Origin of the sequence: Nonomuraea solani, assembly GCF_900108335.1 — a bacterium.
GTDB lineage: Bacteria > Actinomycetota > Actinomycetes > Streptosporangiales > Streptosporangiaceae > Nonomuraea > Nonomuraea solani.
Window position 1 is genome coordinate 166047 of record NZ_FNVT01000004.1, and the last position, 55427, is coordinate 221473.

Sequence of the window (55427 nt, forward strand, 5' to 3'; positions counted from 1 at the left end):
TCGGCGCCACCATCTGCGACCCGGCCTCGGCCTGGGCCACCGCGATGGAGGCGTACCGCTCCAGCGTGGCGTCGTTGTCCACGTCGCCGGACGGGGTCAGGATGCCGCAGTGCCCGTGGTCGGTGAACTCGTCGAGGCAGGTGTCGGCCATCACCACGATGGAGTCGCCGGCCTCGGCGTTCACGTCGCGCAGGGCCTGCTGCAGGATGCCTTCCGGGTCGTCGGCGGCCGAGCCGCGGGCGTCCTTCAGTGCCGGGATGCCGAACAGGATCAGCCCGCCCACCCCGGCCTCCGCCGCCTCGTGGGCGGCCTTGCGCAGCGAGTCGCGGGTGTGCTGGAAGACGCCGGGCATCGAGGCCACGGGCTGCGGCTCGGCGATGCCTTCCTTGACGAACAGGGGCAGGATCAGGTCGGCCGGGTGCAGCCGGGTGCCCGACACCATCCGCCGCAGGGCGGGGCTGCGGCGCAGCCGCCTGGGACGGGCGACGGGGTATTGTGCGCTCATTTGACTCTTCTCCTGGCGCCACGGCGGTTCTGGGAGGGCCTGCGCGGGGTGTCTCCCGCGGCCACGGCCGCCTGGCGCTGCTTGGCTCCGAACTCGGCCACCGCGGCGGCCAGGGCGGAAGCTGACGGCTTGTCGGCCATGACGTCGACCCGGAGCCCGAACTCCTCGGCCGTCTTGGCCGTCTGCGGCCCGATGACCGCGATCACGGTGACGTTGTGCGGCTTGCCGGCGATGCCGACGAGGTTGCGCACGGTGGAGGAGGACGTGAAGAGCACGGCGTCGAAGCCGCCGCCCTTGATGGCCTCACGGATGGGAGCGGGCGGCGGGGCGGCCCGCACGGTGCGGTACGCGGTGACGTCGTCGCACTCCCAGCCCAGCTCGGTGAGCCCGGCGACGAGCGTGTCGGTGGAGATGTCGGCCCTGGGCAACAGCACCCGGTTGATCGGGTCGAGCATCGAGTCGTAGGGCGGCCACTCGGCCACCAGCCCCTCGGACGACTGCTCCCCAGAGGGCAGCAGGTCCGGCTTGACCCCGAACTCGACGAGGGCCCGCGCGGTCGCGTCGCCCACGGCGGCCACCTTCAGCCCGGCGAAGGCACGGGCATCGAGGCCGTATTCCTCGAACTTCTCGCGTACGGCCTTGACCGCGTTGGAGCTGGTGAAGGCCACCCACTCGTAGCGGCCCGTGACCAGGCCCTTGATCGCGCGGTCCATCTGCTGCGGCGTGCGGGGCGGCTCGACCGAGATGGTCGGCACCTCCTCCGGCACCGCGCCGTAGGCGACGAGCTGGTCGGACAGGCTGCGCGACTGCTCCTTGGTGCGCGGCACCAGCACCCGCCAGCCGAACAGCGGCTTGGTCTCGAACCACGACAGCTTGTCGCGCATCCCGACGGCCTCGCCGACCACGATCAGGGCCGGCTCGGTGAACCCGGCGTGCTTGAGGTCGGCCTGGAGCCGGCCGAGCGAGGACACCACGGTGTACTGCTCGGTGGTGGTGCCGCCGCTGCTGACCGCGACGGGCGTGCTGTCGGGCTTGCCACCGGCGATGAGCGCCTTGCCGATGGCCACGGCGTCGCCGATGCCGTTGTAGATGACCAGCGTGCCGCGGCAGGCCGCGTGGACGGCCCAGTCTTGCTCCTGGGAGGCGTCGACGACGCGGAACTCGGGCACGGCGGTCGCCGCCGGGATGCCCGCGTACGTCAGCACCGCGGTCGCGGGCGGCACGCCGGGCACGATCTCGAAGTCCACCTCCGCCGCGGCGCAGGCCGCGACCTCCTCGGTGATCGAGGAGAACAGCATGGGATCGCCTTCGCACAGGCGGACCACGAGCTGCCCCCTGGCGGCGCGCTTGACGAAGTCGTCTTCGGCGACCTCGACGCCTTCACGGCAGTGGCGCAGCAGCGGGGTCTGCGTTTCGGCGTCGAGCACCACCGCGTCGGCCTTGGCGAGCAGCTCGGCGGCGCGGAGCGTGAGCAGGTTGGGATCGCCGGGACCCGCGCCCACGAACGCGACGAAACCGGAGGTCGGACTATCGGAGCTCAATGGGATTGCTCCCCCATCAATCTGTCGGCCCCTTCGGCGATCATCTCGGCCGCGAGGAGGCGGCCCAGGTTTACAGCCTCCGAAGGAGAGCCGGCGGCGGACTTGCGGACCGCTTCGCGGCCGTCGATGGAGACGACCACAGCGGTCAGGTTCAGAGTTTGCCCGTCATCGACCGCGAAAGCACCCACCGGAGCCGAGCAGCCGGCCTCCAGGGCGTTCAGGACGGCACGCTCGGCGAGCACCGCGGAGCGTGTGGACGGGTCGTCGAGCACGCTCAGGAACTCGATCAGATCGGTGCGCTCGGTGAGGCACTCGACGGCGAGGGCGCCCTGGCCGGGGGCGGGCAGCAGCTCCTCGACCTCGAAGATCTGGGAGATCTCGGCGCTGCGGCCGATCCTGGTCAGACCGGCCGCGGCCAGCACGACCGCGTCGAGCTCGCCGGAAGTGACCTTGCCGATGCGCGTGTCGGCGTTGCCGCGGATCGGCACGTATTCCAGGTCGGGACGGAGCGCGCTCAGCATGGCGACCCGGCGCGGCGAGCCGGTGCCGACCCTGGCGCCGGGCGCGAGGTCGGCGAACTTGTGCAGGCCGACCAGCGCGTCGCGGTGGTCGTGGCGGGCGGGGATGGCCGCCAGCGTGAAGCGCGGGTCCTGCGTCGTCGGCAGGTCCTTCAGCGAGTGGACGGCGAAGTCGACCGCGTCCTCGACCAGCTTGTCGCGCAGCGCGCTGACGAACACGCCGGTGCCGCCGAGCTGTGCCAGGTGCGCCTTGGTCACGTCGCCGAACGTGGTGATGCCGACCAGCTCCACCGCGCGCCCGGTGCGCTTGGTGTAGGCGTCGGCCACCATCCCCGACTGCGTGGTCGCCATGAGGCTGCGGCGGGTGCCCAGTCGCAGGGTCCCTGACTTCACAGCTCGACCTCCCTCACGGCCTGGGGCATCTTCGGATCCAGATTGAACAACTCACGCAGGGCTTCCGCATAATGATCGCCTCCTGGGCAGGTGGCGAGCTGCTTGACACGCACAGTCGGCTCGTGCAGCAGTTTGTCGACCACCCGCTGGACGGTCATCGCGACCTCGTCCCTGGCCCGTTCGTCGAGGTCGGGCATTCGCATGAGGAGCCGCCCGAGCTCCGACTCGACCACGCTCGCCGCCTTGCTGCGCAGCGCGACCACGGTCGGGGTGACCTTGGCCGCCCGTTCGGCGTCGAGGTAGGCCCGCAACTCCTCGGAGACGAGAGCGCGTACGGACGGGACGGCGTCGCCTTCACGCGAGCCGATGCCGGACTCCTGGATCGTCTCCAGGTCCACCAGCGTGACGCCGGGCACCGCGCGCACGGCCGGGTCGATGTCGTGCGGCAGCGCCAGGTCCAGCAGGAACGCCGGTCCGCTCAGCAGGTCAGGGGTGACGATGGGGCGGCCCGCGCCGGTGCAGGTGATGACGATGTCGGCGGCGGCCAGTTCGGCGGCCACGGCGGTGAACTCGACCGCCCGCCCGCCGACGGACTCGGCCAGCCGGGCGCCGCGCTCGAACGTACGGTTGGCCACGACGATGTCGGTGACCCCCGCGCGCGCCAGCGTGACGGCGGCCAGCGAGCTCATGGAGCCCGCGCCGATGACCAGGGCCCGCCGCCCGGCCAGGTCGCCCGCCAGGGCCAGGCCCGCGGAGACGAGGGAGGCGCCGGCCTGGTCGATGCCGGTGTCGTGGTGGGCCCGCTTGCCGACCCGCAGCGCCTGCTGGACCAGCTCGTTGAGGGTGGCGCCGACGGTGCCCTGGCGCTGGGCCAGCTTGAGCGCCTGGCGGACCTGGCCGAGGATCTGGCCCTCGCCGACGACCATGGAGTCGAGGCCGCACACCATGGAGAACAGGTGCTCGACCGCCCGCTCCTCGTAGTGCACGTAGAAGTGCGGCGCCAGCTCCTCGACCGGGATGCCCGAATGCCGCCCGAGCAGGCCGCTGATCGCGGTGACGGCGGCGTGGAAGCGGTCGACCGTGACGTAGACCTCGACCCGGTTGCAGGTCGAGACCACCATGGCCTCCGCGACGCAGGGATCGTCCTGCACCTCGTGCAGGAGCTTGACGAGCGCGTCACCCGTCATCGAGACGCGCTCGAGCAGAGCCACCGGTGCGGTCCGGTGGCTGAGTCCGATAGCCAGAACACTCATTGACTGTCCACTGCCATGAGTGGCCCCCCAGCCTTGCGTTGCTCGTGGAACGCCAGAATCTGCAGTTCGATGGATAGGTCGACCTTACGGACATCGACAGTGTCCGGAACGGTGAGCACGACGGGGGCGAAGTTCAGGATGCTGGTGACGCCCACGGCGACCACACGATCGCACAAATCCTGCGCCGCTGCCGCCGGTGTCGCCAGAACCACGATCGAGACTCCACGCCGCGTGATCACGGCTTCCAGTTCGTCGATGTGCTCCACATTCAATCCCGCGATGGTGTCGCCCACGACTTCGGGGTCGGCGTCCACGAGCGCCGCGACCCGGAAGCCTCGGGAGACGAAACCGCCGTAGTTGGCCAGGGCGCGGCCGAGGTTGCCGACTCCGACGATCGCGACCGCCCAGTCCTGGGTCAGTCCGAGTTCGCGGGAGATCTGGTAGACGAGGTATTCAACGTCATAGCCTACGCCGCGGGTGCCATATGAGCCGAGATGCGATAGATCCTTGCGCAATTTGGCCGAGTTCACCCCGGCGGCCACGGCGAGATCCTCCGAGCTCACGGTCGCGATGCCCCGCTCCGCCATCCCGTTCAGCGCCCTGAGGTACAACGGAAGCCTGGCGACCGTCGCCTCGGGTATACCGCGGTCACGGGGCTGGGACGGGCTCTTCACGTGCCGGTGCTCCAGGGGACGGGCGGCTTGGGGACCGCGTGGACGGAATCGAACCGTCTTTCAGGTTAATCCCTTTGTGAACCGATGCACAAAGTCGGCGGGGTACGGTTGCCGTATGCATCGCATCACGTTGCTCGGCAAACCCGGCTGTCACTTGTGTGACGACGCCCGCGAGGTCGTCGCGAGGGTCGCGGGCGAGTTGGGCGTGCCGTGGGAGGAGGTCAGCATCGACTCCTCCGAGGAGCTCAGGGAGAAATACTGGGAGATGATCCCGGTCACGCTGATCGACGGGGTGCAGCACGACTTCTGGCGGGTGGACGAGGCCCGGCTGCGGAGCGCCCTCAGTACATAGCCGTGGGCAGGGGCACCACCTTCGCCGCGTTGACGCTGAGCTCGATGACGTTGGTGGCCAGCACCATCGACTGCCGCTCGTTGACGAACCGCTCCACGTGCGGCTGGCGCTGGTGGTCGCGGTAGGCCACCTCGTCGCGGTAGAGCTCGTAGACGATGCGCTGCAGAGGCGCCGACTTCACCGCGTGGCAGGCGTACACGAGGGTGTCGGGCTCGCCGCGGCGGACGGCCTCGACGGTCGCCTCGGCCAGCCGGTCGAACGCGTCGCCGGCGCCGTCCATGATCGTGAAGACCGTCAGCAGGCCGAAGATGGTCGGTGAGGGCTTGCTGGAGCCGGGCTGCTGCTGCGCGGGCGAGAACAGCTCGGCGCCCGGGAAGACGGCCCCCGTGCCGGGCGCGGCGAAGTCGGGCCGCTGCGGCGGGGCGCCGTTCATGATGTAGCCGGTCGAGGGCCCCGCGTCGGGCGGCGGCGCCATGCGCGCGGCGTAGTCGATCTCCTGGTCGCCCGCGCGATATTCGGCCACCAGGTCGCCCAGCCCCGGCGAACGGCGCGGCGGCGCGGGCGGCAGGTCGGCGGGCGGCGGCTGCTGCAGGGGCTGGGGCTGGGGCGGCTGCTCGGGCATGCCCCTGCGGCCCGGCCCCGGCACCTCGTCGCGGAACATCGGGCGCTCCCCCGGCGGCATCTGACGGTCGCCCACCGGCATCTGGCGCTCGTCGAGCGCCATGGGACGCTCCTCGCGGTGCTGGGCACGCTCGTCGCGGCGCTGAGAGCGCTCGTCACGGCGCGGGGCGCGGTCGTCGCGGTCAGGCTCGAAATCGTCCTCATCGTCGTCCTCGTACGGCGCCAGCGGCCGCAGCACGGTGTACCAGACCGCCGCCCCTGCCACCGCCAGCAGCGCCGTGGTGAACAACGGCGGCACCGCGAACCTCAGCGCGCCCACGAGCGCGATCCCCGACGGCACGATGACCGCGGTCGCGTGCAGGTTGTCGGTGTCGTATTCGTCGCCGTTGCGCCACTTGAGCCCGGCCACCACCAGCATCGCCAGCATGACCAGCAGGGCGACGGCGTGCACCCCGATCAGCAACATGTCGGGGAAGAGGTTCCAGTGGTTGGCGGCGGGGGGCAGCGTCGTGCCCATGTCGTTGGTCTTGAGCGGATCCCAGACCAGGATCACGACGCCGACGACGGTCAGCGCGATGCCCATCAGCCACGCCAGGAACCTGGGCGGCGCCTTCTCCGACAGCAACTGCACCAGCCCGACGGCCAGCCAGAGCGGCGCCAGCAACGATCCCGTCACCTGATAGATCCGGAACGTGACGGTGCCGAACCCCATGAGGCAGCCGATGCCGATCACACCGAGTGAGATGCACAACGCCGCCACTGCAACGGTCCAGGCGACCAACCACCCCTCGGGATCGTCGCGCAGTCGTTGAATCAGGGCACCGGCCGCGACGGCGGCCAGGAGCGCACCGGCAAACGCTAGGACAGCAACGAGGATCTCCATGGTGACTCCAATGCTGCCGGACTATGCCTCCAAGCCGGTAGCCGATGAGGGAACGGGTCGGTCCAAACCGTATCTTCCGATTACGCCTAGTCATGCCAGCAAGCTGTGGATTGTGGAATTTCCGGTTGATTTCTAGAGTGTTCGAGCACGCCGCACCCCTTACCCCTAGGGATACCGGATGCCTGACTCGTCACCGTTCGCCGGGCTGCTTGCTCCAGCGGTCGCTGGACCTGCCCGGACGGGCGAGCTCGCCGTGCGCGAAGAAGTGCCGGACGACGTCCGTACGCTGGTGCTGCATGCCAAGAACGGGTGCACGGAGTCCTTTGGCACGCTCTATGACCGCTACGTGGACCTCGTCTACCGCTACATCTATTTCCGCGTCGGCTCACACCCGCTCGCCGAGGACCTCACGAGCGAGACCTTCCTGCGCGCGCTGCGCAGGATCTCCGACTTCACCTGGCAGGGCCGCGATTTCGGGGCCTGGCTCGTGACCATCGCGAGAAACCTGGTGACCGACCACTTCAAATCCGGTCGTTACCGGCTGGAGATCCCGACGGGCGAGGTGATCGACGTACCGCTCGACGGCTCTCACATACCCGAGAACGCCGTGGTCACGGCCATCATCAACGACCGGGTGCTGCGTGCCGTCCGAGATCTCAATCCCGAACAGCAGGAGTGCGTGGTGCTGCGCTTCCTGCACGGTCTCTCTCTCGCGGAAACCGCGCTGATCATGGGGAAGAAGAGTGGAGCGATCAAAGCGCTGCAGTTCCGTGCCATCAGGGCGCTGGCCAGGGCTCTCAAGCACGATCTGGCGTAACCTCCACCATCCGCCCCTCGTTAGGCAGGTGTCACGACCGACACGGTCAGGGAGCTCTCATGAGTAGTGCGCGCAGGCGGCGGGACCGCGTGCTCGTGCATCTCACGGAGCTGCACGAGCTGCCCCTGGGCGGCGGCCCCGAGGCGGCCTTCAAGGAGCGCCTGCGCGCCGAGCTGCTCTCGGGACGTCTCACCCTGGAGCCCGAGGCGCCCGAGGTGCCTGAGGCGCCCGCCAAGGGCCGCCGCAGGGCGCGGCGCAGGCCGCTGCTGTCCCAGCTCGCCGCGATGGGTCTGGCGGCCGCCATGACGGTCTCGTCCTTCGCCACCTACCAGGCGATGCCCGGCGACTCGCTCTACCCGCTCAAGCGCGCCGCCGAGAGCACTCTGGTACGCCTCAGCACGGACGACGCGGAGCGCGGCAGGCGTGAGCTCGACTCGGCCAAGACGCGCGCCGAGGAGGTCGCCAGCCTGCTCGGCTCGTCCGTCGAGGGCCCGCTGCTCGACAAGACGCTGAAGGACATGGAGGAGTCCACCCGGGCCGGCATCAGCCGGCTCGAAAGGACCGAGCCGCGCTCACCGAAGATCAAGAATTTCGCCCGGGACCAGAAGGAGGCCGTCAAGCCGATGCTCACGCAGCTCGGCGAGGCTCAGCTCGCCCAGGCGGAGGGCTATCTCGACTACATCGAAGGTCTGGCCGAGCCTGAGTAGGTAAGTAAGCTGAAGCGCATGTGGCGGCTTATGCGACGACGACAGGAAGTGCAGCCCCGGGTCGCGGGCGAGGCCGCGGCGCGGGCGGCGGTCACCGTCGCGCCTGCCCTGCCGGTCGAACCCGACCTGGGGGCCGCGGCCTTCTTCGACGTGGACAACACGATGATGCGCGGCGCCTCGATCTACCACTTCGCCCGTGGGCTGGCCACGCGGGGACTGTTCACGACCTCCGACCTGTTCAAGTTCGCCGTCGGGCAGGCGGTGTTCCGGCTGCGCGGCAACGAGAACCCCGAGCACATCGCGGTGGCCAGGGAGACGGCGCTGGCGTTCGTGGCCGGGGCCAAGGTCGACGACGTCGTACGCCTCGGCGAGGAGATCTACGACGAGGTCATGGCCGACCGCATCTGGGGCGGCACCAGGGCGCTCGCCCAGAGCCACCTGGACGCCGGCCAGCGGGTCTGGCTGATCACCGCCACGCCGGTCGAGCTGGCCCGGGTCATCGCCCAGCGGCTCGGCCTGACCGGCGCGCTCGGCACGGTCGCCGAGACCAGCAACGGCGTCTACACCGGCCGGCTGGTCGGCGACCTGCTGCACGGCCCGGCCAAGGCCGAGGCCGTGCGCGCGCTGGCGCGCAGGGAGGGCCTCGACCTGAGCCGGTGCACCGCCTACAGCGACTCGGCCAACGACCTGCCGATGTTGTCGCTGGTCGGGCAGGCCGTGGCCATCAACCCGGACAGCGAGTTGCGCGAGCACGCCAAGAAGAACGAGTGGCCGATCAAGGACTTCCGCACGGGGCGCAAGGCCACGATGACGGCCCTGCCGATCGCGGCCGGCGTGGGCGCGGTGGCCGGCGGGGTGGCCGCGGGCATCGCCCTGCGCCGCCTCTACCGCGACCGGTCGTGACTACTTCAGTTTCTTGAAGAGCTGGTCCGTCTCCGGTTGCTTCCACTCCAGCCGGTTCCTGTCCGCCGGATGGCGCCGCGTGGGCACCGACACGGTGGTCACCTTGGTGCTCATGAGCTGCGTGCCCAGCTCGTACATCGCCTCCAGGCTGAGGTCCGTCCTCACCGACTCGTGCACCTCGCCGAGGAAGCCCTTGAGCTTGCCGGGGTCGGCGACGAGCTGCTGGCGCGCCTTCTTCAGCATCGCCGTCACGAGCGTCTGCTGTCGCTTGATCCGTGAGACGTCGGAGCCGTCGCCGACGTAACGCAGCCGTGCGTACCCCAGCGCCTTCTCCCCGTCGAGCGTGACCGTGCCCGCGGGCAGCGTCAGCTTCGACGCCCGGTCGTCGATCGGCTGCGGCACCTTGATCTGCACGCCCCCGAGCGCGTCCACCATGTCCTTGAAGCCCGCGAAGTCCACCTCGACCGTGTGCTGCAGGCTCAGCCCCGTCAGCCGCTCCAGCGTCGTCCTGAGGCACGCGGCGCCACCTGAGTTGTACGCCGAGTTGATCATGTCGACCCGGCTGGGATCGGGCCCGCAGGCCGCGATCCGCACCATCGAGTCGCGCGGGACGCTGACCGCGGTGGCCCTGCTCCTGTCGGCCGGCACGTGGACGATCATGATGGTGTCGGACCGCTGGCCCATGTGCTGCCTGGCCGACTGCGGGCCGTATTTCGCGTTGCCCTCGCCCGCGCGGCTGTCCGAGCCGATCACCAGCACGTTCCGTGTGCCGCTCATGTCCACCGTCTCCGCCCCCGCGGTCGGTGTGGAGTCACGTCCGGCGACGAGCACCGCGGGCACCGCGACGACGGTGGCCGTGGCGGCGGCCACGAGCCCGGCCGTCCACCAGGCCGGCCATCTGCGCCGCAGGCGGTCGCGCAGGAAACGGTCCCGCTGGCGGACCAGCGTGGAAGGCGGTTGGTGCTCCAGATCCCCTCCGAGGTCCCGGAGCAGCTTCAGGTCGTCCATCGTCACTCCTCCTCCATGGGGTTGCTGTCGCCGAGCGCGGCGCGTACCTTCCGCCTGCCCCTGTTGAGGCGGGAGCGTACGGTTCCGATCGGGATGCCGAGCGCTCGCGCGACCTCCTCGTACGAGAGATCGCCCCAGGCGATCAGCAGCAGCACGTCACGATCCTTGGCGGGCAGCGCGGCCAGGGCGCCGGCCAGGTCAGCGCGGGCGGCCTGGGCGGTCACCCCGGCGGCCACCCGGTCGGCGGGCGACTCCACGTCGGAGTCCACAGGGGCGCGCAGGAGGGCCCGGTAGCGGGCGGCCTCCCTGCGGTGGTGCCGGGAGATGAGCTTGGTGAGAATGCCGAAGAGCCACGGCCTGGCGTCCGGGTAAGCCAGGTCGTAGCTCTTCCTGCGGGAGAAGGCGACCAGGAACGTCTCACCGACGAGGTCCTCGGCGGGCTCGGGGCCAAGGCGTTTGGAGACGTACCTGTAGAGCATGGCGGAGTAGCGGTCGAAGAGCTCGGCGAACGCCTCTGGTTCCGTCCATGAGGCGTTCACCAACTCCGCGTCCACACCCCTGGTGGCGGGTTGGGTGATCATCTCCGCCCTTCGTCTGGGGGATCGGTCACCGATGTCTTGCCACAACCCGCCTATCGAGTTCAGATCTCCTTGAGCTGACCCCCGTCGACCACGTATTCGGCGCCCGTCGTGCTGCCCGAACGCGGCGAGGCGAGCAGGACGATCGCGTCAGCGACCTCCTGTGGGTGCACCAGGCGCCCGGTGGCGAGCTTCATCATCGTAGGGGCGACCTCGGTGATCACACTGTCCCTGTCCGATCCCACCAGGCTCCCGAAGACCTCGGCGGCACCGCCCGGCTTGGTCCACCAGTCCGTGAGCGTCGCGCCGGGCGAGACCGTGTTGACCCTGATGCCCTGGGGCGCGTACTCCTCCGACAGCGACTTGCCGGCGGCGAGCAGGGCCATCTTGGCGGCGCCGTAGTCCACGTTGATGGGGCCCGGCTGCTTGGCCATGGTCGAGGAGACGTTCACGATCGCGCCGCCGCCCCGCTCCAGCATGAGGGGAATGGCCGCGCGGATCATGCGCACGGGCGAGAACAGGTTGAACTCGAACATCGCGGCCCAGTCCGCGTCGTCGGGCGTCAGGAACCCGGCCCGCGGCAGCACCACGCCGGGCGGCGGGCCGCCGGCGTTGTTGACCAGGATGTCCACCCCGCCGAACTCCTCGACGGCCCGCTCCACGATCCGCTCGGGGGCCTGCGGGTCCATCAGGTCGGCGGAGACGTGGACGACCTTGTCGGGCAGCTCGTCCGTACGGGTCCGCGAGACCGCCACGACGTGGGCGCCCTCCTCGGCCAGGGTGCGGGCGACGGCCAGGCCGATGCCCTTGGAGGCGCCGGTGACGATGGCCACACGACCGGAAAGCTGCAGATCCATGGGTTTCCCTTCGGTGTTCGGCGAATTCGCCCAGAGAACACCGCAGGGGTTCGGGAGGTTGCACCCCTTTGCTAGAAGAACGGCGGGAAGGCGTGCCCCCGCCGCAGCCGCAGCTCGTTGAGGAGCTGCTGGATGACCTCGCGCACGTGGTCGGTGAGGTTGAAGACCAGCATGGGATCGTCGGCCGCCGACGGCTCGAACTCGTCGGTGCGGATCGGCTCGCCGAACTCGATCATCCACTTCGACGGCAGCGGCACCAGCCCGAGCGGCCCGAGCAGCGGGAAGAGCGGCGTGATCGGCAGGTAGGGCAGGCCCAGCAGCCTGGCCAGGGACTTCAGGTCGCCGATCTTCGGATAGATCTCCTCGGCCCCGACGATCGCGGTGGGCACGATGGGCACCCCGGCGCGGATGGCCGAGGCCACGAAGCCGCCGCGGCCGAAGCGCTGCAGCTTGTAGCGCTCGGAGAACGGTTTGCCGACGCCCTTGAAGCCCTCGGGGAACACGCCCACCAGCTCGCCCTTGCGCAGCAGCCGGTCGGCGTCCTCGCGGCAGGCCAGCGTGTGGCCGGTCTTGCGGGACAGGTGGCTGAGCAGCGGAAGCTGGTAGACCAGGTCGGCGCCGAGCAGCCGCAGCGGCCTGCCGACCTCGTCGTGCATCGCCACCTGCAGCATCAGCGCGTCCATCGGCAGCGTGCCGGAGTGGTTGGCGACGATCAGCGCGCCGCTGTCGTCGGGCACGTTCTTGAGCTCGGCCGTCTCCACCCGGAACCAGTGGTTGTAGAGCGGCCTGATGAGCTCCAGCACGACCTTGTCGGTCAGCTCGGCGTCGTAGCCGAACTCGTCGACCTCGTAGTCGCCCGTGATGCGCCGGCGCAGGAAGGCCAGCAGTCTGGCGAGGGAATCGGGCTCTTCGAGCTCCTCGAACGACGGCGCCGCGCTGATCGGGATGATCTCGGCGTCGTCGTCTTCGCGGGGAACGCTCACGTGCGTATACCTCCGACCGGCCGCAGGCCACGGGAGCGCAGGAAGTCGTCGAAGGCCGCCCCGGTGGTGAACTTGGGCTTCCAGCCCAGCACGGCCTCCAGCCTGGAGGTGTCGACCGCGCGTCCATGGCTCATGAGCCGTAGCTGCTCAGGGGAGTATTCGACCAGCCCGACGCGGCGCACGGCGTTGCCGAGCACCTTGAAGGCGGGCGAGAGCAATGGCAGCGACGGCCGCCCCGCCCTTCTCGCACACTGCGACAGCAGCAGCACGCCAGCCCCGGCCACGTTGAACGTGCCGGGGTGATCTTCGGTCGCCATCCGGCGCAACACCTCGACCGCGTCGTCCTCATGGACGAACTGCAGCCGCGGGTCGAAGCCGAGCACGCTCGGCAGCACCGGCTGGGTGAAGTAACGAGTCAGCGGCGAGTCGACGCCGGGACCCATGAAGTTGGCGAAGCGCAGCAGCGACACCGTCACGTCGGGACGGCGCCGCGCGAAACCCCGCACGTAGCCCTCGACCTCGGCCGCGTCTTTGGCGTAGCCGTGGCTGGGGCCGTCGTGCGGCTCCAGGTCTTCGGTGAAGACCGCGGGATCTCGTGGCGACGAGCCGTAGACGGCAGTGGTGGAGCGCACCACCACGCGCCGCACGGTCGCCGACCGCTGGCAGGCGCCGAGCAGCTGCATGGTGCCGATGACATTGTGCTCTTTCATGGCCGCCCTGCCACCGCTCCGCGAGGGAGCGCTGACGAGGCTCATGTGCACAACGGTGTCGATGTCCGCGGCCGCGATCACCTGGGCGATGTCGGGGCTGCGCAGATCCACCCGGACGAACTCCGTCCGGCCGAGCGAGACGCCGCCATCTCGCGTGAGCGAGGGGGGCGGCACGGTGTCCACTCCAATGACACGGCTGATGTCCGGGTCTGTCGCCAGAACGCTCGCCACCCGGGCGCCTATGTGGCGCGAGACCCCGGTGACGAGCACGGTGTGGGTCATCAGCGCCTCGCAGCTGCGTCGGTTATTTCTTGTTACGCCGCTGGATGCGCGTCTTCTTGAGCAGCTTGCGGTGCTTCTTCTTAGCCATCCGCTTGCGGCGCTTCTTGATCACAGAGCCCACGGGACCCCCAGGTACTGATAGCAAGTTTGAACCGGAGTGCGAGCGCACACCGGCTCACAGACTACCGGCGATCGGCGGTAGATCGCCCCTCGGGGGGTGAGAGCCCGGTCACCTGCGGCGACCGGGCTTCTCCCGCGACAGCACTCACGACACGATCGCGCGTGCCGCTACATCAACCTGCCTCGATGTAGGCCTCCCGAAGATAATCGTGTACCGCCTGCTCAGGCACCCTGAACGAGCGGCCGACTCGAATGGCCGGCAACTCGCCAGAGTGGACGAGCCGGTAAACGGTCATCTTGGACACCCTCATGACCGTCGCGACTTCAGCCACGGTCAGGAACTTCACCTCGCTGAGAGGTCTTTCGCCTGCACCCATCGGACGCCTCTTCCGCACGTGTTTCCGGGTTATCCCCACTGGTGCCATTGCTCACGCACGTGTACTGCCGTCAGCGTAAGTCGGGACTCCGAGAGCGCAAACCCCCTATTTTCTCAGCTCTCAGAGCGGCCTGTCAGCCGAACCAGCGAAATCCCTGGCCAGCCGCAGGACCGAGCACCTCACCTGGACGTTGGAACTGTCCAAGTTGCCACACATAAGAGTCTCTGGAGCCCAGTCAAATGTTGGCAAAGGGACAGCGAGCCGCTTGGAATGCAGGCGCGAAAAGACGGTATGGGGATGACCGAATTGAACTCAAAGGGCTCGTGAGACTTCTGTGACCAGTCTCTCCGTCAACGGAGTGTAATAGCGTGGTAGCACATTGTCATCCAACGGCACCACCACCTCAATTTTTCCTTCCGCCTCACCGAGGAAGAGCCCGGGGTCGTTGCAGTCGGCGAACGCCACCGTCGGCGCACCCGCCTCACCCGCCGCGCCCGCCCAGCCGTGGTCGGCGATCACGAGGTCGGGCAGATCGCCGTCGAGCTCGTGCAACATGTGCCGCATCGGGGCCGAGTCGTGGGTGTGCACGAAGCCGCCGCGGTCGTCGAGCATCGCGATGTCCTGCAGGTAGCGGATCCGCCTCGGCCGGCCGAACCCGGAGCCCGCGTACGTCCAGCCCTCGCCGGGCGTCAGCAGCCGGGCGCCGCGCTCGACGCAGAGGGCGGCCAGCGGCAGGTGGACGGCCAGCAGGCCGGTGGGGTGGCCGGTGGCGAACAGGATGCGCGGGCTCGGCCGCGACAGCACGGCGGCGATGCGCTCGGCCATGGCGTCGAGCGCGTCGATCGTCAGGTCGGGGTCGATGGTGTCCTGGCCCCAGCGGTGGCCGGGGTCCGCGACCACGCCGGCGGACTTGGCCATCAGCGCCAGGATGTCGCGGTAGGACCACGGCTGCTCGAACGTCAGGCCCAGCGCGTAGTAGCCGTCGCCGTTGGCCAGGGAGCTGAAGTGGTCGAGGTTGTTCTCGCGGGGGGTCGCGACATCGCCGGCGATGCGAGTGTGGACAAGGTGCTCACGGAGTTCGTCGCGGCTCAGCACAGCTTCTTTCCTTGATTAGGGCATCGGATCGAGGCCGTGCAGGGGGAACACCGCGTGCCGGGTCGCCATGACCGCACGGTCAATGGGGTCCGCTGGGTCATAACCACCGGACAAGTCACGAAATTCCGGATTACGGCCGTCTGTCATGGTCAGGGGCGCCACCTCGCCCGTACGGTCCCTGACGAACCGCCGCCAGCCCTCGCTCGTCGGCGTGGCGGGGTCGATCGGATGCCCGGCCAGCTCGGCGATCAGGTGCGTCCACGCCCGCGGCACGACCTGGACCAGCTCGTAGCCGCCCCCGCCGGTCGCGATCCACCGGCCGCCGGCCGTCTCGTGGGCCAGGCGGTGCAGGGCGGCGTAGGCGGCCCGCTGGCCGTCGACGCTGAGCATCAGGTTGGCGAGGGGATCGAGCGCGTGGCTGTCGCAGCCGTGCTGGGTGACCAGGATCTCCGGCTCGAACTCGCGCAGCAGCGGCGGCACGACCGCGTGGAAGGCCCGCAGCCAGCCGGCGTCGCCGCAGCCGGCCGGGAGCGCGACGTTGACGGCGGTGCCGTCGGCGCCGGTCTCCTCGGGGAAGCCCGTGCCGGGGAACAGCGTGCGCGGGCTCTCGTGCAGGCTGATCGTCAGGACCCTGGGGTCCTCGTAGAAGGCCGCCTGCACGCCGTCGCCGTGGTGGACGTCCACGTCCACGTAAGCGACGCGGCTCGCGCCCTGCTCCAGCAACCAGGCGATGGCCAGCGCCGGATCGTTGTAGACGCAGAACCCGCTGGCCGTGGCGCGCATGGCGTGGTGCAGCCCGCCGGCGACGTTGACCGCGTGCTCGGCCGAGCCCTCCCAGACCGCGCGGGCGGCGGCCAGCGAGGCGCCCGCGATCAGCGCCGAGGCCTCGTGCACACCGGCGAAGGCGGGGTTGTCGGCCGTGCCGAGCCCGCAGCCGAGATCGGGCCGCCCGGAGGCGGACACCCGCTTGACGGCCTCGATGTAGCCGCGCTCGTGGACCAGGGCCAGCTCGTCGTCGGTCGCGGGGGCGCAGCCGGCCATCTCGACCTTGTCGAGGACGCCGAGCTCGCGGGCGAGCGCCATCGTGAGCTCCACGCGCACGGGCGCGAGTGGATGGCTCGGGCCGAAGTTGTAGGAGGTGAGAGCGTCGTCCCAGATCACCCGTGCCGACCGGCTCATGCCAACCCCTCCACGCGCTCCCTCGCCTTGCGCCGACGTTACCGCAGCGCAGACACCTCGTTGTAGCCCGGGTTCAAGCACCGGAAACCTACCAGCAACATCGATATTTCGTGCTTTAGGGTTTTAGCGTGCGCCCGGGGCGAGCCTTTCTCAAGATCGCGCGATTTTTCAGGCGTCCCAAGGTCTTCGACCGGACGCTGCTGATCGTGCTCGCCCTGCCCTTGGCCCTCCTCCTGACCGTCGCGCGCATCACCGACCAGACGTCCGTCGTCCCCGCCGCCGTGCACTACCTGGTGGGCATCGTTCTCCTGGTCAAGCGGCGTGACCGGCCGATCCTCACGCTCGCGATGATGGCCGTGGCGGACATCGCGGGACTGTCCGTGGGCGCCGTACAGTCCCTCAACCTGCCCACCGTCATCGCCTTCTACGGCCTGGGCCGCTTCACCTCCGGCCGGACGACCGCGATCGCCGCGGCGGTCGCCTACGCCGCGTACGCGACGACGATGCAGCTGACCCTGGCCGGGGGCGTCGGCTGGCTGACGGCGCTGTTCGCCCTCGGCGTCCCGCTGGGCACGGGCCAGCTCGTCCGGCTCAGGAGCGAGCTCAGCGAGCGGCAGCGGCGCGACGCCGCCGACGCGGCGGTCCGCGCCGAGCGGCGGCGCATCGCGAGGGAGCTGCACGACGTGGTGGCGCACCACATCACCGTCATCAACGCCCTGGTCGGCGGCGCGCGGGCGACGCTCGCGCCGGGGCAGGACGTCACGCGGGACGCCCTGGAGAGCGCCGAGCAGACCGCCAGGCAGGCGATGGCGGAGATGCGCGGGCTGCTCGACGTGCTCAGGGCCGACGGCAACGAGGGGCCGGACGCCGCGACCGGCGTCGGGGCGGAGCGGCTACCCTCGCTGATCAAGGAGGCCAGGTCCGCCGGCCTGCCCGCCAGCCTGACGGTGACGGGAGAGCCCGTGGAGCTGCCCACCGCCGTGGACCACGCCGTCTACCGCATCGTGCAGGAGGCGCTGACCAACACGCGCAAGCACGCGGTCAGCGCCAAGGCCACGGTCCTGCTGGCCTACGGGCCGGCGGCCGTGGAGGTCGAGGTCGTCGACAACGGCCTGACGAAGCAGGAGGGGACCCCGGGGTTCGGGCTCGGCGGCATGGCCGAGCGGGTGGCGCTGTGCGGCGGCCAGTTGTCCACCGGTCCACGCCCAGAAGGAGGCTTTCGCGTGCACGCCCGCATCCCCCTGGAGAAGGCATGATCGAGATTCTCCTCGTCGACGACCACAAGCTGGTCCGCATGGGGTTCAAGCTGATGCTCGACGCGCAGCCCGACATGCGGGTGGTCGGCGAGGCCGAGGACGGCGAGCAGGCGGTGGACATGAGCGTCCTGCTGCGCCCGGACGTGGTGCTGATGGACCTGCACTTGCCGGGCCTGGACGGCGTGCGCGCGACCGAGCGGATCACCGCGGACCTGCCCGAGGTGCGGGTGCTCGCGCTGAGCACGTTCGATCTGGACGAGAACGTGGTCGCGGCGCTGCGGGCGGGCGCGGTCGGGTTCCTGCCGAAGGACGTCTCCCCCGAGGAGCTGATCGAGGGCGTCCGTGTGGTGCACCGCGGCGAGTCGGCCGTCGCGCCGCGCCTGCTGACCCGCCTCATCGGTACGTTCGTCCGCGCCGGGACGGAGGGGCCGCGCCCACGGCCGGTGCCCGAGCTGGCCGGGCTCACCGACCGCGAACGGGAGATCCTCGTCCTGATCGCCCGCGGCAGGTCCAACACGGAGATCGCCGCCGACCTGGCCGTCTCCCCCTCCACTGTCAAGAACCATGTGACGAACCTGTTCGCCAAGATCGGCGCGAGAGACCGGGCGCAGGCCGTGATCGTCGCCTACGAGGCGGCGCTGATCCACCCTGGAGAGTAGGACCAGGCTCCTATACCGGCCCGCCGGAAACGGTTCCCGAGCAGGAAGAAACCGGCCGCCCGCGACGGCACGCTGGGATCATGACCGCGATCCGAGCCACGAACCTGAGCAAGCGCTACGGCGGCACGACCGCCGTGGCGGACCTGTCGTTCGACGTCGAGCCCGGTCAGGTGACCGGGTTCCTGGGCCCCAACGGTGCCGGTAAGTCGACCACCATGCGCATGATCCTCGGGCTCGACCGTCCGTCGGGCGGCTCGGTGCTCGTGGACGGCCGGCCGTACGAGGAGCTGCGGCATCCACTGCGCAAGGTGGGCGCGCTGCTGGACGCCAAGGCCGTGCACGGCGGGCGCAACGCCCGCAACCACCTGCTGGCCATCGCGCAGAGCAACGGCATCCCCGGCTCCCGCGTCGGCGAGGTGCTGGAGCTCGTGGGCCTGCGGGAGGTGGCGAAGCGGCGGGTCGGCGGGTTCTCGCTGGGCATGTCGCAGCGGCTGGGCATCGCCGCGGCGCTGCTCGGCGACCCGGAGATCCTGCTGTTCGACGAGCCGGTCAACGGGCTCGACCCCGACGGCATCCTGTGGATCCGCACGTTCATGCGCAAGCTGGCGGCGGAAGGGCGCACCGTCTTCGTCTCCAGCCATCTCATGAGCGAGATGGCGCAGACCGCCGACCACCTGATCGTGATCGGTAAGGGGCGGCTCATCGCGGACACGAGCGTTCAGGAGTTCATCGGGCGCAGCTCTCAGGGGTACGTACGCGTCCGCTCCCCGCGCCTGGCCGAGGTCGCCGACCTGGTCAAGGTGGGCGACCTGCACACCGACCACCTGCGGGTGACCGCCATGAACACGCTCGAAATCGGCACGCTGACCGCGCGGGCCGGGATTCCGCTGGAGGAGCTGACGTTCGTGCGGCCCTCGCTCGAAGCGGCGTACATGGAGCTCACCAAGGACAGCCTGGAGTTCACCTCATGATCGACATTTTCCGGTCCGAATGGACCAAACTGCGCTCGGTCCGCTCGACGGTCTGGACGCTCGGCGCCACCGCGCTGCTCATGATCGGCATCGCCGCGCTCCTCAGCGCCTCGGCCGCGGGCTCGACGGACCAGGCCATGTCCACCGAACAGGTGGTCATGCTGAGCCTGATGGGCGTCAAGTTCGCGTCGTTGTCCATGGCCACGCTGGGCGTGCTGGTGATCTCCAGCGAATACCGCACGGGCGGCATCCGCACGTCGCTGATGGCCGTACCGAAGCGGATCAGCCTGCTGACCGGCAAGATCGTCGTGTTCACGGCGGTGTCCCTGGTCGTCGCCGCGGTCGCGGCGGCGGCCTCGATCGCGACCGGCCTGTTGATCACGCAGCCGCCGTCGGCCGAGTGGGCCGGGATCGCGCAGGCGGTGCTCGGGGCCACGCTCTACCTGAGCGTCTGCGGGCTGTTCGGGCTGGGGCTGGGCACGCTGATCCGGCACACGCCCGGCGCGATCGTCACCGCCATCGCGCTGATGCTGGTGCTGCCCTCGCTCGCGACCATGCTGCCGGGGCAGTGGGGCAAGACCGTCCAGGACTACTTCACCACCAACGCCGGGGAGCAGATCGTGCTCTTCAAGGACGGCAGCTCGCTGGGACCGTGGGCCGGGCTGGGCGTCTACGTCGCCTGGGTGGCCGTCGCCATGCTGGCGGGCGCGGTGCTGCTGAAGCGCCGCGACGCCTGATCACGCGAGCGGGAGCGGGGGACGGGGTGCGGCGCAGGAAGTGAGGCGCGGGGGCGCTCACTCGGCGCGGAGGGCGATGACGGGGTCCAGCCGGCCCGCCCTCCGCGCCGGCGCCACGCCGAAGAACACCCCGACCGCCGCTGACACCCCGAAGGCCAGCGCGATCGACCACCAGGTGATCGTCGCGGGCACCTCGGTGAGCGCCTCGATGGTCAGCGCGCCGCCCACCCCGAGCAGGATCCCGATGAGCCCGCCGATCGTGGTCAGCAGCACCGCCTCGATGAGGAACTGCGCCAGGATGTCGCGCTGCCTGGCCCCTAGCGCCTTGCGCAGCCCGATCTCGCGGGTCCGCTCGCGCACGCTGACCAGCATGATGTTCGACACGCCCACGCCGCCGACCAGCAGCGAGATGCCGGCGATGGCCGCCAGCACGCCGGTCAGCACGCCCAGCACGCTGCCGATCGTGCCGAGCAGCGCGGTCTGCGTGACCGCCGAGAACTGCTCGCCGGGATACCTGTCGCGCAGCGCCGCCGTCACCTTGTCCGACAGCGGATCGATCTCGTCGGGCCCAGACGCTCCGACCGCGAGCCCGTTGATCCGCTCGATCCCGAGCAGCCGCTGTGCCGTCGTCACCGGGATGTGGATGTCCTGGTCGCGCGTGAGCCCGAACGTCTGCCCCACCGTCGTGTACACCCCCACCACCCGGAACCGCGCCCCCGACACCGTGACCTGCCGTCCGATCGGGTCCAGGTCGCCGAACAGCCGGTCGGCCACCTCGGAGCCCAGCACGGCCACCCTGCGCCGGGTGTCCACGTCGGTCTCGCTCAGCGGGCGTCCCTTGGCGATGGGCCGATCGAAGATGTTGACCAGGTTCTGGTCGGTGCCGATCACGGTGACGAACGCCTCGGTTCTGCCGACGCGTACGGTCTCACCCGACTGCAGCGACACCGTCACCTTCGACGGGTCGCCCACCACGCGCCGTACGTAGGCCACGTCGGCCAGGCCGAGCTTGCTCTGGGTGGGGGCCGCGCCCAGGCTGAGGCGGCCGGGCACGACGAGGATGATGTTCGTGCCGAGGCCGGAGATCTGCTTCTCGATCTCGTCCTTCGCGCCCGTGCCGATCGCCACCAGGACGACCACGGCCAGCACGCCGATGATGACGCCGAGCATGGTCAGCACGCTGCGCAGCCGGTTGACCCGCAGCGCCTCCAGCGCCATGACCAGCGCCTCGCCGCCCTTCATGACAGGTCCCGCTCGATCAGCCCGTCACGTACGTGGATCTGCCGGCGCGCGTGGGCGGCGATCTCCGTCTCGTGCGTGACGAGCACCACGGCCACGCCCTGGTCGCCGTTGAGCCGGTCGAGGATGGCCATGACCTCGGCGCCGTTGCTGGTGTCGAGGTTGCCGGTGGGCTCGTCGGCCAGCAGCACCTTGGGCTCGCCGACCAGCGCCCTGGCGATGGCCACGCGCTGCTGCTCGCCGCCGGACATCTGCGAGGGCCGGTGCTCCATACGGTGCCCGAGCCCCACCGACTCCAGCGCCGCCCGCGCCCTGTCGCGCCGCTCTGACCGGCCGAGCCCCCGGTAGACCAGCGGCAGCGCCACGTTGTCCAGCGCCGTGGTCCTGGCCAGCAGGTGGAAGGACTGGAAGACGAAGCCGATCGTCTTGTTCCGCAGCTCGGCCAGTTCGGCGTCGGAGAGCCGGGAGATGTCCACCCCGCCCACCTTCAGCACGCCGGCGGTCGGGCGGTCGAGGCAGCCGAGCAGATGCATGAGCGTGGACTTGCCGGATCCTGACGGGCCCACGATGGCGGCGAACTCGCCCTGGTCGATCCGGATCGACACGCCGCGCAGCGCCTCCACGGCCACGCCGTCGAGCTGGTAGCGGCGGGTGAGGTCCACCGCTTCTATCGCGGGGGTCATGGGAAGCGCTGCCCCTCCCGTACGGAGTCCGCGCCCTTCACCACGATCCGGTCGCCCACGGACAGCCCGCTCACCACCTCGACCACCGCGTCGCCCTGGGCTCCGAGCTTGACCACGCGCCGCTCGGCGACGCCGTTCCTGATCGCCCAGACCACGCTCTCGCGCCCGCTGGAGACGATGGCGGAGGCGGGCGCGGCGACGGCCGACGGAGATTCGCGCACGGTCAGCCTCGTCACGGCGCTCATTCCCGGCTTGGGGGTGGGCGCCTTGGAGCCGTCGTCGAAGGCCCCGGGGCCGAGCGTGAGCCGTACGGGGTAGCTGACGCCGCCCGTCGTGCCCTCCATGGGGGTGACGCCGATGCCGGTGACCGCGGCCGTGTACGTGGCGCCGGGGACCGCGTCCAGCTCGACGGCGGCCTTGTCACCCTTCTCCACCAGCAGCACGTCCGTTTCGTCCACGTCGGCGTCGAGGGTGAGCCTGGAGACGTCGGTGACGGTGACGATCGAGTCGCCCGCCGACACGGGCACGCCGGTGGCCACGGGAGAGCCCGACGATGATCCGCCCGAGGGCAGCGACGGAAGTTGCGCCCCACCGCCGGGCAACTGGCTGAGCAGGCTTTCGACGCCGCTCGGCCCGCCGCCGCCGGACGCGCGGCCCAGGGTGACGACGCCGGCGAACGGCGCCTTGATCGTGAGCGACTTCACCGTGCTCCGCGCGGCCTTGACCGCCGCCTTGGCCTGCGACGTCGAGACGGCCCGCAGCGAGGCCATGGAGCTGGACAGGCCGCTGGTGACGCCGGACAGGATGCCGCTGATGGAGCGGTTGAGCTGGGCGGTGATCGAGGCCAGGGCCCTGGACTGCGCCCTGTGCTGGGCCTGGGCCAGGTCGATGGCGCTGAGGAGCTGCTTGCGGGCCTGGCGGTCGCCGACCTTGCGGGCCTCTCTGCGGGCCTTGGCGAAGTGGGTGGCGACCTTGCGGTCGAACGCGCCGGTGTCGAACGACGGGAGGCGCACGGCGGGGCCGAACGACGCGGCCGGGCTGGCCATCTTCGACGCCTGGCGGGCCTGGCGGAGCTGGTCCTCGGCCTGGGGTGAGCGGATCTTGGCGAGGATCTCGCCCTTGCGCACGGCGTCGCCCTCTCGGATGTACAGCTTGGCGATCGTGCCCTGGGCGGGAGAGCGCAGTGTCGCGGAGGCGCGCGCGCCGATCGTGGCGGGGGCCTCGACGACCTCGGTGACCGGTGCGCGGCGGACGTCGGCGAGTTGGACGGCCGCCGGTTCGCCGGACGTGCAGCCGGTCAGTGCTAACAGGACGAGCAGCGGGGCGACCCCGCGACGGACCGTCACCCGACCCATCGTAGGAGCACGCCTGCCCGCCCCTCCAAGCGACCACTCGGCAGGTGCGGTGTCAGCCTGAGGCGAGCTGGCGCCCCCGGTCGCGGGCGGCCTCGATGGCGGCCAGGAAGGCGGCGCGGACGCTGTGCCGCTCCAGCTCGGCGATCGCCGCGATCGTCGTGCCCCCGGGCGAGGTGACGGCCTCCCGCAGGATCACCGGGTGCTCACCGGAGTCGCGCAGCATCACGGCGGCCCCCACGATCGACTGGGTGACCATGTCGAGCGCCGCCGCCCGCGGCATGCCGAGCAGGATGCCCGCGTCGACCATGGCCTCGACCAGGTAGAAGAAGTAGGCGGGACCACTGCCGGACAGCGCGGTGGCGGCGTCCTGCTGCGACTCGGGGATGCGCAGCACCTTGCCGACCGGCTTGAGCAGACCCTCGGTGAGCTTGAGGTGCTCCTCGCCCGCGTGCGCCCCCGCCGAGATCACGCTCATCGCCTCGTCGAACCTGATCGGCGTGTTGGACATGACCCTGACCACGGGCACCTCGACGCCCAGCCGCTGCTCCACGAACGCGGTCGTGATGCCGGCCGCGGCGCTGATCACGAGGCGGTCGGCGGGCACGTAGGGGGCGATCTCAGTCAGCAGCGTCGCCATGTCCTGCGGCTTGACGGCCAGGATCAGCGTGTCGGCCGCCTTGGCCGCCTCGGAGTTGGAGACGGTGCGCACGCCGTAGCTCTCGCGCAGCGCCTGCGCGCGTTCGGGCCTGCGGGTGGTCGCCATGATGTCGCCCGGCTTGAACCCGGCGCGCAGCAGCCCGGACAGCAGGGCCTCGCCCATCTTGCCCGTGCCCAAAATCGCGATCATTTCGGCCCCTCGAGGAATAGACGCTGGTCTGAGAGCCTATCGGCTAGCGGCGCGAGGCCAGCGAGCGCAGGAAGAAGGCCAGGTTCCTGGGGCGTTCTGCCAGGCGGCGCATGAGGTAGGCGTACCAGTCGGAGCCGTAGGGGACGTAGACGCGCATGCGGGCGCCGAGACCGGCCAGGCGGGCCTGTTCCTCGGGGCGCACGCCGTACAGCATCTGGTATTCGAAGCCGGTCAGGTCGCGGCCGTCGAGGACGGCCAGCGTGGAGGCGATCCGTACGAGCCTGGGGTCGTGCGTGGCGACCATGGGGTAGCCGGTGCCGGCCATCAGGACCTTCAGGCACCGTACGAAGGCGCGGTCGATGTCGGCGGTCCTGGTGTAGGCCCCGGGCGCCGTGTAGGCCCCCTTGCACAGGCGCACCCGCGCCCCGACGAGCTTCTCGCAGCGGTCCAGCGAGTCCGGCAGGTACGCCTGCACCACCACCCCCACCTCGGGATGCTCCCTGCGCAGCGCGGCGTGCACGGCGTGCAGCCCGGGGATCGTGTCGTGTTCCTCGGCGTCGAGCGTCACCGTGACGCCCTTGCGCTCGGCGGCGGCGCAGATCGCGGCGGCGTGGTCGAGCGCGAGCCCCCGCGAGAGCCGCAGCCCGAGCGCGGTGAGCTTGATCGACACGTCGGCCCCGGCGGGCAGCAGGCGGAGCAGCGCCAGGTGGTCGCCGACGGCGGCCTCGGCCTGCGCCTGGTCGGTGACCTCCTCGCCGAGATGGTCGACGGTGACGAGCAGGCCCTTGCGGGTGAGGTCGCCGACCACGGCGCCGATGTCGCCGGCGACATAGCGGCCGACCACGTCGGAGGTCAGCGGCGAGGTGGTGACGAGCCGCTCGGCGCGTCGGCTCTTGGAAAGGGCGAGCATGGCCTGACGGAGCACGTGCTCCACACTAAAGACTGAACCGCCGGGCCGCGTGATCCGTCGTAGGGATATGCGGACAATGACAGCGACTCTTCTGGCCGGATGTCTGGTGCTCGCCACGGGATGCGGCGCGGCCCAGCCCGCCGGCAGTGCGGCCCCCTCGACCCCCGAGAAGCCACCGGTCGTGTCGAACCCGGTCACCACCACCCCCACGAAGGGCCCCGAGCCGGTCAAGCCGACGCGCAACGCGATCAACGTCCACAAGATCCAATGGACCAAGGCGAAGCCCGTCTCGAAGGGCAGGAAGATCCAGCTCACCTGGTGGTCCGGCGTCGCGCCCTGCACGGTGCTCAGCCGGGTCAAGGTGACGGAGACCGGGAAGAAGGTCACGATCACCCTGTACGAGGGCACCGCGCCCAAGGCCAAGAACATGTCGTGCATCATGATCGCGGTGGAGAAGACCACCACGGTCAAGCTCAAGAAGGCCCTCGGCAAGCGGAAGGTCGTCGACGGCGCCAAAAAGTGACCTGTCCAACAGCGGACACCCCTGGTGACAACTGATCGATTTGTTGCGATACATCGTTCAGGCACCGAAGGCGCGGGGGCGCCGATGACGAACTTGGGGGGTCCCGTGAAACGGCTTGGCCGCACGTTGCTCCTCCCGTGAGCTGAAGCCATCTCCCACGCGGACCCCCGGCACGCGCCCACCGTCTCGGGGGTCCGCCCTTGTGCTACCGCTCCTTCACGCAGCCGCGCGGGTTCTCGGGCCGAGCGTCGGTCCAGCCGCCCGTGAAGACGCCGTAGACCATGACGCTGCCCTCGGGCAGCCCGGGCCGCGCCTCGTCCGTGGAGGTGACCGTGGCCAGGGTCATGCCGGTGCGTGGGTCGAGGAGATGACGGCTCTGGATGGACACCAGCTCGCCCGAGTACCGGGTTCTCTCCTTCCTGTCGACCACGCGCACCGACAGGCCCGGCCGGCCCGTCGGGTCCTTGACGGTGCCGTAGGTCTTCGTGCCGGGCAGGGAGGCCAGCAGCCGCAGGGTGGCGGCCCGCTGGCCGGGGCGGAGCGGCAGGTCCAGGAGCGCGGCCGTGGCGGATGCCACGTACGTCTCGACGGGCTGCATCAGGCCCCGCTGCTCCAGGACCCGGTGGTGGGCGCGCAGGGCCTTCTCCAGGGCCGCCGGTTCGGCGGGCAGCTCGGCCAGTTCGTCCAGGGACAGGCCGTTCAGGGGCGAGCCGGGCAGCTTGTCGTTTGGATCGGCGTTCCACCCGTAGGTGCAGTCCTGCTTCTTCTCACTGTTGACGGGCAGCGGCGCGCACTGCTCGGATTTGGCACCGCTCGGACAATCGGGCTTGACCCGCGCCGGTGAACCGGCGGCCCGCCAGGCCCGCTCGTCCGCCGGCGCGGCGGGCTGTGCGACGGAGACATGCCGGGTCCACATCGCTGGGTCCGTGGCGTCGCGCGGGTGCCAGTAGCTGCTATTCGACGTCACCAGGAGCGTGTAGGAGCCCGCGGGCATGCGGTGCCCGATGACCGTGCTCCGCCGCCAGTACGCGCCACTGAGCTCCGGCAGCCGCTCCACCCGATCGGCCAGGTCGAGCAGCGCCTGGTTCGGGGCGGTCGCCGGCCGGGCGACCGGGGCCGGTGTGAGATTCGACACCAGGGCGAACACGACCCCCACGACCACCGCCGTGGCCGGGGCCGCCGCCCACAGCGCCCACGGGTGCCCGGCCCGCCGGCGCGGCCCGGCGGCCACGCGAGCGCGGGCCCTGGCGACGACCTCGGGCGACGGCGGGGCCGCGTCCGGCAGGGCACGAGCGAGCAGGTCCAGCTCATCCATCGTCAGTCCTCCTGCAACGGGTTGACATCGCCCAGCGCCTTACGAAGCTGCTTACGCGCCCGGTTCAGCCGGGAGGCGACGGTTCCGAACGGGATCTCCAGGGCGGCGGCCACCTCGGCGTGGCTCAGCCCGCCCAGCGCGATGAGCAGCACCACGTCGCGGTCACGCTGCTTCAGCGCGGCCAGCGCCCCCGCGAGCGGGCCGGTGAAGCGCGCCGCGGCCACCCGGTCGAGGACCTCGTCCTCGTGGCTCACGCGGTCGCGCTCGGCGGAGCGGCCGATGGCCTTCCACCGCCTGATCTCGGTACGGCGATACCGCGCCACCAGGTTCGTCGCGATCCCGTAGAGCCACGGCCGCACCGCCCCCATCGAGGCGTCGTAGCCCCCGCCGAGCGCGATCACGAAGACCTCGGCCGCCAGATCGTCGGCGACGTCCTCGGACAGCCGCCTGGCGATGTAGCGATGGATCTCGGCGAAGTGCGCGTCGAAGAGATCGGGCGGAACCTGTAAGCGTTCGACCCCGTTGCGCATGTTGTGCACCATCACGACCGTTCTTGCCCGAACGCGGGGAATGGTTTCACGCTCACGAGGGTTGAGTCGGGTAGGCTCAAGTCGTTTGACAAAGACGACACGCATCCATAGGTTGAGTCCAATCGACTCAACTTTGACTACAAGGACGTACTCATGGCACGTGCGGTAGGTATCGACCTTGGGACGACCAACTCCGTCGTCTCGATCCTCGAGGGCGGTGAGCCCACCGTCATCGCCAACGCGCAGGGCTCGCGGACCACGCCGTCCGTGGTCGCCTTCGCGAAGAACGGCGAGGTTCTGGTCGGCGAGGTGGCCAAGCGACAGGCCGTCACCAACGTGGACCGGACGATCCGCTCCGTGAAGCGGGAGATGGGCACCAACTGGTCCCAGGAGATCGACGGCAAGAAGTTCTCGCCCCAGCAGATCAGCGCCTTCGTGCTGCAGAAGCTGAAGCAGGACGCCGAGGCCTACCTGGGCGAGAAGATCACCGACGCCGTGGTCACGGTTCCGGCCTACTTCAACGACGCCCAGCGCCAGGCCACCAAGGAGGCCGGCACGGTGGCGGGCCTCAACGTGCTCCGCATCATCAACGAGCCGACCGCCGCCGCCCTCGCCTACGGGCTCGACAAGGAGGAAGACCAGACGATCCTGGTCTTCGACCTCGGTGGCGGCACCTTCGACGTGTCGCTGCTCGACGTCGGCCAGGAGGACGGTCACGGCTTCGTCGAGGTCAAGGCCACCTCGGGTGACAACCACCTCGGCGGCGACGACTGGGACCAGCGCGTCGTCGACGAGCTCGTCAAGCGCTTCCAGAACGCGCACGGCGTCGACCTGGCCAAGGACAAGATGGCGCTCCAGCGTCTGCGCGAGGCGGCCGAGAAGGCCAAGATCGAGCTGTCCAGCCAGTCCGAGACCAACATCAACCTGCCCTACATCACGGCCTCCTCCGAGGGCCCGCTGCACCTGGACGAGAAGCTCACGCGCTCCGAGTTCCAGCGGCTGACGGCCGACCTGCTCGAGCGGACCAAGGGCCCGTTCCACCAGGTCATCAAGGACGCCGGCATCAAGGTCGCGGACATCGCCCACGTGGTGCTCGTCGGCGGCTCGACCCGCATGCCCGCCGTCTCCGAGCTCGTCAAGGAGCTGACCGGCGGCAAGGAGCCCAACAAGGGCGTCAACCCGGACGAGGTCGTCGCCATCGGCGCCGCCCTGCAGGCCGGTGTGCTCAAGGGTGAGGTCAAGGACGTCCTGCTGCTCGACGTGACCCCGCTGTCGCTGGGCATCGAGACCAAGGGCGGCATCTTCACCAAGATCATCGAGCGCAACACGACGATCCCGACCAAGCGCTCCGAGGTCTTCACCACGGCCGAGGACAACCAGCCGTCGGTGCAGATCCAGGTCTACCAGGGCGAGCGCGAGATCGCCTCGTACAACAAGAAGCTGGCCACCTTCGAGCTGACCGGCATCGCGCCGGCGCCGCGCGGCATCCCGCAGATCGAGGTCACCTTCGACATCGACGCCAACGGCATCGTCAACGTCTCCGCCAAGGACCTGGGCACAGGTAAGGAGCAGACGATGACGATCACCGGCGGCTCCGCGCTGGCGAAGGACGACATCGAGCGCATGATGCGCGAGGCGGAGTCGTACGCCGAGGAGGACAAGAAGCGCCGCGAGGAGGCCGAGGTCCGCAACAACGCGGACGGTCTGGCCTACCAGACGGAGAAGTTCCTCCGCGAAAACGACGACAAGGTCCCCGGCGACATCAAGACCGAGGTCAACGAGGCCCTGGCCGAGCTGAAGAAGGCTCTGGAGGGCACCGACACCGACGTCATCCGCACCTCGGCGGAGAAGCTCGCCACCACGAGCCAGAAGATGGGCTCGGCGATCTACGCCCAGAACCAGGGGCAGCAGGGCGGCGAGGGCGCCCCGCAGGACGCGACCACCGACGAGGACGGCCAGAAGGCCGACGACGACGTGGTCGAGGCCGAGATCGTCGACGATGACCAGCCGAAGAAGGACAAGTGATGCCGCCGCGTGAAAACGGGCACGACGAGCCGGTGATCCGCGACAACCGCAAGATAGACCCGGAGACGGGTCAGGTCAGGGAGACGGCGACCGTGCCACAGGAGGTCCCGGGCGACGTGCTTGAGCCGCAGGACGGCGAGCTGGCGGCCCAGCTCGCCGAGCGAACCGCTGACCTGCAGCGCGTCCAGGCGGAATACGCCAACTACCGCCGGCGGGTCGAGCGCGACCGCATCGCGGTGCGCGAGCAGGCCGCCGCCGGGGTGCTGGCGGAGCTCCTGCCCGTGCTCGACGACATCGGCAGAGCTCGCGACCACGGCGAGCTCACCGGCGGCTTCGCGAAGGTGGCGGAGTCGCTGGAGTCGGTGCTCACCAAGCTCGGTCTCAGCTCGTTCGGCCAGAAGGGCGACCCGTTCGACCCGATGGTCCACGAGGCCCTGATTCACAGCTATTCGCCGGACGTCACCGAGCCAACGGCGATCGAGGTGTTGCAGCCTGGATATCGGATGGGTGACAGGGTGCTGCGCCCGGCGCGGGTGGCCGTCGCCGAGCCGGAGGACGCTCCTGCCGCGTCCAATGACGACGAAAACTGATCACAAGGACGAGGGGCCGTAGATGAGCACCAAGGACTACCTGGAAAAGGACTACTACGCCGTCCTTGGTGTGCCCAAGACCGCCACCGCCGAAGAGATCAAGAAGGCCTATCGGAAGCTGGCCAGGCAATACCACCCCGACACCAACCAGGGTGACACGGCCAAGGAGACCAAGTTCAAGGAGATCTCCGAGGCCAACGACATCCTGTCGGACAGCAAGCGCCGCAAGGAATATGACGACGCGCGCACGCTGTTCGGGTCCGGGGTGGGGGGCCAGCGGCCCGGTGGTGGCGGTTTCCCGTTCGACTTCGGCGACCTGTTCGGCGGCACCGGCCAGCAGAGCGGCCAGAGCGGGGGTGCGGGCGAGCGGCTCGGCGACCTGTTCGGCGGGCTGTTCAACCGTGGCGGTGGTGGCGGCGGCACCCGCACCACCAGTGCGACGCGGCCGCGGCGGGGCCAGGACGTCGAGTCCGAGGTCACGCTGACGTTCACCGAAGCGGTCGAGGGCACCACCGTCTCGCTCAGGCTGACCAGCTCGGCCGCCTGTGCCGCGTGCACGGGCACCGGGGCCAAGGCGGGCACGACCCCCAGGGTCTGTCCCACCTGCGAGGGCACCGGGGCGGCCAGCCGCAACCTGGGCAACTTCGCCTTCTCCGAGCCCTGCCGCGACTGCAAGGGCCGGGGTCTGATCGTGGACGATCCCTGCCCCGTGTGCGAGGGCAGTGGCCGGGCCAAGAGCACGCGCACCATCCAGGCGCGCATTCCCGCGGGGGTGGCCGATGGCCAGCGGGTCAAGCTCAAAGGCAAGGGCGCGCCGGGCGAGAACGGCGGCCCGGCCGGCGATCTCTACATCCAGACCAACGTCAAGCAGCACGCCGTGTTCGGCAGGATGGGTGACAACCTGACGATCACCGTGCCGGTGACGTTCACGGAGGCCGCTCTGGGGGCCGAGATCAAGGTGCCGATCCTCAAGGGCATGCCGGTCACGCTGCGCATTCCCGCGGGCACGCCCAACGGGCGCACCTTCCGGGTGCGCGGCAGGGGCGTCACCCGCAAAGACGGCACCAAGGGCGACCTGCTCGCCAGCGTCGAGGTGACCGTGCCGAAGACGCTCGACGACAAGTCGCGCGAGCTTCTCAACGAGTTCAACACCGCGACCGCGGGTGAGGACCCGCGCGCTGAGCTCATTCAGCGAGCCAGAAGCGAGTAAGCCGATGGACGCCAATTATTTCGACCTGTCAGACGACACCCCTGTCTATGTGATTTCGGTGGCCGCGCAGCTTTCCGGGCTCCACCCGCAGACGCTGCGCCAGTACGACCGGCTCGGGCTGGTCAGTCCTGGCCGCACCGCGGGGCGCGGCCGCCTCTACTCCACGAGAGACATCATCCAGCTCCGCGAGGTGCAGCGGCTCTCCCAGGAAGAGGGCATAAACCTCGCGGGGATCAAGCGGATTCTCGAGCTCGAGAACGAAGCTCTGCGGTTGCGTGAGGAAGTGCACCGTCTGCGCGCCGAGATGCGGATGGTCAGAGCGCTCATCCGCTACGAGCTGCCACCGGGGGCCTAAGGGGACATGGACTACAAGCTCACCCAGAAGAGTCAGGAAGCGCTCTCGGGGGCCATGCGGCGTGCCGCCGCGGAAGGCAACCCGGAGATCTCCCCGGCTCACCTGCTGACCACGCTGCTCTCCCAGACGGGCGGCACCGCCGTGCCGCTGCTCGAAGCCGTCGGCGCCGACTGGCGCACGGTGCGGGCGCGGGTGGAGGAGCAGCTCGCCGCGCTGCCGAAGGCGCAGGGCTCGACGGTGGGGGCGCCGTCGAGTTCGCGCCAGTTGCTGACGGTGCTCAACACCGCCGCCCAGCACGCCAACCGCCTGGAAGACCTCTACGTCTCGACCGAGCACCTGCTGGTCGGCCTGGCCGCCGACGGCGGGCAGGCGGCCGAGCTGCTCAAGTCGCAGGGGGCGACGCCGCAGGCGCTGCTCGACGCGTTCGAGAAAGTACGCGGCAACGCCCGCGTCACCAGCGAGACCCCCGAGGACACCTACCAGGCGCTGGAGAAATACGGCGTCGACCTGACCGAGAGCGCCCGTAACGGCAAGCTCGACCCGGTCATCGGCCGTGACTCCGAGATCCGCCGCGTGGTCCAGGTCCTCAGCCGCCGCACCAAGAACAACCCGGTGCTCATCGGCGAGCCGGGCGTCGGCAAGACCGCGGTCGTCGAGGGCCTGGCCCAGCGCATCGTGGCCGGCGACGTGCCGGAGTCGCTGCGCAACAAGCGGCTGATCTCGCTCGACCTGGGCTCGATGGTGGCCGGCGCGAAATACCGCGGCGAGTTCGAGGAGCGGCTCAAGGCCGTGCTCTCCGAGATCAAGGAGAGCGACGGGCAGATCGTGACGTTCATCGACGAGCTGCACACGGTCGTCGGCGCGGGCGCCGCGGAGGGCGCCATGGACGCGGGCAACATGCTCAAACCCATGCTGGCCCGCGGCGAGCTGCGCATGATCGGCGCGACCACGCTCGACGAATACCGCGAGCGCATCGAGAAGGACCCGGCGCTCGAACGGCGCTTCCAGCAGGTCTACGTGGGTGAGCCCACGGTCGAGGACACGATCGCGATCCTGCGCGGGCTCAAGGGCCGCTACGAGGGCCACCACCAGGTGCAGATCGCCGACAGCGCGCTGGTGGCCGCCGCCGCCCTGTCCGACCGCTACATCACCAACCGCTTCCTCCCCGACAAGGCCATCGACCTGGTCGACGAGGCCGCCTCGCGGCTGCGCATGGAGATCGACTCCCGCCCTGTGGAGATCGACCAGCTCCAGCGCAACGTCGACCGGATGAAGATGGAGGAGCTGGCCCTGTCGAAGGAGACCGACGAGGCCTCCGTCCAGCGGCTCGACCGGCTGCGCCAGGAGCTGGCCGACCGCCAGGAGGAGCTCAACGCCCTCGTCGGCCGCTGGGAGCAGGAGAAGGCCGGGCTCAACAAGGTCGGCGAGCTGAAGAAGCAGCTCGACGAGGCGCGCGGCGCCGCCGAGCGGGCCCAGCGCGACGGCGACTTCGAGGCCGCGTCCCGGCTGATGTACGCCGAGGTGCCCCGGCTGGAGCAGGCCCTCAAGGCCGCCTCCGACGCCGCGCCACCGGACAACGCCATGGTCAAGGAGGAGGTCGGCCCCGACGACATCGCCGAGGTGATCTCGTCCTGGACCGGCATCCCGGCCGGGCGGCTGCTGGAGGCCGAGACGGCCAAGCTGCTGCGGATGGAGGAGGAGCTGGGCCGGCGTCTCATCGGGCAACAGCAGGCCGTACAGGCCGTTTCCGACGCCGTACGCCGCAGCCGCGCGGGCATCGCCGACCCCGACAGGCCGACGGGCTCGTTCCTGTTCCTCGGGCCGACGGGTGTGGGCAAGACCGAGCTGGCCAAGGCGCTCGCGGACTTCCTGTTCGACGACGAGCGGGCGATGACCCGCATCGACATGAGCGAATACTCCGAGAAGCACAGCGTGGCCAGGCTCGTCGGCGCGCCTCCGGGCTATGTCGGCTACGAGGAGGGCGGCCAGCTCACCGAGGCCGTCAGGCGGCGCCCGTACACCGTGGTGCTGCTCGACGAGGTGGAGAAGGCCCATCCCGAGGTGTTCGACATCCTGCTGCAGGTGCTCGACGACGGGCGGCTGACCGACGGCCAGGGCCGCACGGTCGACTTCCGCAACACGATCCTCATCCTGACCTCCAACATCGGCTCGCAGTTCCTCGTCGATCCCCAGCTGGAGAACGGCGCCAAGCGCGAGGCCGTCATGGGGGCGGTGCGGAGCTCGTTCAAGCCCGAGTTCCTCAACCGGCTCGACGACGTGATCCTCTTCGACGCGCTCGGCACCGAGGAGCTGGCGCAGATCGTCGACCTGCAGGTCGAGCGCCTGGCCCAGCGCCTGGCCGACCGCAGGCTGACGCTGGAGGTCACGCCGGCGGCCCGCGAGTGGCTGGCGATGACGGGCTACGACCCGATGTACGGCGCCCGCCCGCTCCGCCGCCTGGTCCAGTCCGCCATCGGCGACAAGCTGGCCAAGGCCGTGCTGTCGGGCGAGATCGTCGACGGCGACAAGGTGCTGGTCGAGCTCGGCGACGACGAGCTGCTCATCCAGCGCGGCTGAAAAAGCGCGCCAGGAGCCCGGGGACCCAGGAGGTCTCCGGGCTCCGGCGTGTCATGCCCGGGTCATCGGGCCCGCCGCTTGGTAAGGTTCGGCCCACTCTTCGGACAAGCCGCATTCCCCCGCGCGAGAGCTTGACTACGTTCAGCGTTCGTCAGATCACCGAAACTGATCAGGGGGACGTGCGATGTCATTCCAGAAGATCCAGAGCATCATTGCGGTGGCCACTCTGACCGCGGGCGTTTCCTGGCTGGCCACGGGCCTTGCCGCGGCGAAGACCTGCCCCAACACGGAGCCGGCCCTGCTCTCACCCACTTCGATCGCCGCGTACTGCGACGAGCACGCCAACCTTCGCGTGAACGACGGCGGCCCGGGCAGCAGCCGGATGGTCACCTCACAGAGCAGCAAACTGGCCATGGCGGCCGGCGACATGGCCAGGCAGCTCGGGCTGACCGGCCTGGCCACCGGGAAGTCGGCTCTGGGCGTGGCGGACCTCGGCGGGATGGCGGCGACCTGGGGCATGCCCTCGCTGGCCTCGGCGTCGCCCTCGCTGTTCCCCATGGTGCCGGGACCGATCGGCATGAAGGACCTGTCGACCATGGCGGGCATGCCCGCGCTGCCGGCGCTGCCCGAGCTGCCCGACACGCCGCTCACGGCGAAGCTGCCGGCCGAGATGACGCTCGGCCAGGCCCCCTACCACAACCGCATCGCGGGCTCCGGCATCCAGTCGCCGATGGACGTCGAGCGCCCGGTGCGGGAGGTCAGTGAGGACGTCGTGAGCGTGCTGCTGCCGAAGGTGGCCGAGAGCATCGAGGGCAGCTCGATGCTGCCGGGCGGCGAGGTCATCTCCGGCTTCGGCGGCCTCGTCACCAACCTGGGCCTGAACTGACCCATGGTTGGAGCGGGCCCCGCCGGATGATGGCCGGGCCCGCCGGGGTGAGGCGGCCTCAGGAGACGAGTTCGTCCAGCTCGTCTTCGGGAAGCCCGAGATCGACTCTGATCCGATAGCGGGTGCGCAGCAGCGCCACCTGCTCGGGGTCGTTCTCGTCACACTTCAGTGCGGCCTGGGTGGCCCATTCGAGCCCCCCTTGGAGGTCGCCATAGGCGACCAGCGTCTCGGCGATCGTGTGCGCGGTCGCCGTGGAGACGTCTCCTTCCGCGCGTATGGTCTCGATGACCTCCCTAGCCTCATCAGGCCGGTCGAGCTCGAAGAAGGTGTCGGCGATGCCGGCACGCGGATCGAAGCCCGCCTCGCCGCCATCCTCGACCGCGCGCTGGAAACACTCCATCGCGCGCGCCGGTTGCCCCGCCGCCCGCCACTCCTCAGCGGCGAGAACCAGGATGGACGCCCTGGAGACGTCGCCCGACGAATAGTCGAGAGCGACGTCGTAAAGCCGACTGGCCAAGGAACTGTGGTCGTCGGCCAGCAGGGCCTGCTCAAGCAGACGATCAAGGTGCTCACGGGTCACATGCGCCACACCGCGAGACTACCGAGACGCCCGGCCCTTTGCCCGGTCAATCCGCATCGCCGGTCCGGCACAAATTCGGTAACGACTCGCCCAATCCTAGGCCCGGCAAGCGTGTTCGCGCAGGTCACAGGGCATATACGAGTCGCTTTGCCGCCACGCGAGCGAAGGGGGCCGTGATGGGCTTGTCCAAGCAGATGACCTTCACGCTGGCCTGTACCGTCGTGCTGTCGGCCCTCGGACCGGGCGTGGCCGGCTATCTGTCGGCCCGTCTGGAGGCCATCGAAGCCGCCGAGCGCAACCTGCACGCACTGGAGGTCCGCCTGAACGTCCGCGAGGCCAGGGACGCGCGCCCGGCCTCGTTCCCCGCGCCGTGCCTGCGTTCGCCGGTGCCGCCGCGGATCCAGCAGGTGCCCGCGACCGCGCTCAAGCGCTGGCATCCCGACATGCCGGCCTGGCTGCCCAGCCTGCTGCGGGAGCTGGAAGAGGCCGGCGAAAACTGAGCGATCGGCCCGGCGGCGCGGTCGCCGAGAAGAGCGCCGCCCCGGCACCCGTCAACGGCTCAGAGGGGTGACCACGACTTCAGCTGACGGGACAGGAACCCTCTGATCATGTGTTTGGCCGCGTCGATGACCTCGGGGTCGCCCTCGGGGTCATGGCGGAAGGCCAGCTTGAGCACGGCGTCTCCCGCCTCGACCGCCACCAGCACGGCCAGGTCGAGCGCGGGACTGTCGGCCAGCCCGAACTCCTTCAGGAACAGCCCGCGCAGCCGCCCCGCGATCACCGTGTTGTTGTCGGAGTCGGAGTCGAGCAGGTTGAGGTCGACGGCGTCGCCGAAGCGCAGGCTCTTGAAGCCGGCGACGGATCGGTGCATGTCGACGTATTCGTCGATGATCGCGTCGACCGCCTCCCACCAGCCGCGGTGGTCCTCTTCGAGGAATCGGCGATCGACCCGGCGTACGAACTCCTCGACGTTGCGCCGGGTGAGCTCCTGGGTGATGGCCCGTTTGTCGGGGAAGAACTGGTAGACCGAGCCGATGGCCACGCCCGCGCGTTCGGCTATGCGCGTGGTGGACAGGGCCTCGTAGCCGGTCTCGTCGAGGAGCTCGGCGCACGCGTCGAGCATGCGCTCGACGCGCCGGGCACTGCGGCGCTGTGCGGGCTGCCGCCTGAGGGCTTTGGGTTGGATGCAGTCATCATCCATTTGCGGCGTGGACACGGATTCATCTTCTCCCGTAACCGCGATCGTTACCTGCCATTTTGCGGATTTCTCTCGGCTCCGATCAACCGGGCCAGTCCGCGCATCGCCCGCGGCGAAATTCTGGAGAGGACATAACCGATTTTCCCCTCCAGGTTGACCGGAACGACGGCCTGATTCCGGTGCACCGCCCGCAGAATGTGCGCGGCCACGCGCTCGGGCGGGTAACCGCGCCGCGCGAGCCCCCGCACGGCCTCCTGCCGCGTCTCTTCGTCCGCGTACGTGGCGTTGCCGGCAATGGCCGTGGAGACGAAACCCGGGCAGATGGCGCTGACCCCGATCCCCTGATCCGCCAGTTCGGCTCTGAGACAGTCGCTGAGCATCTTCACGGCGGCTTTCGAGGCCGAGTACGCGGGCAGCACCCGCGACGGCGCGAACGCGGCCAGAGAGGCGACGTTGACGATGTGGCCACCCTGCCCGCGCTCGGCCATGGCGGCGGCGAACACGCGGCACCCGTGGACGACGCCCCACAGGTTGACGTCGATGGTCCTGCGCCAGTCGTCGGCGGTGTGGTCGAAGAACGACTTGACCACCGCGATCCCGGCATTGTTCACCACAATGTCCGGCACGCCATATTGAGTAATGATATTTTGCGAAAAATCCTCCATCTGGTCGATATTCGAGACATCAACCTGCATGGCGTACGCCGTACCTCCGAGGTCTTTATCAAGGGCATCGGCGGCCCGCCGCGCCGCGTCAGCATCGATATCCGCACAGACAACCTCAGCCCCATGCGCGGCGAACGCCCGCGCCGTCGCCAGCCCGATCCCGGACCCCGCGCCGGTGACCACCACCAGCCGCCCGCCGAACGCCCCGCCCCCCGCACGCCTCATCCCCGCGGGCGCGGGAGCGCCCTCCACGTGCTCCACGAACTCGGCCACCATCCCGGCGACGGCCTCGGGGCGGCTGCGATGCGCCCAGTGCCCGGCCACGATCTTGCGGTGCCACAGCCTGGGCGCCCACCGCCCGATGGACGCGAGCAGCGCCGGCGTCACACAGGCGTCCCTGGTGGCCTCGATGAGCTGCACGGGGACGTCGGGAAGGCGCGGATCGAGCTCCTCGAACGGCATGTTGCGCCGGTAGAGCCAGAGCCCGTCGCGCCCGTCGCTCGCCAGCGTCTCCGCCGGATGCCCGGGCCGTGGCACGACCCCCTCGCCCCGCCGCAGCGTGCGCTCGATCACCCACGGCATGAAGGAGCGCCACGCCAGCTCCGGCAGCACCGGCAGCCGGAACGCTCCGATGTACCAGGACCTGAGGTGCTGCGCCACGACGTCACGCCGGCGCCCGTGCCGCATGAAGTGCGCCACCTGCCGGGGCCCAGGCCCGCCCAGACTGGTGAACGAGGCCACCCGCTCCCGCCCGAGCGCCTCCCAGCCCTGCAGCGACCCCCAGTCGTGCCCCACGAGGTGGACCCGGGACGCGCCGACGGCCTCGATCACCGCGTCCAGGTCGGCGAGCAGGTGGCCGAAGCCGTGGTCGCGCCGGTCGCGCGGAGCCGTTGAGCGTCCCGCGCCGCGTACGTCGTAGCGCACCACGTGGAAGCGGTCGCGAAGGAGCGCGGCCACCTCGTCCCAGACGCGGTGAGTGTCCGGGTAGCCGTGGAGGAGCAGCACCGTCGGCGCGGCGGGATCGCCCTCCTCGAAGACCGCGAGCCGCACGTCACCGGACTCGACCCACCGCATCGCGACCTCCTATTGGACTAATTGTCCAGTAGCTTAGATCGATCAGGGCCGTGCGGCCAGCCCCGTGCACGAGCGCAGCGACTTCCAGTCCGCCACCGCCTGGGTCCTGGCCGGCCCCGTCATCGGTACCGGAATACCCCCTTGGATGGTCGCCGGAGTCCAGGCGTCCTTCAAGATCTTGCGTCCCTTGATGGTCAGCGTCAGCACGCCGGTCTTGCCGGTCGTGGCCGGGTTGGAGTTGTAGAAGATGAAGTTCCCCATGCCGTAGTTGACGTAGGCGTCGTCGAGGTAGCCGCCGCCGAGCAGGATGTGCGCGTGCCCGCCGACCACCACGTCGGCGCCCGCCTCGACCAGCTTGGGAGCCAGCGAGAGCTGGGCGGCGTTGGGGCACTTCTGCAGCTCGGTGCCCCAGTGCAGGTGGACGATGACGGTGTCGGAGTTCTTGCGCGCCTGCCGTACCGCCTTCAGCAGGGCCGGCTCGTTCTTGGCCGAGGCCAGCCCGCCCTTCTCCGACGTGGCCGTCCACGCCTGGATGAACTCGGCGTCCATCACCTGTGTGGCCCCGATGATCGCCACCCGGTTGCCGTTCACGGTCCTGCGCCAGGGCCGGTACGCCTGCGCCGCGTCCGCCCCGATCCCCACCACGGGGAACTTGGCGCGCTTGGCCGCCGCCAGCGAGTCGGCCAGCCCGGTCTCCATGTAGTCCATGCCGTGGTTGTTCGCCATCGACGCGACGTCCACCCCGGAGGCCTTCAGCGCGGTGAGCGCGCTCGCCGGCGCCCTGAACGTGAACTGCTTGCCCGGCGCCGGCGTCCCGCCGGTGGTGATGGCCGTCTCCAGGTTGATCATCGACAGGTCGGCCTTGCGCAGCACGTTCGCGATCGGTCCTAAGGCCGTGCTCGGGTCGTTCAGCCGCCCGCGCAACATCCCCTCGAAGTGCACGTCCCCGCCGAACGCGATCGTGAACGGCTTCTTCTCCGGCTTCGGCTTCTTCGTCGGCTCCGCCGGCCGTGTGGCCGCCACCTGCCCGCGCTGCGGTTCCTTCTCCGGTGCCGGAGAGCACGCGGCCAGCGATAAGACGACGGCGAACATCGGGAGAGCACGGGGGAGTCTCATCTGCCGCCACTTCCGCTCGAAACCTGTCTTTCAGGGATCGAGCATGCCATGCAGGGCGGATTACCGCGCAGTCTCCCCACTACCCACCAAATCGGACATGGCCTGGCGGGTCTCATCGTCCATCGGCGTGTACACGATCAGCCGCAGCTCCGGCACGGCCATGAGGCTGGTCGTGCCGAACCGCAGCACCCCCCGCTCGACGTGCTTGTACGCCTTCACCCGCGGCCCCGGCTCGGCCACGTCCTGCCGCGCCCACAGCCGCGCGAACTCGGCGCTCTCCGAGCTGAGCCGGCGCACGAAGTCCTGCCAGCAGGGGTCGTCGCCGTGCCGCGTGTAGGAGCCCCTGAGGACGGCCACGGCCCGCGCCAGCTCATGGTCGCGGTCGAGCAGCAGCGTCTGGGGAGAGCCGTTGAGGCAGGTCTGCCAGAGCGAGTTCCGCTCCCCCTCCGGCGCGCCGACCAGCTCGGGGAACAGGGCGGCGTAGCCGGCATTCCAGGCCAGGACGTCGCACCGGCTGTTGGACACGCAGGCCGGCATGTCGCCGAGCCGGTCGAGTATCGCCCGCATCTCGGGCGTGACCTGGCCCGAGTCCACCGGGATCGGGTCTTCGGCCTGCCCCGCCAGCCGGTAGAGATGCTGGCGCTCGGCGCTGTCGAGCCGCAGCGTGCGCGCGATCGCGTCGAGCACCTGCGCGCTGGCGTTGATGGGCCGCCCCTGCTCCAGCCACGTGTACCAGGTCACGCCCACCCCGGCGAGCTGGGCGACCTCCTCGCGGCGCAGCCCCGGCGTCCTCCTGCGCGGGCCGGGCGCGAGATCGACCATCTCCGGCGTGATCCGCGCCCGTCGCGTGCGCAGAAAAGCCGACAGATCGGTACGTCTTACCTCAGCCACGCTCATCCCTCCACTATGGGGGACCTTAACCAGTTACCACCAGTACCAGTATAAATGGGCTCTCGTTACTGGTACTGGAATCACGGCAGACTAGCCAACATGTCGCAAACTGCCGCCATTCACCCTTCTGCGCACACAAAGCCGCAGGAGGCACCCAAGGCCAGCGGCCTGCTCCTGGCGATCATCCTCGTGGGACAGTTCCTGGCCATCCTGAACGTCAACATCGTCAACGTGGCCACCCCCACCATCGAGGCCGACCTGCACTCGTCGGGGGCCGGGCTGCAGATGATCGTCGCCGGTTACACCATTGTCTACGCCGTCCTGTTGATCACTGGAGCCAGGGTCGGTGATCTGTTCGGCTATCGCCGGGCGTTCCTGGGCGGCTTGGCGATCTTCACGCTCACCACCTTGGTCGCGGGCCTGGCGCCGTCGACGGGCTGGCTGGTGGCCTCCCGCCTGGTGCAGGGCGCCGGGGCGGCGTTGATGATGCCGCAGGTGCTGACGTTGATCCAGCGCAACTACCAGGGTGCGGCCCGAGGCCGGGCGATCGGCCTGTGGTCGCTGGTGATCAGCGGTGGCATCGTGGTCGGCCAGGCGCTCGGCGGCATTCTGCTGGGCTTCGGCCTGGGCTGGCGGATCGTGTTCCTGCTGCTCGTGCCGATCGGGGCGCTCCTGCTGGTGGCGGGGCTCCGGGTGCTGCCCGCCGACCAGGGCGGGCACGGCACCGGGCTCGACCCGTGGGGTCTGGTGAGCCTGTCGGCGGCCGTGCTGCTCTTCGTGGTGCCGCTCGTGCTCGGCCGCGACCTCGGCTGGCCGCTGTGGGGCTGGATCTCGATGGCGCTGAGCGTGGTGGCGTTCGCGGCGTTCGTCCGCATCGAGCGCTGGGTGACCGCGCGCGGCGGGCGGCCGCTGGTGGACGCGAGCGTGCTCCGCGCGCCGGGCATGCGGCCCGGTCTGGCGATCCTGCTGTTCGGCCCGGCCACCTGGGGCGCGTTCCTGTTCACCTCGGCCCTGCACCTCCAGGGCGAGCTGCACCTGTCGCCGCTGGCCTCCGGCATGATGCTGGTGCCATGCGCGCTGGCCTTCGGCCTGGTCGGGCTCGCCTGGCCGCGCCTTCCCGCGCGGCTACAGCGGCCGCTGGTGCCGTTCGGCTACGTGGTGGCCGCGCCGGCCTACCTCGGGCTGGGCCTGGCCGCCGGTGGCGGACTCCCCTACGCGATCATGAGCGCTCTCATCGGCGCCGGGCTCGGCGTGCAGGTCGCGGTGACCAACATGGCGACCGAGCAGGTGGACGGCGCCTACGCGGCCGACGCCAGCGGCGCCCTGCTCACCGTGATGCAGCTCGGCCAGGTCATCGGCGTCTCGACGGTGGGCACGCTGTTCATCACCCTCAGCCAGGGCCACGGCACCGTGTCGGCCTCGCTGGTCTCTTCCATCGCCATGGCGGGCCTGGCCGTCGTCGCCGGCCTGAGCTCTCTTTTCCTCGTACGGCGCCGGGTGCCCGCGGCGGCCCGAACGTAAAGAAGCTTGATCAAGATGGTCGTGAGTGTGGCATGATATGCGCGTCTTCTGCGCTCGATCACCTGTGAGAGCTGGAAAGTCGTGGAAGTCGCTGCAACGACTCCCTGTTTGAACGGCCCTGCAGGTTGTGCGACCAACACGCCAGGGCCGTTCATCACATGCTGCCGGCTACAAGTGTGGCCTGGTCGAACTCGCCGCCACGGACGCCGGCCGTGAACGCGGCCCACTCCTCCGGCGTGAAGACCAGGACGGGTCCGTCCTGCTCCTTGCTGTCCCTCAGCGCGATATTGCCATCGGCCAGGGGGGCCACCTCGACACATGTCGACGCACCGTTACAGAAGGTGCTCTTACGCCAGGCGACCGCTTTAGTGTGGTTGTACATTTTCTCCCCAAATGCGTAAAGGGGCACCATTGCCCCTTTCTGAGGTTTTTCGTCTAACGCCGCCACAACATGGCTTTCCGCTGGATAAGCACGCGAGAATCATCCTCATCCAGCGCTTCTGACCGAGTGTGGTCAAAAGCTGTTTCGTATCCGGCCACTCGTTCGAGGTCATCGACGAAGTGGGCAGTATACAGGTGCTCTAGGTACACAACATCATCAAAGGCGGAAAACTTCAGGTGAATAAACGCACCGGTGTTAACCGGATGAAGTGAGTCCAAGGTGAGAACTTGGACACTCACGTGCGGCAACAGGGAGATCTCCAGCAGATGCTCCATCTGCTCGCGCATCACCGACGGCTCACCGAAGCGGCGCATCAGCGCCGACTCGTCGAGCACCACGGTATAGGCGCAGGGATCGATCCTGTGCAGCACGCGCTGCTGCCTGTCGAGCCGGGCCTCGACCCGGCTTCTGACACCGCTGTGCGTGATGCGCGCGATGCCCCGAGTCGCCAGAATCACTTCTCTGGCATAATCCTCGGTCTGCAGCAGGCCAGGCACCACCTGGGGTTCCCAGTTGCGCTGGAATGTCGCCTCAGCCTCCAGCCCGAGGAATCTTGTGTATTCCTCGGGCAGCGAGTCTTCGTAATCCTCCCACCAGCCGCGCTGTTCCGCATCCCGCAACAGGCCGAAGAGCTCATCAATTTTCTCTCCGTCGACGCGGTAGAGCTTCGCCATGGCCTTGATGTCGTCACCACTGGGCATGGTCTTGGCGGCTTCGATGCGGCTGACCTTACTGGGCGACCAGCCGAGCTCTCTGGCCGCCTTGGCGCCGGTGAACTTCCGCCGCTCGCGGAGGAGCCGCAGCTCCTGGCCCAGCCTTAGTCGCCGTACGGTGGGGCTGCCCTGCTGCGATGGCACCGTCCACTCTCCTTCTCGGGAATGAAGGTGTAGCCGGGAGGATCCGTTTGGGACCCGGCATTCTGGGCCGTTCGCCTAATCTTACACTGCAAGTTGCATGTGTAGTGCCGTATGGGCTTGCCAGAAGGCTTTCATGGGGAGAGCGTGGGAGCAAGAGGAGCGCGCGCCCACCCCCTCTGTCGTGGGCTTTCGACACTTCTCGTGCAAGTTGCAGGGCAAGGCAACCAGCAAGTAGCGAAGAAAGTTATTTCTTCCCTTGCTCAAGGCCTTGCAGCATCGACTACCTCGGGGGACGATCAGACCCAGGAGGGATCTCGAGTGGTGAGGAGGCCGGACATGACAGCACGGCCGTACGCATCGGGCCTTCCCGTAACGATCGCGCGCCCGTTCAAGGGCCGCCTCGCCGGCAGCGTCGCCGTCCCGGATAGGAAACTTCGCCCTAGGGAGGCCGCTTGCCGGAGGGATCGCGTAAAAGCCTGAACCACGTTGAGAGAGTCCGCTCATTCGAGCGTGTGAAATGCCGGGCCGAGGCTGACCACCAGGTCGCCGCATATGGGCTGCCACCCTGCGGCGGGACCGGTCATCAGCCATCGGACCGGCCAAGAAGCCACCTCTAAATTGCCGCGAAAGGGGTCTTCTATGTACTCACAAGGTACCAAGGGACTCAGCCGAATCAAGTCCCGGATCCGGGAACTCATCGCACTCGCCGATCGCGAAATCTGCATGGAGCCCGACGAATTCGCCTACCGCATCGGCTGGACCGTGGCCAGGACGGGCTTCGGCTCCCGCTGCTACCGCGACCCACGCTTCGACCAGCTCAAGCTGCCACACCGGGTCATCGAGGAGGTGTCCTGACATGTCCAGGAATCCTCGTAACCAGATCTACCCCGCCTATGAGGACCTTCCAGCGCCCCGCGGGGGCGGGCCGCTGGTCAGGCTCTGGCGCATCCGTACCGAACTGTTGCTGCTCGCCGGGCTGGCGCTCTTCACACTGACCCTGCTCGGTGCGACCCAGGAGGGCAGATGGGTGCCCTTCGTCCTGCTGACCAGCGCGATCTCCGTGCCGGCCGCCACGAAGGTCGGCCGTAACTGGATCACCGCGCACTTCTGGTGCGTGGTCTCCCGGCACCGCCTGCAGCGGGTCTGCCTGGAGACCACCATGCACACCAGGGCCGGCCGCATCCCGCTGGTGCTCTGGATCACGCCCACCTCCACCGGGGAGAAGGCGCTGATCCTGACCAGGGCGGGCATCTGCGCCGAGGAGTTCGAGGCCTACAGCGAGGAGATCGCGGCGGCCTGCTGGGCGCGCGGCGTGAACGTCTATCGGCACCGCCGCCGGGCCCAGTTCGTGATCGTGGAGATCGTCAGACGGGACGAGGTGCCGGGCTCCATCACCCCGGGACTCGACCGTCTCTACGGGCGACGAGCCTGGATCTCGTTGAGACCCGAGCTTGAGGAGCCGCCTGATCTGCGCACCGAGGTGGAGCTGCGCCAGGCTGCCTGAAGGCTCACTGAAACCCCGGGGAATCCGGGAAATTCCCTGGGGGGTGCGAGCCCCGGAGGCCGCGGGGGCCTCCGGGGCTTCCCCATGCGCCCGGGAGAAGCCAAGATGAGTTCATCTGGCGAACTCAGGAGTGTCGTGATGACGTCGACCGTCCACCGGACCTGTCCCCTCTGCGAGGCCGTCTGCGGCCTGACCCTCACCCTCGACGACGGCGGGCACGTGACCAGCGTGCGCGGCGACAAGGAGGACCCGTTCAGCAAGGGGTTCATCTGCCCTAAGGGCGCCAGTCTCGGCCGGCTCGACGAGGACCCCGACCGCCTGCGCAAGCCCCTCATCCGGGAGGGCGACCTGTGGCGCGAGGTCGGCTGGGACGAGGCGTTCGCCGCCGTACGGGCGGGACTCGGCCAGGTCACCGACCGTCAGTCCATCGCGATCTACCTCGGCAACCCGAACGCCCACAGCATGGCGGGCGCCCTGTACGGCGCTCCCCTCATCAAGGCGCTCGGCACCCGCAACGTCTTCTCCGCCAGCACCGCCGACCAGATGCCCAAGCACGTGGCCAGCGGGCTCATGTTCGGCCATCCGCTGGCCATCCCGGTGCCCGACCTGGACAGGACCGACCACCTGCTGATGCTGGGGGCCAACCCGCTGGAGTCCAACGGGTCCCTGTGCACCGCCCCCGACTTCCCCGGCCGGCTGAAGGCCCTGCGGGCGCGGGGCGGGCGGCTGGTCGTGGTCGATCCGCGCCGCACGCGTACGGCGGCGCTGGCGGACGAGCACGTGTTCGTCCGCCCGGGGACGGACGCGTACCTGCTGTTCGGCATCGTCCACACCCTGTTCGCCGAGGACCTGGTCGCCCTGCGGCATCAGGTCAACGGGCTCGACCAGGTGCGGGAGGCGGCCAAGCACTTCCCGCCCGAGGTGGTGTCCCGGCGTACCGGGGTGCCCGCCGCGGTGATCGTGCGGCTGGCCAGGGAGCTGGCGGCGGCGCGGACGGCGGCCGTCTACGCCAGGATCGGCACCTGCACGGCCGAGTTCGGGACGCTGGCCCAGTGGCTGGTCGATGTGCTCAACGTGCTCACCGGCAACCTCGACCGGCCGGGCGGCGCCATGTTCCCCAAGCCCGCGACCGAGTTCGGGGCGCGGCGCAGGCCGTACCAGGTGGGGCGGTGGAAGAGCCGCGTCCGAGGGCTGCCCGAGGCGAACGGTGAGCTGCCGGTGGCCACGCTCGCCGACGAGATCGAGACGCCCGGCGAGGGCCGGATCAGGGTGTTGCTGACGGTCGCGGGCAACCCCGTGCTGTCGGCGCCCCACGGGGACCGGCTGGACACGGCGTTCGGGCGGCTCGACTTCATGGTGAGCGTGGACCCGTACCTGAACGAGACCACCAAGCACGCTAACGTCATCCTGCCCCCGCCCCGCGTGCTGCAGTCGGGGCACTACGACTTCGCGCTGCTCGGGTTCGCCGTCCGCAACTACGCGCGCTACTCGCCGCCGTCACTGCCGCTGGAGGGGCAGCCATCGGAGGCCCAGATCCTCGCCAGGCTGGCCATGATCGCTTCGGGGCTCGAAGGGGACCTGGACGCGTTCGTGATCGACGAGATGCTGCGTAAGGCCGCGGAGACGCCCGGTTCGGGCATCGAGGGGCGCGACGTCGCCGAGCTGCGCGACCTGCTGGAGGGTGAGACGGGCGGCGAGCGCCGGCTCGACCTCATGCTCAGGCTCGGCCCCTACGGCGAGTGGGCCGGCAAGGGCGACCTGTCGCTGCGCAAGCTGCTCGACAACCCGCACGGCCTGGACCTGGGCGCGCTGGAGCCCCGGCTGGACGAGGTGCTCAAGACGGCCTCTGGCCTGATCGAGCTGGCGCCGCCGCGGCTCATCGAGGACGTGGAGCGGCTGCGCGGCAAGATGGACGAGGAGCCGCCGGAGATCGTCCTGATCGGGCGGCGCCACCTGCGCTCCAACAACAGCTGGCTGCACAACGTGGGCACTCTGGTCGGCGGCAGCAACACCTGCACGCTGCAGATCAACCCGGCCGACGTGGCCAGGCTCGGGCTGGCGGAAGAGGCCGTGGTCCGCTCGGCGAAGGGCCAGGTCACGGTGCCGCTCGAACCCACCGACAGCATCATGCCGGGCGTGGTGAGCCTGCCGCACGGCTGGGGCCACGCGGGCAGCGCCCAGAGCGTGGCGGCCGAGCACGCGGGCGTCAGCGTCAACACGCTGACGGACGAATCCGCCGTCGATGTTCCAAGTGGTAACGCAGTGTTCAACGGAGTTCCGGTCACGATTTCACCAACCGGGGTGATCACCGCACATTAGGGTGTCGCGCGTGACTATCGCGCCAGAAGAGGACCGCCTGAACGCCCAGATCGCCTTCGCCATCGAGATCGACAAGTTGAAGCGGATCATCCGCCGCAACCATCTGATCGACGGTTCGCGGCGGGAGAACACCGCAGAGCACTCTTGGTACGTGGGCACGCTGGCGATGGTCCTCGGCGAGCATGCTCCACCGGGAACCGATCTCCAGCGGGTGGTGGCCATGCTGTTGGTGCACGACCTGGTGGAGATCGACGCCGGTGACACCTTCGTGTACGACGTCGTGGCGGTCGCGGCCCAGGCGGAGGCCGAACGGCGGGCCGCCGACCGCATTTTCGGCCTGTTGCCCGCCGAGCAGGCCAAACATCTGAGGGAGCTCTGGGACGAGTTCGAGGCCAGGGACACCCCGGAGGCGAAGTTCGCCAAGGCCCTCGACCGTTTCGCCCCGATCCTGGCCAACCACCATACCGAGGGCGGCACGTGGCCACTGTTCAAGGTGAAGGCCGAACAGGTCAGGGAGAAGGTCCGGATCATCGGGGAAGGCTCGCCCACATTGGGCGCGTACGCCCAGGAGCTGGTCGAACTCTCCGTGGCCAGGGGACACCTCTCCGAGTGATCCCCTCATGGCTGGGGTAGGGGACTTGTCGTGAAAGAGACAGTACGAGCGAGACGACGGCAATTGCGAAGTTTCGCCGGGCCAGTTGCCATCGCCGATCGGCTCGAAAAGTCGAAGGCCATGGACAAACCGGTCAGGGTGCTGGCCAAGGCCGTACGCCGGCGCCTGCGCCAGGGCCGGCTACGCGACCTGCTGCACGGCGTCCCCCTCGGGGAGCCGGTGCACCCGCCGCTGGCGACGGTGAGTCTGGGCTGCTGGATCTCGACGGCCGTCCTCGACCTGGCGGGCGCCGACCCGCGGGCCTCACGCCTGCTGCTGGCCACGGGCCTGGTCAACGCGCTGCCCACGGCGGCGGCCGGGCTGACCGACTGGTCCTCACTGCACCGCGAGCAGCAGCGCGTGGGCTTCGTCCACATGATGGCGAACATGGCCGCGCTCGGCCTGTTCTCCGCCTCGCTGCTGGCCCGCGTGCGCGGGCGCGAGAAACCTGGCCGGATGCTCTCCTACGCCGGCCTCGGCGTGGGCGGTCTCGGCGCCTATCTCGGCGGCCACCTGGCCTACCGGCAGGCCGCGGGGGCCAACCACGCGCCGCAGGTCACCCACCTGGTGCCGCTGGGCTGGCACGACCTGTGCCCGCTCAAGGACCTGCCCGACGGCAGGCCGGTGGCGCGGCGGCTGGGCTACATCCAGCTCTTCGTGCTGCGCCAGGGCGACGGCGTGACCGTGCTCGCCGACCATTGCCCGCACCTCGCCGGCCCGCTGCACCAGGGCAGGCTCGTCATGGAGGACGGGGAGGCGTGCGTGGTGTGCCCGTGGCACAGCAGCACGTTCCGGCTGACCGACGGCTCGGTGAAGCACGGCCCGGCGACCGCGCCGGCGCCCACGTTCGAGACCCGCATCAGGCGGGACGGCACGATCCAGGTGCGGCCCGCCACTTGACCTGAAGTTTGGTTGAGGTCCTACGGTCGGGTCCATGAGCAAAATCCTTGTGACCGGCGCGACCGGAAATGTGGGCAGGCACGTGGTCTCCCAGCTCGCCGAGGCGGGCTTGGAGGTGCGCGCCCTGGCCAGGAACCCCGAGCGGGCCGCGCTGCCCGTGGAGACCGTGCGCGGTGACCTCACCGTGCCCGAGACGCTGGAGCCCGCGCTGGACGGCGTGGAGAGCGTGTTCCTGCTCTGGCCCGGCTTCTCCACGGGCAACGCCGGGGAGCTGATCACGACCATCGCCAAGCACGCGCGGCGCGTGGTCTACCTGTCGGCGCACGTGCCGGACGAGGGAGACTCGACGCACTACCAGCAGATCGAGGGGCTGATCCGGCATTCGGGGCTCGGGTGGACCTTCCTGCGGCCCGGCGGTTTCGCGGCCAACACGCTGGGCTGGGCCGATCAGATCAGACAGGGCGTGGTGCGCTGGCCGTTCGGGCAGGCGTCCAGGGCGCTGATCCACGAGAAGGACATCGCGGCGGTGGCCGTGCACGTGCTCACCTCCGGCGGGCACAACGGCGCCGCGTACGTCCTCAGCGGCCCCGACGAGCTGACCCAGGCCGAGCAGGTGCGCGTGATCGGCGAGGTGGTCGGACGTGAGGTGCGCTGGGAGGACCAGCCGCTCGACGAGGCCCGCGAGCTGCTCATGGCGGCCTGGGGCGAGGCGGCGTTCGTGGAGGGCGCGCTGACGACGTGGGAGAGCTTCGTGGACCACCCGGAGAGGGCGACCGGCACCGTGGAGAAGCTGCTGGGCCGGCCCGCGCTGAGTTTCCGCCGGTGGGCGGAGGACCACGCCGCGGACTTCAGCTGACTCCGTCGGCGGAGGGCTCGTCGGCGGGGTGCTCCACCAGGGCGAGGATGCGGCTGGACATGAACCTGGCCGTCCGGACGGGGGTGCCGCTGCGGGTGACCTCGCTCACCTCCACGAGTCCCCGCCGGGTGGCCACCTCGACCCGCCGGCCGGCGCGGGTGGCCCTGATCTCGTACGTGCGCGGTGAATCACCAGCATCGATGACGATTTCCACCCGGTCACCTTTCATGTCCGGGTTATACCCATAAGCCGTTATCCGTACACCAGTACGATAATTGCCGCGACCCCGACGCACACGATGATCCCGCGCAGCACCGGCGCCGGGATCCGCCGCCCCAGCCGGGCACCCAGGAACCCGCCGGCGATCGCGCCCAGCGCCACCCCGGCCACGGCCTGCCAGTCGACGTCCGCGACCACGACGAACAGCGCCGCCGCCACGCCGTTGACGATCAGCGCGAGGACGTTCTTGGCGGCGTTCACCCGCTGGAGGTGGTCGTCGAGGAAGATGCCGAGCAGGCCGATCAGCAGCACGCCCTGGGCGGCCCCGAAATATCCCCCATAGACGCCCGAGGCCAGCACCCCCAGCCACAGCGCCGTGCCCCCGTGCGGGTGCGGCCGGTCGCGGCGCGCGGCCACCCACGCGTTCAGCCTGGGCTGCACCAGGACCAGCAGGCAGGCCAGCGCGATCAGCGCGACCACCACGACCTCGAACACGTCGGGGTCGAGGAACAACAGCAGGATCCCGCCGGCCAGCGCCCCGATGGCCGAGGCCAGGCCCAGGCGCAGGAGTCGTTCGCGCTGGCCCTGGAGTTCGGCGCGGTAGCCGTACGCGGCCGTGAAGGAGCCGGGGACGAGCCCGATGGTGTTGGAGACGTTCGCCGTCACGGGATCGACGCCCAGCGCCACCAGTGTGGGGAACGTGATCAGCGAGCCCGACCCGACCACCGCGTTGATGGCGCCCGCCACCACCCCGGCCACGCAGATCGCGGCCAGTTCCCACCCCGTCACGAACCCTCCTCGCTAGGTGTCCGGGCTCTTGGGGGGTGTGAACAGGCCGCCCAGATTCTCCAGGACCTTGCCCATTTCCGATGGGACGATCCAGATTTTATTGGCGTCGCCCTTGGCGATCTCCGGCAGGGTCTGCAAGTACTGGTAGGCGAGCAGGTGCTGGTCCGGGTTCCCCTCGTGGATGGCCTTGAAGACCATGCCGATCGCGTCCGCCTGGCCCTTGGCGCGCATGGCCTGGGCCTCCGCCTCCGCCTGGGCGCGCAGCACGGCCGCCTCCGCCTCGCCCCGCGCCCGCAGCACCGACGCCTGCTTCTCGCCCTCGGCGGCCAGGATCGCGGCCTGGCGCTGCCCCTCGGCGGTCAGCACGGCGGCGCGCTTGTCGCGGTCGGCGCGCATCTGCTTCTCCATCGAGTCCTGGATGGAGGCGGGCGGGTCGATGGCCTTGAGCTCGACCCGGTTGACGCGGATGCCCCACTTGCCGGTGGCCTCGTCGAGCTCGCCGCGCAGCGCGGTGTTGATGTCCTCGCGCGAGGTCAGCGTGCGTTCCAGGTCCATGCCGCCGACCACGTTGCGCAGCGTGGTGACCGTGAGCTGCTCGACGCCGATGAGGAAGTTCGCGATCTCGTACGTGGCCGCCTTCGGATTGGTGACCTGGAAGTAGATGACGGTGTCGATGGACACCACCAGGTTGTCCGAGGTGATCACCGGCTGCGGCGGGAACGACACCACCTGTTCCCGCAGGTCGATCATGTCCTTGATGCGGTCGATGAACGGCACCACCAGGTTGAGGCCCGGCGTGAGCGTGCGGTGGTAGCGGCCCAGCCGCTCGATGATGGCGGCCGTGGCCTGCGGGATGATGCGGATCGTGCGGGCCACGCCGAAGCCCACCGCAGCGACCACGACGATGGCGACGATGAGCTGCTCGACGGACATGACGACGCTCCGAAGTCGAGGGAACCGACTCCGTAGATCCTATTTGGTTTCCGCATTTATCGTCATAAATGCGATCTAGTGGGGCGCGGGCATACCAGCTAGTGGGCGCGGGCGTACCAACGACCCTCCGCGCTGCGATCCAGCGACAGCGGCACGCCGAACGTCTGCGACAGGTGGTCGGGGGTCATCACGTGCTCCAGCGGCCCCTGGGCCACCACGGAGCCGTGCCGCAGCAGCAGCCCGTGCGTGAACCCGCTGGGCACCTCCTCCACGTGATGCGTCACCAGCACCAGCGTCGGCGAACGGTAGTCGCTCGCCAGCACCGACAGGCGGCGCACCAGGTCTTCCCGCCCGCCCAGGTCGAGCCCGGCGGCGGGCTCGTCGAGCAGCAGCATCTCGGGATCGGGCATGAGCGCGCGGGCGATCTGGACCCGCTTGCGCTCCCCCTCCGACAGGGTGCCGAAGCGCCGCCTGATCAGGTGGGCCGCGCCCATCATGTCGATCAGCTCGACGGCCCGGGTCACGTCGTTGGAGTCGTATTCCTCGGTCCAGCGGCCCATGATCCCGTAGGAGGCCGTCAGGACGAGATCGATGACCTTCTCCTCGGGCGGGATGCGCTCGGCCAGCGCGGCGCTCGCCAGCCCGATCCGTGGCCGCAGGTCGAACACGTCCGCCTGCCCCAGCCGCTCGCCCAGCACCTCGACCACACCGTCACTCGGATAGAGCAACGTGGCCGCGACCTGCAGCAACGTGGTCTTCCCCGCGCCGTTGGGCCCGATGACGACCCACCGCTCGTCCTCGTTGACCGTCCAGTCGATGCCGCGCAACAGGGCCGCTCCGTCGCGCCTGACGGCGACGTCCTGGAGCCGCAGCACCTGACCACCCATCCCCGATACCTCCTTAGGAGTCACCCTCGGGACAAACCTATTGCAGGGCGAGCGCTTATCGTGGATCGGTGCGCCCTGAATCGCCTGTCTGTCCCTCCCTGGTCGCCTGGGGTAACGCCTGGCTCGCGGGTCATGTCGGCCTCGATGAGGCGGCTGACCACGTGGAAGCCGCCGGCGGGCCCGCCGTGGCGGGCGACGTTCCCTTGCGTAAATACCTCGCAAATCTCCGCGTCGGCGGACTGACCGAACTCCGTCTTGCCCTGCCCGCGCCCGGCGACCCGCTGGGGTTGTCGGGGCCGGCGACGTTCAACTCGGCGGCGGTCGATGTCGGGCAGGCCGCGATCGCGGTGCTCGGCGACCGCAACGTCGGCCTGGTGCCGGGTCCTGACCGGCGCGGGTCGTCCTATGTCGGGGTACGTCTGGAACTGCACGACTCCGGCCCCGTACGCCATGACCTGCCGTCGCTGGCCGAGGCGGAGCGGGAGCTGTCCGACGCCATTCGCTCGGCCACCGAGGCGCTGACCTCGGTGGACGGGCCCGTCCAGGCCCGGCCGAACGGTGGCGGGCGTGGCGGCGAACTCGCGCCCGGTTATCCGGCCCGCGCACACCGCGTCTCGGCCCTCGCCACACGCCTGGCCGCCGTGCTGCGCCTGACCTACGAACGCGGCCTCACCTCAGGCCAGATCGCCGCCCGCGACACGGCCCTGCGCGAACTGGATCGAGCGGTACGCCGCGCGCTCGTGGCCGCCCACCACGCCATCTTCGAACCGGTCAGAAGCTAGACACGCCTCCCGTACGCACGGCAGCACCAAGCCCTGCCACATCCCCGAAGGGAAGCCCTCCTCCCGAACGGAACCCTCTTCCCGAAGGGCCCGACTCCTCCCGGAGGGCGCCACTCCCCGGGAAGGGGACCGTCCTCCCGAAGAGGCCGCTCCTCTCGACAGGGTCCCTTCCCGAAGGAGACCGTCCCCCGGAGGAGACCGGTCCCCCGAAGGGGACCCTTCCTTTCCTCGAAAGGACCCCGGCCGAAGTGCGGCGGGATAGGACGAGAGGGCAGGTCGAAGGTCGGGCCTAGCCTGTCGAAGGTCAGGCCAGGCCGTGCCGCACCGCGTACAGGGCAGCCTGGGTGCGGTCCTGGACGCCGAGCTTCATCAGCACGTTAGAGACATGGGTCTTGACCGTCTTCTCAGCCACCGCCAGGCTCCTGGCGATCTCCCGGTTCGACCGCCCGGCCGCGATGAGCGCCAGGACCTCCCGCTCCCGCTCGGTCAGCGGCGCAGGCCCAGGCACACCCCCGTTGACCGAGGCCGCCAGCACGGCCTCCGCCGCCTCGGGCGCGAGCAGCACCTGCCCCCCGTGCACCGCGCGTACGGCCTGGACCAGCGCCGTCGGATCGACATCCTTGTACAGGAACCCAGAAGCCCCCGCCCGCATCGCCGGCCCCACGTCCGACCGATCGCTCACCGAGGTCAGCACGATCACCCTGGTCGCGGAGCCGGCCAGCCGTTCCAGCGCCCCGATCCCGTCGAGCACCGGCATCTTCAGATCAAGCAGCAGCACATCGGGCGACAGCTCCCCGGTCAGCTCCACGGCCTGCGCCCCGTCGCCCGCCTCCCCGACGACCGTGATGTCGTCCTGGAGGTCGAGAAACGTCCGCAACCCCTGCCGCACCACCGGATGATCGTCGGCGATCAGCACCCGGATCACACGCCCACCTCCACGCGCACGGTGGTGCCGCCGCCACGTACGGACTCCACGGTCATGACGCCTCCCACCGACTCCGCCCTGTCGCGCATCGACACCAGGCCGAGCCCGCGCGACTCGGCCTGCTCGAACCCGATCCCGTCGTCGCGCACGGTCAGCGCCAGTTTGCCGTCCTCGAAGGCCAGCCGCACGGTCACGCTCCGCGCCTCCGAGTGCCGCAGCGCGTTGTGCAGCGCCTCCTGGGCCACCCGCAGCACCGCCACCTCGACCGCCGACTCCAGCGGCGGCAGCTCGGCGCACTCGAACGTCACCAGGGACGGGTGCAACCGGTCGAGCATGCGTACGTGCTTGCGCAGCGTCTCGGACAGCCCGTGCCGGTCGAGCTCGGCCGGCCGCAGCTCGACGATGACCGCCCGCAGCTCCGCGAGGGCCTCGCCGGCCAGCCGCTGGACGCGTTCGATCTCCACAGCCGCCTTGTCCGGGGCCTTGTCCAGCATCACGCCCGCGGCCTGCGCGGTGAGCCTGAGCGAGAACAGCTTCTGCGTGACCGCGTCGTGCAGCTCCCTGGCCACCCGGTTGCGCTCCTCCAGCATGGCCAGCTCCCGGCCGCGCTCGTAGAGCCTGGCGTTGGCCAGCGCGATCGCGGCGTGCGCGGCGAACAGCGTGAGCAGGTCCTGGTCCTCCTGGGTGAACCCGCCCGGCCGGCGCTTGTTGGCCAGGAAGATGATGCCCAGCACCTGCTCCCCGTCGCGGATGGGCACGCCGAGGAAGTCCTTCATCACCGGGTGCGCCTTCGGCCACCATTCGAACCTGGGGTCCTTGCGCAGGTCGGGCAGCCTGGCGGGGGTGCCGTCGCGGAGCATCGCGCCGAGCATGCCATGCTGGCGGGGCAGCGGCCCGATGGCGTCCCACTGCTTGTCGGTCAGCCCTTCGGCGACGAACTCGGCGAACGAGCCGTCCTCGTCGGGCACGCCGAGCGCGGCGTAGCGGGCGTCGAGGAGGCGCTGCGCCGAGCGTACGATGACCTGCAGCACCTCACGGACCGACAGGTGGCGGGTGACCGCGAGCACCGCGGAGCTCACCGCCTGCAGGATCTCGTTCCGGTCCGTGGTCACGGCCCCACTCTAGCCACGGCCGGTCCTAGGACGATGTGCCGAGATCGGGCCCAGACCTGCGCCCGATGTACGCCGCCCGCCGCGTTCCTACCGTCGAAACCATGACGAAGACAGCCATCATCACCGGTGCTTCCCGCGGACTCGGCCTCGCCCTGGCGAGGTCCCTGGCGGCCGCGGGCTG

Annotated in this window: 59 protein-coding genes and 1 pseudogene (2 of these 60 cut by a window edge); 25 read left to right on the top strand and 35 right to left on the bottom strand. The window is 69.8% G+C overall.

Annotated features, from left to right (window positions below; translation table 11 throughout):
- The 5 genes in view from hemB to C4V41_RS16325 are tightly spaced (each overlapping or abutting the next) and all read right to left on the bottom strand, a layout consistent with a single transcriptional unit that may run on beyond the window.
- Window positions 1–505, bottom strand: partial view of a porphobilinogen synthase gene (gene hemB, locus C4V41_RS16305; RefSeq protein ID WP_103956739.1) — the 5' portion only. The gene continues 479 nt to the left of window position 1, outside the view; 505 of the gene's 984 nt are visible here — the first part of the coding sequence; its start codon is at window positions 503–505; its stop codon lies beyond the left edge, outside the window.
- Entirely contained in the window at window positions 502–2052 is a 1551-nt protein-coding gene (locus C4V41_RS16310) for a bifunctional uroporphyrinogen-III C-methyltransferase/uroporphyrinogen-III synthase (protein WP_200824083.1), read from the bottom strand. The genes hemB and C4V41_RS16310 overlap by 4 nt, the downstream gene beginning before the upstream one ends.
- Complete coding sequence (gene hemC, locus C4V41_RS16315) at window positions 2043–2957, bottom strand: hydroxymethylbilane synthase (RefSeq protein ID WP_268808610.1); 915 nt, start codon at window positions 2955–2957, stop codon at window positions 2043–2045. Before hemC ends, C4V41_RS16310 begins: the two co-directional genes overlap by 10 nt.
- Entirely contained in the window at window positions 2954–4210 is a 1257-nt protein-coding gene (locus C4V41_RS16320) for a glutamyl-tRNA reductase (protein WP_103956741.1), read from the bottom strand. The genes hemC and C4V41_RS16320 overlap by 4 nt, the downstream gene beginning before the upstream one ends.
- Window positions 4207–4884: a redox-sensing transcriptional repressor Rex gene (locus C4V41_RS16325; RefSeq protein ID WP_103956742.1), complete on the bottom strand. Its 678-nt coding sequence runs from the start codon at window positions 4882–4884 to the stop codon at window positions 4207–4209. The genes C4V41_RS16320 and C4V41_RS16325 overlap by 4 nt, the downstream gene beginning before the upstream one ends.
- Before the next feature lie 115 nt (window positions 4885–4999).
- Here C4V41_RS16325 and C4V41_RS16330 point away from each other — a divergent pair, with 115 nt between their 5' ends.
- Window positions 5000–5236, top strand: a complete 237-nt coding sequence (locus C4V41_RS16330; RefSeq protein ID WP_103956743.1) for a glutaredoxin family protein — start codon at window positions 5000–5002, stop codon at window positions 5234–5236.
- On the opposite strand, the gene C4V41_RS16335 is transcribed toward C4V41_RS16330, so the two are convergent.
- Window positions 5226–6740 carry a putative quinol monooxygenase gene (locus C4V41_RS16335; protein ID WP_103956744.1) on the bottom strand — a complete coding sequence of 505 codons (1515 nt, stop codon included), beginning with the start codon at window positions 6738–6740 and terminating at the stop codon, window positions 5226–5228. The two genes, C4V41_RS16330 and C4V41_RS16335, sit on opposite strands and share 11 nt — an antisense overlap.
- Before the next feature lie 178 nt (window positions 6741–6918).
- Here C4V41_RS16335 and C4V41_RS16340 point away from each other — a divergent pair, with 178 nt between their 5' ends.
- The 3 genes from C4V41_RS16340 to C4V41_RS16350 are packed head-to-tail and all read left to right on the top strand — an operon-like array spanning window position 6919 to window position 9167.
- The gene (locus tag C4V41_RS16340; RefSeq protein ID WP_103956745.1) at window positions 6919–7557 is read left to right on the top strand and encodes a sigma-70 family RNA polymerase sigma factor; all 639 of its coding nucleotides are present in this window, start codon (window positions 6919–6921) and stop codon (window positions 7555–7557) included.
- A 59-nt stretch (window positions 7558–7616) separates the two neighbouring features.
- Window positions 7617–8264, top strand: a complete 648-nt coding sequence (locus C4V41_RS16345; protein ID WP_146103676.1) for a DUF5667 domain-containing protein — start codon at window positions 7617–7619, stop codon at window positions 8262–8264.
- Between the two features lie 30 nt (window positions 8265–8294).
- Window positions 8295–9167, top strand: coding sequence for an HAD family hydrolase (locus C4V41_RS16350; RefSeq protein WP_235030160.1), 873 nt, complete (start codon window positions 8295–8297; stop codon window positions 9165–9167).
- Here the strand turns inward: C4V41_RS16350 and C4V41_RS16355 are convergent, their stop codons facing one another.
- From C4V41_RS16355 to C4V41_RS16395, 9 genes are all read right to left on the bottom strand, one after another.
- The gene (locus C4V41_RS16355; RefSeq protein ID WP_103956748.1) at window positions 9168–10175 is read right to left on the bottom strand and encodes an LCP family protein; all 1008 of its coding nucleotides are present in this window, start codon (window positions 10173–10175) and stop codon (window positions 9168–9170) included.
- A gap of 2 nt (window positions 10176–10177) precedes the next feature.
- Window positions 10178–10756, bottom strand: coding sequence for an RNA polymerase sigma factor (locus C4V41_RS16360; protein WP_103956749.1), 579 nt, complete (start codon window positions 10754–10756; stop codon window positions 10178–10180).
- A 59-nt stretch (window positions 10757–10815) separates the two neighbouring features.
- Window positions 10816–11610: an SDR family NAD(P)-dependent oxidoreductase gene (locus tag C4V41_RS16365; RefSeq protein WP_103956750.1), complete on the bottom strand. Its 795-nt coding sequence runs from the start codon at window positions 11608–11610 to the stop codon at window positions 10816–10818.
- Between the two features lie 71 nt (window positions 11611–11681).
- Window positions 11682–12560, bottom strand: a complete 879-nt coding sequence (locus tag C4V41_RS16370) for a lysophospholipid acyltransferase family protein (RefSeq protein WP_103957318.1) — start codon at window positions 12558–12560, stop codon at window positions 11682–11684.
- 29 nt (window positions 12561–12589) lie between these two features.
- Complete coding sequence (locus tag C4V41_RS16375) at window positions 12590–13585, bottom strand: NAD-dependent epimerase/dehydratase family protein (protein ID WP_103956751.1); 996 nt, start codon at window positions 13583–13585, stop codon at window positions 12590–12592.
- 22 nt (window positions 13586–13607) lie between these two features.
- Window positions 13608–13706: a 30S ribosomal protein bS22 gene (locus tag C4V41_RS16380; protein WP_018654693.1), complete on the bottom strand. Its 99-nt coding sequence runs from the start codon at window positions 13704–13706 to the stop codon at window positions 13608–13610.
- A 172-nt stretch (window positions 13707–13878) separates the two neighbouring features.
- Window positions 13879–14082, bottom strand: a complete 204-nt coding sequence (locus C4V41_RS16385; protein ID WP_026214222.1) for a helix-turn-helix domain-containing protein — start codon at window positions 14080–14082, stop codon at window positions 13879–13881.
- A gap of 312 nt (window positions 14083–14394) precedes the next feature.
- Window positions 14395–15177, bottom strand: coding sequence for a phosphatase (locus tag C4V41_RS16390; RefSeq protein WP_103956752.1), 783 nt, complete (start codon window positions 15175–15177; stop codon window positions 14395–14397).
- Window positions 15178–15192: 15 nt separating this feature from the next.
- Window positions 15193–16356 carry an acetoin utilization protein AcuC gene (locus C4V41_RS16395; RefSeq protein WP_200824022.1) on the bottom strand — a complete coding sequence of 388 codons (1164 nt, stop codon included), beginning with the start codon at window positions 16354–16356 and terminating at the stop codon, window positions 15193–15195.
- 128 nt (window positions 16357–16484) lie between these two features.
- Here C4V41_RS16395 and C4V41_RS16400 point away from each other — a divergent pair, with 128 nt between their 5' ends.
- The 4 genes from C4V41_RS16400 to C4V41_RS16415 all read left to right on the top strand — a co-directional run bounded on the left by C4V41_RS16400 (window position 16485) and on the right by C4V41_RS16415 (window position 19979).
- The gene (locus C4V41_RS16400) at window positions 16485–17612 is read left to right on the top strand and encodes a sensor histidine kinase (protein WP_103956754.1); all 1128 of its coding nucleotides are present in this window, start codon (window positions 16485–16487) and stop codon (window positions 17610–17612) included.
- Window positions 17609–18271: a response regulator gene (locus C4V41_RS16405; protein ID WP_103956755.1), complete on the top strand. Its 663-nt coding sequence runs from the start codon at window positions 17609–17611 to the stop codon at window positions 18269–18271. The genes C4V41_RS16400 and C4V41_RS16405 overlap by 4 nt, the downstream gene beginning before the upstream one ends.
- 80 nt (window positions 18272–18351) lie before the next feature.
- The gene (locus C4V41_RS16410; protein WP_103956756.1) at window positions 18352–19242 is read left to right on the top strand and encodes an ABC transporter ATP-binding protein; all 891 of its coding nucleotides are present in this window, start codon (window positions 18352–18354) and stop codon (window positions 19240–19242) included.
- The gene (locus C4V41_RS16415) at window positions 19239–19979 is read left to right on the top strand and encodes an ABC transporter permease (RefSeq protein ID WP_103956757.1); all 741 of its coding nucleotides are present in this window, start codon (window positions 19239–19241) and stop codon (window positions 19977–19979) included. Before C4V41_RS16410 ends, C4V41_RS16415 begins: the two co-directional genes overlap by 4 nt.
- Before the next feature lie 57 nt (window positions 19980–20036).
- Here the strand turns inward: C4V41_RS16415 and C4V41_RS16420 are convergent, their stop codons facing one another.
- The 5 genes from C4V41_RS16420 to C4V41_RS16440 all read right to left on the bottom strand — a co-directional run bounded on the left by C4V41_RS16420 (window position 20037) and on the right by C4V41_RS16440 (window position 25028).
- Window positions 20037–21221 carry an ABC transporter permease gene (locus tag C4V41_RS16420; RefSeq protein ID WP_103956758.1) on the bottom strand — a complete coding sequence of 395 codons (1185 nt, stop codon included), beginning with the start codon at window positions 21219–21221 and terminating at the stop codon, window positions 20037–20039.
- Window positions 21218–21901, bottom strand: coding sequence for an ABC transporter ATP-binding protein (locus tag C4V41_RS16425; RefSeq protein WP_103956759.1), 684 nt, complete (start codon window positions 21899–21901; stop codon window positions 21218–21220). Before C4V41_RS16425 ends, C4V41_RS16420 begins: the two co-directional genes overlap by 4 nt.
- Complete coding sequence (locus C4V41_RS16430; RefSeq protein WP_160150301.1) at window positions 21898–23247, bottom strand: efflux RND transporter periplasmic adaptor subunit; 1350 nt, start codon at window positions 23245–23247, stop codon at window positions 21898–21900. Before C4V41_RS16430 ends, C4V41_RS16425 begins: the two co-directional genes overlap by 4 nt.
- A gap of 61 nt (window positions 23248–23308) precedes the next feature.
- Complete coding sequence (gene proC, locus C4V41_RS16435) at window positions 23309–24103, bottom strand: pyrroline-5-carboxylate reductase (RefSeq protein ID WP_103956761.1); 795 nt, start codon at window positions 24101–24103, stop codon at window positions 23309–23311.
- 43 nt (window positions 24104–24146) lie between these two features.
- Window positions 24147–25028, bottom strand: a complete 882-nt coding sequence (locus tag C4V41_RS16440) for a proline dehydrogenase family protein (RefSeq protein ID WP_200824023.1) — start codon at window positions 25026–25028, stop codon at window positions 24147–24149.
- Window positions 25029–25089: 61 nt separating this feature from the next.
- Here C4V41_RS16440 and C4V41_RS16445 point away from each other — a divergent pair, with 61 nt between their 5' ends.
- Window positions 25090–25536, top strand: coding sequence for a hypothetical protein (locus tag C4V41_RS16445; protein ID WP_235030161.1), 447 nt, complete (start codon window positions 25090–25092; stop codon window positions 25534–25536).
- Between the two features lie 205 nt (window positions 25537–25741).
- Here the strand turns inward: C4V41_RS16445 and C4V41_RS16450 are convergent, their stop codons facing one another.
- Both C4V41_RS16450 and C4V41_RS16455 read right to left on the bottom strand, forming a co-directional pair.
- Window positions 25742–26851: a hypothetical protein gene (locus tag C4V41_RS16450; RefSeq protein WP_103956763.1), complete on the bottom strand. Its 1110-nt coding sequence runs from the start codon at window positions 26849–26851 to the stop codon at window positions 25742–25744.
- Between the two features lie 2 nt (window positions 26852–26853).
- Complete coding sequence (locus C4V41_RS16455) at window positions 26854–27381, bottom strand: RNA polymerase sigma factor (RefSeq protein ID WP_146103677.1); 528 nt, start codon at window positions 27379–27381, stop codon at window positions 26854–26856.
- A gap of 153 nt (window positions 27382–27534) precedes the next feature.
- Between C4V41_RS16455 and dnaK the strand changes: the two genes are divergently transcribed.
- The 6 genes and pseudogenes from dnaK to C4V41_RS16485 all read left to right on the top strand — a co-directional run bounded on the left by dnaK (window position 27535) and on the right by C4V41_RS16485 (window position 35024).
- Window positions 27535–29406, top strand: coding sequence for a molecular chaperone DnaK (dnaK, locus tag C4V41_RS16460; protein ID WP_103956765.1), 1872 nt, complete (start codon window positions 27535–27537; stop codon window positions 29404–29406).
- Window positions 29406–29996, top strand: coding sequence for a nucleotide exchange factor GrpE (gene grpE / locus C4V41_RS16465; protein WP_103956766.1), 591 nt, complete (start codon window positions 29406–29408; stop codon window positions 29994–29996). Before dnaK ends, grpE begins: the two co-directional genes overlap by 1 nt.
- Window positions 29997–30018: 22 nt before the next feature.
- Window positions 30019–31206: a molecular chaperone DnaJ gene (dnaJ, locus tag C4V41_RS16470; RefSeq protein ID WP_103956767.1), complete on the top strand. Its 1188-nt coding sequence runs from the start codon at window positions 30019–30021 to the stop codon at window positions 31204–31206.
- 4 nt (window positions 31207–31210) lie between these two features.
- Window positions 31211–31534, top strand: a pseudogene (locus C4V41_RS16475) (heat shock protein transcriptional repressor HspR); the annotation flags it as partial.
- 33 nt (window positions 31535–31567) lie between these two features.
- The gene (gene clpB, locus C4V41_RS16480; protein ID WP_103956768.1) at window positions 31568–34138 is read left to right on the top strand and encodes an ATP-dependent chaperone ClpB; all 2571 of its coding nucleotides are present in this window, start codon (window positions 31568–31570) and stop codon (window positions 34136–34138) included.
- 217 nt (window positions 34139–34355) lie between these two features.
- Entirely contained in the window at window positions 34356–35024 is a 669-nt protein-coding gene (locus C4V41_RS16485) for a hypothetical protein (RefSeq protein ID WP_146103678.1), read from the top strand.
- Window positions 35025–35082: 58 nt separating this feature from the next.
- On the opposite strand, the gene C4V41_RS16490 is transcribed toward C4V41_RS16485, so the two are convergent.
- On the bottom strand, window positions 35083–35613 hold the full coding sequence (locus tag C4V41_RS16490) for a hypothetical protein (RefSeq protein ID WP_235030162.1): 531 nt from the start codon (window positions 35611–35613) through the stop codon (window positions 35083–35085).
- 167 nt (window positions 35614–35780) lie between these two features.
- On the opposite strand from C4V41_RS16490, the gene C4V41_RS16495 reads away from it, so the two are divergent.
- A complete protein-coding gene (locus C4V41_RS16495; protein ID WP_103956771.1) occupies window positions 35781–36104 on the top strand; it encodes a hypothetical protein in 324 nt (107 codons plus the stop codon).
- A 59-nt stretch (window positions 36105–36163) separates the two neighbouring features.
- Here the strand turns inward: C4V41_RS16495 and C4V41_RS16500 are convergent, their stop codons facing one another.
- Genes C4V41_RS16500 through C4V41_RS16515 form a run of 4 tightly spaced genes read right to left on the bottom strand, consistent with a single transcriptional unit; the run spans window position 36164 to window position 40554 of the window.
- A complete protein-coding gene (locus C4V41_RS16500) occupies window positions 36164–36805 on the bottom strand; it encodes a TetR/AcrR family transcriptional regulator (RefSeq protein ID WP_235030240.1) in 642 nt (213 codons plus the stop codon).
- Window positions 36806–36849: 44 nt separating this feature from the next.
- A complete protein-coding gene (locus C4V41_RS16505) occupies window positions 36850–38541 on the bottom strand; it encodes an SDR family oxidoreductase (RefSeq protein WP_103956773.1) in 1692 nt (563 codons plus the stop codon).
- A 42-nt stretch (window positions 38542–38583) separates the two neighbouring features.
- Window positions 38584–39657 (bottom strand): CapA family protein, encoded by a 1074-nt coding sequence (locus tag C4V41_RS16510; protein WP_103956774.1) that lies wholly within the window; start codon window positions 39655–39657, stop codon window positions 38584–38586.
- 60 nt (window positions 39658–39717) lie between these two features.
- Complete coding sequence (locus tag C4V41_RS16515; RefSeq protein WP_103956775.1) at window positions 39718–40554, bottom strand: helix-turn-helix transcriptional regulator; 837 nt, start codon at window positions 40552–40554, stop codon at window positions 39718–39720.
- 93 nt (window positions 40555–40647) lie between these two features.
- Here C4V41_RS16515 and C4V41_RS16520 point away from each other — a divergent pair, with 93 nt between their 5' ends.
- The gene (locus C4V41_RS16520) at window positions 40648–42069 is read left to right on the top strand and encodes an MFS transporter (protein ID WP_103956776.1); all 1422 of its coding nucleotides are present in this window, start codon (window positions 40648–40650) and stop codon (window positions 42067–42069) included.
- 154 nt (window positions 42070–42223) lie between these two features.
- Here the strand turns inward: C4V41_RS16520 and C4V41_RS16525 are convergent, their stop codons facing one another.
- Together C4V41_RS16525 and C4V41_RS16530 are read right to left on the bottom strand one after the other, a co-directional pair.
- Complete coding sequence (locus tag C4V41_RS16525; protein ID WP_327537440.1) at window positions 42224–42481, bottom strand: DUF397 domain-containing protein; 258 nt, start codon at window positions 42479–42481, stop codon at window positions 42224–42226.
- Window positions 42482–42504: 23 nt separating this feature from the next.
- Window positions 42505–43368 carry a helix-turn-helix domain-containing protein gene (locus C4V41_RS16530; protein WP_103956777.1) on the bottom strand — a complete coding sequence of 288 codons (864 nt, stop codon included), beginning with the start codon at window positions 43366–43368 and terminating at the stop codon, window positions 42505–42507.
- Window positions 43369–44091: 723 nt separating this feature from the next.
- Here C4V41_RS16530 and C4V41_RS65335 point away from each other — a divergent pair.
- The 6 genes from C4V41_RS65335 to C4V41_RS16560 all read left to right on the top strand — a co-directional run bounded on the left by C4V41_RS65335 (window position 44092) and on the right by C4V41_RS16560 (window position 49599).
- Window positions 44092–44223, top strand: coding sequence for a hypothetical protein (locus tag C4V41_RS65335; RefSeq protein WP_268808611.1), 132 nt, complete (start codon window positions 44092–44094; stop codon window positions 44221–44223).
- Between the two features lies 1 nt (window position 44224).
- Entirely contained in the window at window positions 44225–44872 is a 648-nt protein-coding gene (locus C4V41_RS16540) for a hypothetical protein (protein ID WP_103956779.1), read from the top strand.
- Window positions 44873–45010: 138 nt separating this feature from the next.
- The gene (locus C4V41_RS16545) at window positions 45011–47191 is read left to right on the top strand and encodes a molybdopterin-dependent oxidoreductase (protein WP_103956780.1); all 2181 of its coding nucleotides are present in this window, start codon (window positions 45011–45013) and stop codon (window positions 47189–47191) included.
- 1 nt (window position 47192) lies between these two features.
- A complete protein-coding gene (locus tag C4V41_RS16550) occupies window positions 47193–47804 on the top strand; it encodes an HD domain-containing protein (protein ID WP_103956781.1) in 612 nt (203 codons plus the stop codon).
- A gap of 120 nt (window positions 47805–47924) precedes the next feature.
- Window positions 47925–48743 (top strand): Rieske 2Fe-2S domain-containing protein, encoded by an 819-nt coding sequence (locus tag C4V41_RS16555; protein ID WP_235030164.1) that lies wholly within the window; start codon window positions 47925–47927, stop codon window positions 48741–48743.
- A 34-nt stretch (window positions 48744–48777) separates the two neighbouring features.
- A complete protein-coding gene (locus C4V41_RS16560; RefSeq protein ID WP_103956783.1) occupies window positions 48778–49599 on the top strand; it encodes an NAD(P)H-binding protein in 822 nt (273 codons plus the stop codon).
- Here the strand turns inward: C4V41_RS16560 and C4V41_RS16565 are convergent.
- The 4 genes from C4V41_RS16565 to C4V41_RS16580 form a co-directional block, all read right to left on the bottom strand.
- Entirely contained in the window at window positions 49592–49813 is a 222-nt protein-coding gene (locus tag C4V41_RS16565; protein ID WP_235030165.1) for a hypothetical protein, read from the bottom strand. The genes C4V41_RS16560 and C4V41_RS16565 overlap by 8 nt on opposite strands.
- Before the next feature lie 38 nt (window positions 49814–49851).
- A complete protein-coding gene (locus C4V41_RS16570) occupies window positions 49852–50607 on the bottom strand; it encodes a sulfite exporter TauE/SafE family protein (RefSeq protein ID WP_103956785.1) in 756 nt (251 codons plus the stop codon).
- A gap of 12 nt (window positions 50608–50619) precedes the next feature.
- Window positions 50620–51540 carry an SPFH domain-containing protein gene (locus C4V41_RS16575; RefSeq protein WP_103956786.1) on the bottom strand — a complete coding sequence of 307 codons (921 nt, stop codon included), beginning with the start codon at window positions 51538–51540 and terminating at the stop codon, window positions 50620–50622.
- A 98-nt stretch (window positions 51541–51638) separates the two neighbouring features.
- Window positions 51639–52427 carry an ABC transporter ATP-binding protein gene (locus C4V41_RS16580; protein WP_103956787.1) on the bottom strand — a complete coding sequence of 263 codons (789 nt, stop codon included), beginning with the start codon at window positions 52425–52427 and terminating at the stop codon, window positions 51639–51641.
- 68 nt (window positions 52428–52495) lie between these two features.
- Here C4V41_RS16580 and C4V41_RS16585 point away from each other — a divergent pair, with 68 nt between their 5' ends.
- On the top strand, window positions 52496–53209 hold the full coding sequence (locus tag C4V41_RS16585) for a hypothetical protein (protein ID WP_235030166.1): 714 nt from the start codon (window positions 52496–52498) through the stop codon (window positions 53207–53209).
- A gap of 304 nt (window positions 53210–53513) precedes the next feature.
- On the opposite strand, the gene C4V41_RS16590 is transcribed toward C4V41_RS16585, so the two are convergent.
- Together C4V41_RS16590 and C4V41_RS16595 are read right to left on the bottom strand one after the other, a co-directional pair.
- Window positions 53514–54134 carry a response regulator gene (locus C4V41_RS16590; RefSeq protein WP_103956788.1) on the bottom strand — a complete coding sequence of 207 codons (621 nt, stop codon included), beginning with the start codon at window positions 54132–54134 and terminating at the stop codon, window positions 53514–53516.
- The gene (locus tag C4V41_RS16595; RefSeq protein WP_200824024.1) at window positions 54131–55246 is read right to left on the bottom strand and encodes a GAF domain-containing sensor histidine kinase; all 1116 of its coding nucleotides are present in this window, start codon (window positions 55244–55246) and stop codon (window positions 54131–54133) included. Before C4V41_RS16595 ends, C4V41_RS16590 begins: the two co-directional genes overlap by 4 nt.
- Before the next feature lie 101 nt (window positions 55247–55347).
- Here C4V41_RS16595 and C4V41_RS16600 point away from each other — a divergent pair, with 101 nt between their 5' ends.
- On the top strand, window positions 55348–55427 hold the 5' end (the start) of the coding sequence (locus C4V41_RS16600; RefSeq protein ID WP_103957323.1) for an SDR family oxidoreductase. Its footprint extends 577 nt past the window's final position; 80 of the gene's 657 nt are visible here — the first part of the coding sequence; its start codon is at window positions 55348–55350; the stop codon falls past the right edge of the window.

Coding starts and splice junctions, on each gene's coding strand:
- C4V41_RS16320 (WP_103956741.1), bottom strand. CDS start 4,210: ATGAGTGTTCTGGCTATCGGACTCAGCCACCGGACCGCACCGGTGGCT.
- C4V41_RS16330 (WP_103956743.1), top strand. CDS start 5,000: ATGCATCGCATCACGTTGCTCGGCAAACCCGGCTGTCACTTGTGTGAC.
- C4V41_RS16335 (WP_103956744.1), bottom strand. CDS start 6,740: ATGGAGATCCTCGTTGCTGTCCTAGCGTTTGCCGGTGCGCTCCTGGCC.
- C4V41_RS16340 (WP_103956745.1), top strand. CDS start 6,919: ATGCCTGACTCGTCACCGTTCGCCGGGCTGCTTGCTCCAGCGGTCGCT.
- C4V41_RS16345 (WP_146103676.1), top strand. CDS start 7,617: ATGAGTAGTGCGCGCAGGCGGCGGGACCGCGTGCTCGTGCATCTCACG.
- C4V41_RS16350 (WP_235030160.1), top strand. CDS start 8,295: ATGCGACGACGACAGGAAGTGCAGCCCCGGGTCGCGGGCGAGGCCGCG.
- C4V41_RS16355 (WP_103956748.1), bottom strand. CDS start 10,175: ATGGACGACCTGAAGCTGCTCCGGGACCTCGGAGGGGATCTGGAGCAC.
- C4V41_RS16360 (WP_103956749.1), bottom strand. CDS start 10,756: ATGATCACCCAACCCGCCACCAGGGGTGTGGACGCGGAGTTGGTGAAC.
- C4V41_RS16365 (WP_103956750.1), bottom strand. CDS start 11,610: ATGGATCTGCAGCTTTCCGGTCGTGTGGCCATCGTCACCGGCGCCTCC.
- C4V41_RS16375 (WP_103956751.1), bottom strand. CDS start 13,585: ATGACCCACACCGTGCTCGTCACCGGGGTCTCGCGCCACATAGGCGCC.
- C4V41_RS16385 (WP_026214222.1), bottom strand. CDS start 14,082: ATGGGTGCAGGCGAAAGACCTCTCAGCGAGGTGAAGTTCCTGACCGTG.
- C4V41_RS16395 (WP_200824022.1), bottom strand. CDS start 16,356: ATGAGCCGGTCGGCACGGGTGATCTGGGACGACGCTCTCACCTCCTAC.
- C4V41_RS16405 (WP_103956755.1), top strand. CDS start 17,609: ATGATCGAGATTCTCCTCGTCGACGACCACAAGCTGGTCCGCATGGGG.
- C4V41_RS16410 (WP_103956756.1), top strand. CDS start 18,352: ATGACCGCGATCCGAGCCACGAACCTGAGCAAGCGCTACGGCGGCACG.
- C4V41_RS16415 (WP_103956757.1), top strand. CDS start 19,239: ATGATCGACATTTTCCGGTCCGAATGGACCAAACTGCGCTCGGTCCGC.
- C4V41_RS16420 (WP_103956758.1), bottom strand. CDS start 21,221: ATGAAGGGCGGCGAGGCGCTGGTCATGGCGCTGGAGGCGCTGCGGGTC.
- C4V41_RS16425 (WP_103956759.1), bottom strand. CDS start 21,901: ATGACCCCCGCGATAGAAGCGGTGGACCTCACCCGCCGCTACCAGCTC.
- proC (WP_103956761.1), bottom strand. CDS start 24,103: ATGATCGCGATTTTGGGCACGGGCAAGATGGGCGAGGCCCTGCTGTCC.
- C4V41_RS16445 (WP_235030161.1), top strand. CDS start 25,090: ATGACAGCGACTCTTCTGGCCGGATGTCTGGTGCTCGCCACGGGATGC.
- C4V41_RS16450 (WP_103956763.1), bottom strand. CDS start 26,851: ATGGATGAGCTGGACCTGCTCGCTCGTGCCCTGCCGGACGCGGCCCCG.
- C4V41_RS16455 (WP_146103677.1), bottom strand. CDS start 27,381: ATGCGCAACGGGGTCGAACGCTTACAGGTTCCGCCCGATCTCTTCGAC.
- dnaK (WP_103956765.1), top strand. CDS start 27,535: ATGGCACGTGCGGTAGGTATCGACCTTGGGACGACCAACTCCGTCGTC.
- grpE (WP_103956766.1), top strand. CDS start 29,406: ATGCCGCCGCGTGAAAACGGGCACGACGAGCCGGTGATCCGCGACAAC.
- dnaJ (WP_103956767.1), top strand. CDS start 30,019: ATGAGCACCAAGGACTACCTGGAAAAGGACTACTACGCCGTCCTTGGT.
- clpB (WP_103956768.1), top strand. CDS start 31,568: ATGGACTACAAGCTCACCCAGAAGAGTCAGGAAGCGCTCTCGGGGGCC.
- C4V41_RS16495 (WP_103956771.1), top strand. CDS start 35,781: ATGGGCTTGTCCAAGCAGATGACCTTCACGCTGGCCTGTACCGTCGTG.
- C4V41_RS16500 (WP_235030240.1), bottom strand. CDS start 36,805: ATGGATGATGACTGCATCCAACCCAAAGCCCTCAGGCGGCAGCCCGCA.
- C4V41_RS16505 (WP_103956773.1), bottom strand. CDS start 38,541: ATGCGGTGGGTCGAGTCCGGTGACGTGCGGCTCGCGGTCTTCGAGGAG.
- C4V41_RS16510 (WP_103956774.1), bottom strand. CDS start 39,657: ATGAGACTCCCCCGTGCTCTCCCGATGTTCGCCGTCGTCTTATCGCTG.
- C4V41_RS16515 (WP_103956775.1), bottom strand. CDS start 40,554: ATGAGCGTGGCTGAGGTAAGACGTACCGATCTGTCGGCTTTTCTGCGC.
- C4V41_RS16520 (WP_103956776.1), top strand. CDS start 40,648: ATGTCGCAAACTGCCGCCATTCACCCTTCTGCGCACACAAAGCCGCAG.
- C4V41_RS16525 (WP_327537440.1), bottom strand. CDS start 42,481: ATGGTGCCCCTTTACGCATTTGGGGAGAAAATGTACAACCACACTAAA.
- C4V41_RS65335 (WP_268808611.1), top strand. CDS start 44,092: ATGGAGCCCGACGAATTCGCCTACCGCATCGGCTGGACCGTGGCCAGG.
- C4V41_RS16540 (WP_103956779.1), top strand. CDS start 44,225: ATGTCCAGGAATCCTCGTAACCAGATCTACCCCGCCTATGAGGACCTT.
- C4V41_RS16545 (WP_103956780.1), top strand. CDS start 45,011: ATGACGTCGACCGTCCACCGGACCTGTCCCCTCTGCGAGGCCGTCTGC.
- C4V41_RS16555 (WP_235030164.1), top strand. CDS start 47,925: ATGGACAAACCGGTCAGGGTGCTGGCCAAGGCCGTACGCCGGCGCCTG.
- C4V41_RS16560 (WP_103956783.1), top strand. CDS start 48,778: ATGAGCAAAATCCTTGTGACCGGCGCGACCGGAAATGTGGGCAGGCAC.
- C4V41_RS16575 (WP_103956786.1), bottom strand. CDS start 51,540: ATGTCCGTCGAGCAGCTCATCGTCGCCATCGTCGTGGTCGCTGCGGTG.
- C4V41_RS16580 (WP_103956787.1), bottom strand. CDS start 52,427: ATGGGTGGTCAGGTGCTGCGGCTCCAGGACGTCGCCGTCAGGCGCGAC.